The organism is Shewanella sp. ANA-3, from assembly GCF_000203935.1.
Taxonomy (GTDB): domain Bacteria; phylum Pseudomonadota; class Gammaproteobacteria; order Enterobacterales; family Shewanellaceae; genus Shewanella.
This window is the reverse complement of sequence record NC_008577.1, coordinates 1,898,577-1,956,247: the sequence shown is the minus strand read 5'-3', so window position 1 is coordinate 1,956,247 and position 57,671 is coordinate 1,898,577. Positions and strand designations below refer to the sequence as shown.

At 46.5% G+C, this 57,671-nt stretch carries 52 protein-coding genes and 2 pseudogenes (2 of these 54 cut by a window edge); 29 read left to right on the top strand and 25 right to left on the bottom strand.

From position 1 onward, the window contains the following. The 6 genes from SHEWANA3_RS08810 to SHEWANA3_RS08785 form a co-directional block, all read left to right on the top strand. Positions 1-136 carry the 3' portion of a hypothetical protein gene (locus tag SHEWANA3_RS08810; protein ID WP_041412600.1) on the top strand. It extends 887 nt beyond the left edge of the window, so the window shows 136 of its 1,023 coding nt (coding positions 888-1,023); its start codon lies off the left edge, out of view; the stop codon is at positions 134-136. A 107-nt stretch (positions 137-243) separates the two neighbouring features. Continuing rightward, positions 244-846: a DJ-1/PfpI family protein gene (locus SHEWANA3_RS08805; RefSeq protein ID WP_011716695.1), complete on the top strand. Its 603-nt coding sequence runs from the start codon at positions 244-246 to the stop codon at positions 844-846. A gap of 35 nt (positions 847-881) precedes the next feature. Continuing rightward, positions 882-1,193 (top strand): hypothetical protein, encoded by a 312-nt coding sequence (locus SHEWANA3_RS08800; protein ID WP_011716694.1) that lies wholly within the window; start codon positions 882-884, stop codon positions 1,191-1,193. Between the two features lie 225 nt (positions 1,194-1,418). Next, positions 1,419-2,174: a sulfite exporter TauE/SafE family protein gene (locus SHEWANA3_RS08795; protein WP_011716693.1), complete on the top strand. Its 756-nt coding sequence runs from the start codon at positions 1,419-1,421 to the stop codon at positions 2,172-2,174. A gap of 72 nt (positions 2,175-2,246) precedes the next feature. Continuing rightward, the gene (locus SHEWANA3_RS08790; RefSeq protein WP_011716692.1) at positions 2,247-2,930 is read left to right on the top strand and encodes an FMN-binding negative transcriptional regulator; all 684 of its coding nucleotides are present in this window, start codon (positions 2,247-2,249) and stop codon (positions 2,928-2,930) included. Further along, positions 2,930-3,364, top strand: a complete 435-nt coding sequence (locus SHEWANA3_RS08785; RefSeq protein WP_011716691.1) for a GNAT family N-acetyltransferase — start codon at positions 2,930-2,932, stop codon at positions 3,362-3,364. Before SHEWANA3_RS08790 ends, SHEWANA3_RS08785 begins: the two co-directional genes overlap by 1 nt. 74 nt (positions 3,365-3,438) lie before the next feature. On the opposite strand, the gene SHEWANA3_RS08780 is transcribed toward SHEWANA3_RS08785, so the two are convergent. The 4 genes from SHEWANA3_RS08780 to dapA all read right to left on the bottom strand — a co-directional run bounded on the left by SHEWANA3_RS08780 (position 3,439) and on the right by dapA (position 9,969). Next, positions 3,439-6,534, bottom strand: a complete 3,096-nt coding sequence (locus tag SHEWANA3_RS08780) for an efflux RND transporter permease subunit (RefSeq protein ID WP_011716690.1) — start codon at positions 6,532-6,534, stop codon at positions 3,439-3,441. Next, positions 6,531-7,613, bottom strand: coding sequence for an efflux RND transporter periplasmic adaptor subunit (locus tag SHEWANA3_RS08775; RefSeq protein WP_011716689.1), 1,083 nt, complete (start codon positions 7,611-7,613; stop codon positions 6,531-6,533). The genes SHEWANA3_RS08780 and SHEWANA3_RS08775 overlap by 4 nt, the downstream gene beginning before the upstream one ends. 370 nt (positions 7,614-7,983) lie before the next feature. Further along, positions 7,984-9,081 carry an outer membrane protein assembly factor BamC gene (gene bamC / locus SHEWANA3_RS08770; protein ID WP_011716688.1) on the bottom strand — a complete coding sequence of 366 codons (1,098 nt, stop codon included), beginning with the start codon at positions 9,079-9,081 and terminating at the stop codon, positions 7,984-7,986. A 3-nt stretch (positions 9,082-9,084) separates the two neighbouring features. Then, on the bottom strand, positions 9,085-9,969 hold the full coding sequence (dapA, locus tag SHEWANA3_RS08765; protein WP_011716687.1) for a 4-hydroxy-tetrahydrodipicolinate synthase: 885 nt from the start codon (positions 9,967-9,969) through the stop codon (positions 9,085-9,087). A gap of 172 nt (positions 9,970-10,141) precedes the next feature. On the opposite strand from dapA, the gene SHEWANA3_RS08760 reads away from it, so the two are divergent. Together SHEWANA3_RS08760 and bcp are read left to right on the top strand one after the other, a co-directional pair. Next, positions 10,142-10,693, top strand: coding sequence for an ACT domain-containing protein (locus tag SHEWANA3_RS08760; protein WP_011716686.1), 552 nt, complete (start codon positions 10,142-10,144; stop codon positions 10,691-10,693). A gap of 3 nt (positions 10,694-10,696) precedes the next feature. Next, positions 10,697-11,164, top strand: coding sequence for a thioredoxin-dependent thiol peroxidase (gene bcp / locus SHEWANA3_RS08755; RefSeq protein ID WP_011716685.1), 468 nt, complete (start codon positions 10,697-10,699; stop codon positions 11,162-11,164). A gap of 180 nt (positions 11,165-11,344) precedes the next feature. Here the strand turns inward: bcp and SHEWANA3_RS08750 are convergent, their stop codons facing one another. After that, positions 11,345-11,959: a LysE/ArgO family amino acid transporter gene (locus SHEWANA3_RS08750; protein WP_011716684.1), complete on the bottom strand. Its 615-nt coding sequence runs from the start codon at positions 11,957-11,959 to the stop codon at positions 11,345-11,347. Positions 11,960-12,071: 112 nt separating this feature from the next. On the opposite strand from SHEWANA3_RS08750, the gene SHEWANA3_RS08745 reads away from it, so the two are divergent. After that, positions 12,072-12,989, top strand: coding sequence for a LysR family transcriptional regulator ArgP (locus tag SHEWANA3_RS08745; protein ID WP_011716683.1), 918 nt, complete (start codon positions 12,072-12,074; stop codon positions 12,987-12,989). A 111-nt stretch (positions 12,990-13,100) separates the two neighbouring features. Here SHEWANA3_RS08745 and SHEWANA3_RS08740 read toward each other — a convergent pair whose 3' ends face one another. Continuing rightward, positions 13,101-14,201 (bottom strand): AI-2E family transporter, encoded by a 1,101-nt coding sequence (locus SHEWANA3_RS08740; protein ID WP_011716682.1) that lies wholly within the window; start codon positions 14,199-14,201, stop codon positions 13,101-13,103. 208 nt (positions 14,202-14,409) lie between these two features. Next, a complete protein-coding gene (locus SHEWANA3_RS08735; protein ID WP_011716681.1) occupies positions 14,410-14,643 on the bottom strand; it encodes a sulfurtransferase TusA family protein in 234 nt (77 codons plus the stop codon). A 112-nt stretch (positions 14,644-14,755) separates the two neighbouring features. Between SHEWANA3_RS08735 and SHEWANA3_RS08730 the strand changes: the two genes are divergently transcribed. From SHEWANA3_RS08730 to SHEWANA3_RS08715, 4 genes are all read left to right on the top strand, one after another. After that, positions 14,756-16,225, top strand: coding sequence for a M48 family metalloprotease (locus SHEWANA3_RS08730; protein WP_011716680.1), 1,470 nt, complete (start codon positions 14,756-14,758; stop codon positions 16,223-16,225). A 111-nt stretch (positions 16,226-16,336) separates the two neighbouring features. Continuing rightward, positions 16,337-16,687 (top strand): arsenate reductase (glutaredoxin), encoded by a 351-nt coding sequence (gene arsC / locus SHEWANA3_RS08725; protein WP_011716679.1) that lies wholly within the window; start codon positions 16,337-16,339, stop codon positions 16,685-16,687. A 47-nt stretch (positions 16,688-16,734) separates the two neighbouring features. Next, positions 16,735-17,115: a DUF2069 domain-containing protein gene (locus SHEWANA3_RS08720; protein WP_011716678.1), complete on the top strand. Its 381-nt coding sequence runs from the start codon at positions 16,735-16,737 to the stop codon at positions 17,113-17,115. Positions 17,116-17,485: 370 nt separating this feature from the next. Continuing rightward, positions 17,486-19,432 (top strand): hypothetical protein, encoded by a 1,947-nt coding sequence (locus tag SHEWANA3_RS08715; RefSeq protein ID WP_041412988.1) that lies wholly within the window; start codon positions 17,486-17,488, stop codon positions 19,430-19,432. Positions 19,433-19,530: 98 nt separating this feature from the next. On the opposite strand, the gene SHEWANA3_RS23165 is transcribed toward SHEWANA3_RS08715, so the two are convergent. The 3 genes from SHEWANA3_RS23165 to SHEWANA3_RS08695 form a co-directional block, all read right to left on the bottom strand. Next, positions 19,531-20,759 (bottom strand): IS3 family transposase gene (locus tag SHEWANA3_RS23165; protein WP_086017233.1). Its coding sequence is split into 2 segments (ribosomal slippage): positions 19,531-20,408 and positions 20,408-20,759, totalling 1,230 coding nucleotides; the frame shifts between segments, so codons are not numbered across the junction. A 136-nt stretch (positions 20,760-20,895) separates the two neighbouring features. Next, a complete protein-coding gene (hda, locus tag SHEWANA3_RS08700; RefSeq protein WP_011622356.1) occupies positions 20,896-21,606 on the bottom strand; it encodes a DnaA inactivator Hda in 711 nt (236 codons plus the stop codon). Between the two features lie 78 nt (positions 21,607-21,684). Further along, complete coding sequence (locus SHEWANA3_RS08695; RefSeq protein WP_011716676.1) at positions 21,685-22,767, bottom strand: DUF2066 domain-containing protein; 1,083 nt, start codon at positions 22,765-22,767, stop codon at positions 21,685-21,687. 215 nt (positions 22,768-22,982) lie between these two features. Here SHEWANA3_RS08695 and SHEWANA3_RS08690 point away from each other — a divergent pair, with 215 nt between their 5' ends. Continuing rightward, positions 22,983-24,221: a uracil-xanthine permease family protein gene (locus tag SHEWANA3_RS08690; RefSeq protein WP_011716675.1), complete on the top strand. Its 1,239-nt coding sequence runs from the start codon at positions 22,983-22,985 to the stop codon at positions 24,219-24,221. Positions 24,222-24,350: 129 nt separating this feature from the next. Here SHEWANA3_RS08690 and SHEWANA3_RS08685 read toward each other — a convergent pair whose 3' ends face one another. After that, on the bottom strand, positions 24,351-24,683 hold the full coding sequence (locus tag SHEWANA3_RS08685; RefSeq protein WP_011622353.1) for a Grx4 family monothiol glutaredoxin: 333 nt from the start codon (positions 24,681-24,683) through the stop codon (positions 24,351-24,353). A 226-nt stretch (positions 24,684-24,909) separates the two neighbouring features. On the opposite strand from SHEWANA3_RS08685, the gene sodB reads away from it, so the two are divergent. The 4 genes from sodB to SHEWANA3_RS08665 all read left to right on the top strand — a co-directional run bounded on the left by sodB (position 24,910) and on the right by SHEWANA3_RS08665 (position 30,550). Continuing rightward, a complete protein-coding gene (gene sodB / locus SHEWANA3_RS08680) occupies positions 24,910-25,494 on the top strand; it encodes a superoxide dismutase [Fe] (RefSeq protein ID WP_011622352.1) in 585 nt (194 codons plus the stop codon). A gap of 251 nt (positions 25,495-25,745) precedes the next feature. Further along, a complete protein-coding gene (locus SHEWANA3_RS08675; protein ID WP_011716674.1) occupies positions 25,746-27,680 on the top strand; it encodes a PrkA family serine protein kinase in 1,935 nt (644 codons plus the stop codon). A gap of 65 nt (positions 27,681-27,745) precedes the next feature. Next, positions 27,746-29,014, top strand: a complete 1,269-nt coding sequence (locus SHEWANA3_RS08670; RefSeq protein ID WP_041412598.1) for a YeaH/YhbH family protein — start codon at positions 27,746-27,748, stop codon at positions 29,012-29,014. A 9-nt stretch (positions 29,015-29,023) separates the two neighbouring features. Further along, positions 29,024-30,550, top strand: a complete 1,527-nt coding sequence (locus SHEWANA3_RS08665; protein WP_011716672.1) for a SpoVR family protein — start codon at positions 29,024-29,026, stop codon at positions 30,548-30,550. A 107-nt stretch (positions 30,551-30,657) separates the two neighbouring features. Here the strand turns inward: SHEWANA3_RS08665 and fadR are convergent, their stop codons facing one another. Continuing rightward, positions 30,658-31,383 carry a fatty acid metabolism transcriptional regulator FadR gene (gene fadR / locus SHEWANA3_RS08660; RefSeq protein ID WP_011716671.1) on the bottom strand — a complete coding sequence of 242 codons (726 nt, stop codon included), beginning with the start codon at positions 31,381-31,383 and terminating at the stop codon, positions 30,658-30,660. Positions 31,384-31,686: 303 nt separating this feature from the next. Here fadR and nhaB point away from each other — a divergent pair, with 303 nt between their 5' ends. The 3 genes from nhaB to SHEWANA3_RS08645 all read left to right on the top strand — a co-directional run bounded on the left by nhaB (position 31,687) and on the right by SHEWANA3_RS08645 (position 36,700). Beyond that, complete coding sequence (gene nhaB / locus SHEWANA3_RS08655; RefSeq protein WP_011716670.1) at positions 31,687-33,288, top strand: sodium/proton antiporter NhaB; 1,602 nt, start codon at positions 31,687-31,689, stop codon at positions 33,286-33,288. Between the two features lie 95 nt (positions 33,289-33,383). Continuing rightward, the gene (dsbB, locus tag SHEWANA3_RS08650; RefSeq protein WP_011716669.1) at positions 33,384-33,911 is read left to right on the top strand and encodes a disulfide bond formation protein DsbB; all 528 of its coding nucleotides are present in this window, start codon (positions 33,384-33,386) and stop codon (positions 33,909-33,911) included. Between the two features lie 170 nt (positions 33,912-34,081). Then, positions 34,082-36,700, top strand: a complete 2,619-nt coding sequence (locus SHEWANA3_RS08645) for a PAS domain-containing protein (protein WP_011716668.1) — start codon at positions 34,082-34,084, stop codon at positions 36,698-36,700. 31 nt (positions 36,701-36,731) lie between these two features. Here SHEWANA3_RS08645 and SHEWANA3_RS08640 read toward each other — a convergent pair whose 3' ends face one another. The 9 genes from SHEWANA3_RS08640 to SHEWANA3_RS23470 all read right to left on the bottom strand — a co-directional run bounded on the left by SHEWANA3_RS08640 (position 36,732) and on the right by SHEWANA3_RS23470 (position 44,980). Beyond that, positions 36,732-37,697, bottom strand: a complete 966-nt coding sequence (locus SHEWANA3_RS08640) for a RimK/LysX family protein (RefSeq protein WP_011716667.1) — start codon at positions 37,695-37,697, stop codon at positions 36,732-36,734. A gap of 190 nt (positions 37,698-37,887) precedes the next feature. Further along, entirely contained in the window at positions 37,888-38,268 is a 381-nt protein-coding gene (locus SHEWANA3_RS08635; RefSeq protein ID WP_041412987.1) for an STAS/SEC14 domain-containing protein, read from the bottom strand. 369 nt (positions 38,269-38,637) lie between these two features. Then, positions 38,638-38,994 (bottom strand): DUF3802 family protein, encoded by a 357-nt coding sequence (locus SHEWANA3_RS08630; protein WP_011716665.1) that lies wholly within the window; start codon positions 38,992-38,994, stop codon positions 38,638-38,640. A gap of 160 nt (positions 38,995-39,154) precedes the next feature. After that, positions 39,155-39,730 (bottom strand): YceI family protein, encoded by a 576-nt coding sequence (locus tag SHEWANA3_RS08625; protein ID WP_011716664.1) that lies wholly within the window; start codon positions 39,728-39,730, stop codon positions 39,155-39,157. Between the two features lie 151 nt (positions 39,731-39,881). Continuing rightward, positions 39,882-40,334: a YaiI/YqxD family protein gene (locus tag SHEWANA3_RS08620; RefSeq protein WP_011716663.1), complete on the bottom strand. Its 453-nt coding sequence runs from the start codon at positions 40,332-40,334 to the stop codon at positions 39,882-39,884. Between the two features lie 18 nt (positions 40,335-40,352). After that, a complete protein-coding gene (gene pdxH / locus SHEWANA3_RS08615; protein WP_011716662.1) occupies positions 40,353-40,991 on the bottom strand; it encodes a pyridoxamine 5'-phosphate oxidase in 639 nt (212 codons plus the stop codon). Between the two features lie 227 nt (positions 40,992-41,218). Next, complete coding sequence (locus SHEWANA3_RS08610; RefSeq protein WP_011716661.1) at positions 41,219-42,154, bottom strand: adenosylmethionine decarboxylase; 936 nt, start codon at positions 42,152-42,154, stop codon at positions 41,219-41,221. A gap of 295 nt (positions 42,155-42,449) precedes the next feature. Beyond that, entirely contained in the window at positions 42,450-44,363 is a 1,914-nt protein-coding gene (gene speA, locus SHEWANA3_RS08605) for a biosynthetic arginine decarboxylase (protein WP_011716660.1), read from the bottom strand. 464 nt (positions 44,364-44,827) lie between these two features. Beyond that, a complete protein-coding gene (locus tag SHEWANA3_RS23470) occupies positions 44,828-44,980 on the bottom strand; it encodes a hypothetical protein (protein WP_011071981.1) in 153 nt (50 codons plus the stop codon). Positions 44,981-45,454: 474 nt separating this feature from the next. Here SHEWANA3_RS23470 and SHEWANA3_RS08595 point away from each other — a divergent pair, with 474 nt between their 5' ends. The 4 genes from SHEWANA3_RS08595 (at position 45,455) to SHEWANA3_RS08580 (ending at position 48,940) form a co-directional block, all read left to right on the top strand. Then, positions 45,455-46,294, top strand: coding sequence for a S1-like domain-containing RNA-binding protein (locus tag SHEWANA3_RS08595; RefSeq protein ID WP_011716659.1), 840 nt, complete (start codon positions 45,455-45,457; stop codon positions 46,292-46,294). Positions 46,295-46,460: 166 nt separating this feature from the next. Then, a complete protein-coding gene (locus tag SHEWANA3_RS08590; RefSeq protein ID WP_011716658.1) occupies positions 46,461-47,117 on the top strand; it encodes a DUF480 domain-containing protein in 657 nt (218 codons plus the stop codon). Between the two features lie 87 nt (positions 47,118-47,204). Beyond that, on the top strand, positions 47,205-48,035 hold the full coding sequence (locus tag SHEWANA3_RS08585) for an ABC transporter permease subunit (RefSeq protein WP_011716657.1): 831 nt from the start codon (positions 47,205-47,207) through the stop codon (positions 48,033-48,035). Beyond that, positions 48,032-48,940: an ABC transporter ATP-binding protein gene (locus SHEWANA3_RS08580; RefSeq protein ID WP_011716656.1), complete on the top strand. Its 909-nt coding sequence runs from the start codon at positions 48,032-48,034 to the stop codon at positions 48,938-48,940. The genes SHEWANA3_RS08585 and SHEWANA3_RS08580 overlap by 4 nt, the downstream gene beginning before the upstream one ends. A 120-nt stretch (positions 48,941-49,060) precedes the next feature. Here SHEWANA3_RS08580 and SHEWANA3_RS08575 read toward each other — a convergent pair whose 3' ends face one another. Both SHEWANA3_RS08575 and SHEWANA3_RS08570 read right to left on the bottom strand, forming a co-directional pair. Next, positions 49,061-51,886, bottom strand: coding sequence for a serine/threonine-protein kinase (locus tag SHEWANA3_RS08575; RefSeq protein WP_011716655.1), 2,826 nt, complete (start codon positions 51,884-51,886; stop codon positions 49,061-49,063). A 16-nt stretch (positions 51,887-51,902) separates the two neighbouring features. Then, positions 51,903-52,493 carry an ECF-type sigma factor gene (locus tag SHEWANA3_RS08570; RefSeq protein WP_244096601.1) on the bottom strand — a complete coding sequence of 197 codons (591 nt, stop codon included), beginning with the start codon at positions 52,491-52,493 and terminating at the stop codon, positions 51,903-51,905. Between the two features lie 369 nt (positions 52,494-52,862). On the opposite strand from SHEWANA3_RS08570, the gene SHEWANA3_RS08565 reads away from it, so the two are divergent. Further along, positions 52,863-53,705, top strand: coding sequence for a hypothetical protein (locus tag SHEWANA3_RS08565; RefSeq protein WP_011716653.1), 843 nt, complete (start codon positions 52,863-52,865; stop codon positions 53,703-53,705). 130 nt (positions 53,706-53,835) lie between these two features. Further along, a complete protein-coding gene (locus tag SHEWANA3_RS08560) occupies positions 53,836-55,221 on the top strand; it encodes a hypothetical protein (protein ID WP_011716652.1) in 1,386 nt (461 codons plus the stop codon). Between the two features lie 230 nt (positions 55,222-55,451). Here the strand turns inward: SHEWANA3_RS08560 and SHEWANA3_RS23745 are convergent. Next, positions 55,452-55,749 (bottom strand): annotated as a pseudogene (locus SHEWANA3_RS23745) (transposase); the annotation flags it as partial. Between the two features lie 343 nt (positions 55,750-56,092). Between SHEWANA3_RS23745 and SHEWANA3_RS08555 the strand changes: the two are divergent. Continuing rightward, positions 56,093-56,368, top strand: a complete 276-nt coding sequence (locus SHEWANA3_RS08555; RefSeq protein WP_011716651.1) for an HU family DNA-binding protein — start codon at positions 56,093-56,095, stop codon at positions 56,366-56,368. Positions 56,369-56,572: 204 nt separating this feature from the next. Continuing rightward, a pseudogene (locus SHEWANA3_RS23155) lies at positions 56,573-57,369 on the top strand (transposase). 158 nt (positions 57,370-57,527) lie between these two features. On the opposite strand, the gene SHEWANA3_RS08550 reads toward SHEWANA3_RS23155, so the two are convergent. Continuing rightward, positions 57,528-57,671, bottom strand: the 3' end of a protein-coding gene (locus SHEWANA3_RS08550) for a S8 family serine peptidase (protein ID WP_011716650.1). Its footprint extends 1,839 nt past the window's final position; the window shows 144 of its 1,983 coding nt (coding positions 1,840-1,983); the start codon falls outside the window, past its right edge; it ends in the stop codon at positions 57,528-57,530.

Below are 57,671 nucleotides of genomic sequence, written 5' to 3'. Positions count from 1 at the left end.
CGCAGCAGAGAAGATCCAGCGGATTGAAGATGCGGCTGATGACGTGTTAACCCAGACATTAACCAGAATGCAAAGCCAAGATTTTAATGCCCATGCTATTTTTGCCAAGCGACTCCCATCGTTGAGTGCTGGTTAAGGTGTTGATTAACCATGCATTCCAATAACCCCATTTTGATAACCCCAGACTTATGGTTGAGCCTATTCAAGCCTTAAGTCATCCCAATGCAAACGAGAGGACAAAGGATGTACCAGATTGCGATTGTGATATTTGATGAATTTACCGATATCGATTTCTTTTTAATGCGCGATATTCTTGGCCGCACAACAACCGATTGGACAGTCAAAGTGCTAGGTACCAAACCAAGCCACAGGTCAAGTTTGGGAATGACGGTAGAAACCCATGGTCATGTCTCCGAAATCGCCGATGCTGACGTGGTATTATTCAGCAGTGGCTACAAAGGCGTACCTGCCGCACTTGCGGATCCTGAGTTTATGTCGGCCCTTAAATTAGATCCCACACGGCAATTGCTTGGCAGTATTTGTGCAGGCTCATTCTTCTTTGCCAAGTTAGGCTTACTCGACAATATTTCGGCAACAACGCACCCCGATGCCAAACCCGCATTGGTAGCTATGGGCGTGGAGGTGGAAGACTCTGCTCTGGTGGTCAATGGCAATATTGCCACTGCAGGAGGTTGTCTGTCCTCACTCTATTTAACGGGTTGGGTTGCGGAGCGCTTGTTCGACAGTGCAAAGCGTCGCGAAATTCATCGGCAACTGCTCCCCGCAGGCCAAGCCGATGTGTTTGACGCTTTAATCGAGTCGTCGATTGCCTCAGCCATTCGCTAATATGGTGTGCAATCCTCTGGATAAAGGGCGCAATTATGACACTCAAAGCATTACTCAATCAGTTAAAAACCGAGCACAAGATCACCAGCGCAGCCGAACTTGCGGCGCTATTGGCGCAAGATAAGGAGCTGGTACAGCAGATAAAACAAGCGGATGCGCAGTATTGGGTCAACTTTAGCAAGCAGACGTTTGATGGTTGGTACTGCGTCGCTACGCCATCGAATGCCAGTTACCATGTGTACTATCAAGAGCGTGGGCAACATTGCTGGGAAGAAGAAGTATTTAGCGATCAATACTTGGCCATCGCCACTGTGATATTTGCTTCAGGACTTTTCCATGCTGAATAAAGGCATCAGTGCTAAGCCTTAATAACTTTTGATGAATCTAGCGGCATAACACTTAAAGCCAAGACTTTCTACCTAAACCGATTCAGACCCTATAACAAAGCCATCAATCTGCCGCTACTTAGCAATATTGATGGCTTTTCATCTGACTAACTTACTGTTAAGGTGATGTTTTTATAGGCAATTGACGTTCAACTTCTACACGTCAATGGCAGCGGAGCATTCACTATGGATTGGTTACTGATCGCCCTCGCAGGCTTACTCGGCGGCATGTTAAATGCGGTGGCGGGCGGCGGCAGCTTTATCACCTTATTTGCCCTTGTGTTTGTGGGCGTGCCACCACTCATGGCCAACGCGACGGGCACCGCCGCTCTGCTCCCCGGCTACCTTGCCAGTGCTTGGCGTTTTCGAAAAGAGATTGAATATCCAGCAAATCTTAACCTAAAAACCCTGTGCCTGATTGCGATAGCTGGCGGATGCCTAGGCGCGGCGATACTGCTAAGTACCAGCGAGCAAGTATTTGCTTATCTCGTCCCTTGGTTGATTTTGCTGGCCACACTCGCCTTTATCGCCGGACCTTGGTTACTGAAAAAACGCTTAGCGAATGCCAGCATCCCCCGTGTGAATACCGTCAAGCCACTGACGGTAATGATGATTCTCTTTATCGTCTGTATTTACGGCGGTTATTTTAACGGGGGATTAGGGATTATTTTACTCGCCACCTTTGGGCTACTCGGCCAGACCCAATTACATGGGATGAACGGGCTTAAAAATTTACTCTCCGCCCTACTCACCACCATTGCCGTGGTGATTTACGCCCTAGGTAATCTGATTGACGGGCAATATCTGTTACTGCTTGCCATTATGGCGATTATTGGCGGCTATCTCGGTGCCGCGCTGGCTTATCGCATTCCCCAATCCCTGTTGCGGGGTTTTATTGTGCTTGTCGGTTTCGCCATGAGTGTTGGATTTTTTATGCGTTAATGACATCTCCACGCTAGAAAGAGCGCTTTTAAGACCATCAGTAAGCGAAATTAAACAGTTAAGATCAAATGGATGGGAAGTAAGAAAACTTTCTATCAGCCCAATACTCCTAATATGACAAGGCTTGACATGTATATCCCTAAAAATGTGGCACTTCACGATAAGCAAGCGATAGCCGACTTAATTAACCATTTTGGTTTTGGATTACTCATCTCCCCCACCTTAGAAGCGACCCACTTACCTCTACTTTACGAAGCGGCCGACGATGGGCAAGAGTATCTCTATGGTCATATAGCAAAAGCCAATGGGCATTGGCAGCAGCTTGATGGCCAGCAAGTGCTAGTAGTGTTCTCTGGGCCGCATTCCTATATTTCACCCACTTGGTACGCTAATAGTCCTGCGGTACCGACTTGGAACTACGCAGCAGTTCACTGCACTGGCAGAGTCGAGCTCTTAGATGCTAGCGCGACCGCCAAAACCATAGATAAATTAATCGAAAAATATGAACCGAGCCTATCGGGAAATGCCGCAATAATGCCTGCTGAGTATGTTGACAAACTCTCGCAGGCAATTGTTGGTTTTCGCGTGATTGTCGATTCGATTCAAGCGAAGGAAAAATTAGGACAACACAGAAAGCGAGAAGACCAAATGGGTGTCTATCACGCCTTGACCCAAAGCGCTTCAGCCGAAAGTCGCGCCTTAGCAGAATACATGCTTAACAGAAATATTGGGACTGGGCAGAACAAGGAAGCGTGATGGCCGCCATTTCGATTAGACAAGCACAAATAGCCGACCTTAACGCCATGGCTAACTTACTGCTGCAGCTGGGTTACAGTGCCAGCGAGGCACAATTACAGCAATATCTCGATGATCCCAAAAGATCGGATGAAATCTATCTCGCCGAGTCTGAGGGAGTTGTGGTGGGGTTGATAAGTTTGATCTTTTTTGATTATTTTCCCTCGCAGCAACAAATTTGCCGCATTACCGCCTTAGTGGTGGCTGAAGCGAGTCGAGGTTTAGGTGTAGGGACGCAACTGATTGATTTGGCCAAAGGCAGAGCAAGTGAGCTGGGTTGTCGCCAGCTTGAGGTCACTACGTCTATGCGCCGCGAGCAGACCCAAGCCTACTATGAGGCCATCGGCTTTGAGAAAACCTCCTTTCGCTATATCCAAGCTATCGAAGGTAAATGAGTAGAGTGTTCACCAAATAAAATAGGCGCTTAAGTGTACTTAAGCGCCTATTTTGGCTAAGCGTTCGCGAGGGATTAATCCTGCGCCAACTCCTTATCTAATTGCTGGGCAATCGCTTCTGGCGAACCGCTGTTACGGGCAAAGAGACCGTAGGCGGTTGGGATCACAAAGATAGTGAACAAGGTCGCCAGCATAATGCCCGAAAGCACCACTACACCAATCACGAAACGGGTTTCCGCCCCCGCACCTGCGGCCAATACCAGAGGTACGGCGCCCGCGGCAGTGGTAATCCCCGTCATCAGGATCGGGCGTAAACGCTGGCAAGAGGCTTGAATAATGGCGCGGTCAAAATCGACGCCCTTATCCCGCAACTGGTTGGCAAATTCGACGATCAGAATACCGTTTTTCGCCGCCAAACCGACAAGCATAATAATCCCAATCTGGCTGTAGATATTGAGACTCTGGCCCGTAAACCACAGCCCTATCAAGGCGCCAACCGTAGCAAGCGGTACCGTCAGCATGATCACCATTGGGTGAATATAGCTTTCGAACTGCGCCGCTAATACCAGGAACACAATCCCCAGCGCCAGCAGGAACACAAAGTACATTGAGCTGCCAGACTCTTGATAATCAAGGGATTGTCCCTTGTAGCTGATCACCGCTTCCGCAGGCAGATAAGCACGCGCCACTTGATTGAGGTAATCCAGTGCTTCACCTAGGCTATAACCATCCGCCAAGCTGGCCTCAATGGTGATCGCCCGCATACGGTTATAACGGTTAAGGGAACTGGCATCGGCAAACTCTTCTACCGTAACTAAGTTCGACAGTGGGATCAGCTCCTTCGTCCGCTCGGAGCGAACATAGATATTTTGCAGATCGGCCGCAGTATTTTGGTTACTGCGCTCCCCTTCCACAATCACATCATACTCTTCGCCATCACGCATAAAGGTAGTGACTAAACGCGAGCCCAGCATAGATTCTAAGGTACGGCCGATATTGGAAATCGATACCCCAAGGCTGGCCGCCCTGTCCCTGTCGATGACCACTCTAAGCTGCGGTTTGGTCTCTTTATAGTCGTGGTCAAGGCCAAGCAGTTTAGGATTTTCCGCCGCCTTTTCCATCATAATATCGCGCCAGCGAGCCAATTCTTCGTAGCTTGGGCCACCAATCACAAACTGCACCGGTTTACCCACGCCACGACCAAAGGCTTGGCGCATCACAGGGAAAGCTTGCACACCGGCTAAATCCGCGAGGCGCTTGTTAATATCGCCTATCACTTCTTTCATCGGGCGACGTTGTCCCCAATCTTCGAGCACGATAATCGCCATGCCGTTAGAGAAGTCGGCGGCGCGGCCAAAGCCACGGGGAGCACGGATCAGCAAGCGTTTAATGTCGCCCGAGTCCACCAACGGCATTAACCGGTTTTCCACTTCGTTCATATAGGATTCGATATATTCGTAACTCGCGCCCTGCGGCCCGTTCACCATCAAAAATAACGAACCCCGGTCCTCCTGCGGCGCAAATTCCTGCGGCACTTTTTGGGCGAGCAGCACACTGCTCCCGAGCGCAATCAAGACCAATATCGACATCAGCACAGGTCTTGCCATCGCCTTCTCAAGCGAGTTTTGATAGCCACGGGAAATCCCCGTCATAATGCTATCGACCTTACGCACTAACCACGAATCCTGCGATGCGGGTTTAAGCAGCTTTGAGCACATCATCGGGCTTAAGGTTAAGGCCACGATACTGGAGAAGATCACCGCCGCGCTCATTGCTACCGCAAACTCTTTGAAGAGCTTACCTAAGTCCCCTTCGAGGAAAGTGATCGGCATAAATACCGCCACTAGCACTAAGGTGGTGGCGATAACCGCAAAGGCCACCTCACGGGCGCCCAAGAATGCCGCCTTTAAGGGTGAATCTCCTTCTTCGATACGGCGGTGAATGTTTTCCAGCATCACAATCGCATCGTCTACCACCATACCGATGGCGAGGATCATCGCCAGCAGCGTCAACAGGTTGATTGTGTATCCTAGCGCATAGAGGACGATAAACGTCCCGAGCAAAGACACGGGCACGGTAATCGCGGGGATTAACATGGCGCGCACGCTGCCAAGGAACAGATAAATCACGATAATCACCAGCACCATGGCGGTGAACAGGGTTTGGTACACCTCTTTAATCGAGGCTTCGATAAACACTGAGCTGTCGTAGCTGCGTTTAATCGACATGCCAGCGGGTAAGGTTGGATTGATTTTATCGACTAAGGCGTTAACGGCGCGGGCCACTTCTAAGGTGTTGGCGGTCGACTGTTTCGACACCCCAAGACCAATCATGGCCTCCTTGTTGCCGCGGAACATGATGCGCTCTTCTTCTGAGCCAATTTCCACCTTAGCCACATCGCCAAGTTTGACTAAATAGCCATCTTCGCCTTGGGAAATCACCAAATTGGCAAAGTCCTCGGCGGTGCGATAACTACGCTCTAAACGCACGGTAAAGTGACGCTCCTTGGACTCGAGCGAACCTGCGGGCAACTCAACGTTTTCAGCTCTTAACGCGGCTTCAACATCGGCCACAGTAAGGCTTCTGGATGCTAATGCTTGTCTATCGAGCCACACGCGCATGGCATAAACTTTGCCACCACCGATACGGATCATCGACACCCCGTCCACCACGGACAGACGGTCAGATAAATAGCGACGGGTGTAATCGGTCAGCTCTAATGTGGTCATTTGATCCGACACTAAGTTGAGCCACATAATCACTTCATCGCCACCGTTGGCCTTTTGCACCTCTGGGGGATCGGCTTCTTCGGGTAAGTTATCTAACAGGCCCGAAATTCTGTCGCGCACATCGTTGGCCGCATCTTCAATGTTGCGGCTGATATCGAACTCTAAGGTCACCTGCGAGCGACCATCGCTGCTCGATGAACTCACATGGCGAATACCTTCGACGCCGCTGATCCTATCTTCAATCAGCTGGGTGATACGGCTCTCGACCACGGCGGCACTGGCGCCGCGATAGTTAGTTTCAATCGAGACAATCGGCGGGTCGATATTAGGGTATTCCCGCAGCGGTAACTTATCGAATGCCACTAAACCAAAGGCCACCAGCAATAGGCTAATAACCGAGGCAAATACCGGTCGTTTAACGGAAAGATCTGTCAGGATCATACACTTGGCTCCGTATTAGCATCGGAAAGATAGCTAAACTTCTCGGCCAATTCGGTTTTGACCACATCGCCTGGGTGCACTTTGAGTAGCCCGCGGATCACCACATTTTCACCAATCTCTAAACCACCGAGGATTTCGACCCAACCGCGGGTACGAATACCAATGGTGACTTGCTTACGCTCAATCACATTGTCCTTATTGACGCTGTAAACAAAGTGCTCTTTTTGGATCGGGATAATCGCCGACTCAGGCAGCATCAAAGCTTCGCGGCTGCGCTTGATGAGTTTCACCTTCATCAGCATGCCGGGCAGTAAACGTAAATCAGGATTTGGGATTTCGGCTCGTACAATCACGGCGCGAGTGGTTGGGTTTACACGGCTATCGATAGAAATCACTTTGCCTTTAAAGATTTCATCGGGGAACGCCACGGCTTTGGCTTCGACTTGCTTGCCGGGCTGTAGGTCTTGAATAAAGCGCTCAGGCACCGAAAAGTCTAATTTAATCTTAGAAATATCATCGAGTGTGGTGATCTCAGTCCCCGGAGTCACTAGGCTACCCACACTCACTTGGCGCAGACCCAAACGGCCATTAAAAGGCGCCACTATGCTGCGATCATTGAGGGATGATTGTGCCTGCTCTAACTCGGCGCGGGTGGTATCGATTAAGGTTTGCAGGCGGTCACGCTCTAGCTCCGCCACAGTGCGGCTAGTAACCAAAGAGCTGATCCGCGCTAATTCGCGCTGGTTGTCGCTCACCTTCACCTGCGCCACTTTCACTTTGGCTATCTGCTCGGCATTTTGCAACTGCACCAATAAGTCGCCCTTCTTGACGATATCTCCATCATCAAACTTGAGTGAGGTGACTACATCGGTGACCTTAGGCGTGATAGTGACTGACTCAAAGGCCTTGTTGGTGCCTATGGCTTCGACTTCGTCACGCACTGGGGCCATGGCGGCCATCGCGATGACCACATTAGGGGTGAGCTTAACTTTTGCTTGCTGAGGTGCTTGGGGTTGCATACTTTGGTATCCAAACCAGCCCGCAGCCAAAATGGCGATGATAATTATGATTTTTTTCATCTGGCTTCCAAATGATGATGACTCGCATTAGTGACGGCTAGTTTACCCACTCGCATCATTGCATCAATACGTTTTACTTTTTCTTACAAATTACGCCAACTGCATAAAATATGTAATAAACGGCGATTCGAGTCAGAAAGGGGAAGATGGATTAAGAATACAGTAGGATAATTGGCATTTTTAGCGAATTGCTTCAACAAATATCAAAACTAAAACCAATTTATCTAAAACCATGCTTTAAATATTGATATACGCCAGAAATATTCTGAAACATCATTCTGTATAGTTAACGCGCAGGGCGAGCACAGCGGTGCTCAAATGGCAGGCACAAAAAAGGGCGATAAATCGCCCTTTTTTGACTGAGATAGAATTAACGCAGTTTGCGCTCTTCTTTCATCAGGCTAGACAATGATTGGTACACATTCGTGACCACCTCATTCGACAGCGGTTGGTCTTCACCGTCGCGCAGCAGGATTTTAGTTTCCTCTAGGCTATCACCGTCTTCCAGCAGTATGCGGTAACTGCCTTCCTTCAGGGCCAATTGCTTGTCGTTCCACAACGAACTCCAGAAACCAGAGTTGTCGGTAAACTTAATGAAGTATAAGCCCTTGGCGCTATCCATATCGGCAATTTCAAAGCCCATTTCTGGCAGCACGATACGCAGACGTTCCCACACTTGCTTGTATGGCGCTTTCGCGGACCAGTAAGCAGCCCCTTCTTCAGGCGTAACTAAATCCACATTGATCCCTAAGGTCTGCTTCAGACGGTTCGCTTGAATCGCTTGCTCGCGCTTCACACTCATGTAAGCGATAGAGCTGTTTAGCATGTCGATGGTGTAACGCTGTTTATCTTCACTGCTTAACAGGACATCTTGCTCTTTACCGTCGTAAAACTCTTGGTGTTCAACCAAGTGAATAACGATATTCGCGGTACGGCCGTGTGGACGGGTTTCGACGTCGAAGCGATAACGTTGACGCAGCAGATACTCTTTATCCGAACCCCAGAGGCTAGACTCCAACACTTCCGTGTTTTCAATCCAATCGGTTTCGATAGTACCTTTATCGAAATCGCGGTTGCGGATGCTAATGCCTTGCTTAGCAAAGAAACCATCTAAGTTAGTGAAGATCTCTTGCTTAAGATCGACGCTGTTATCAATCGATTCAACCACGATCTTAATGTTATCGCTGCCCTCTTCCACGTGCGTACCTTCTGCCATTGGCAATACTTGCAGTGGAGGACGGATATCGAGGTTTTTACCAACCAGCGCGGAATTCGCCTTTGGCCCTAAGTTAGGCACTTCAAATTCTTTATTGTATGGCGGTGCTTTTAATCCCTCGGGGATCTTCAGCATTGGCGCTTGCTCGGCCTGCACATAGTCTTCACCGCCGTTTGCTTGGCGACGCTCTAATGGCGAGCTACAAGCTGCAACGGCAGCAACTAGGAACAGTGGGGTGACTTTCTTTAACATTAATTATTTAACCTCTATCTGGGCGCGAGTCATTGCATCTAACAACAGACCATGACATTGCTCAGAAAGTTCAGTCAAAGGTAAACGAATATGGCCACACTCAATCAGTCCCATACGGTGGGCGGCCCACTTCACAGGAATTGGGTTCGCTTCACAGAACAGTGTGCTATACAGACCACGCAGCGGCTCATCGATGCTCGCCGCTAATTCGGCGTTGCCCGCCAGTGCTGCATCACACATGGCTTTAAATGCTTTTGGCACTATGTTGTTAGCAACCGAAATCACGCCATTACCGCCAAGGAGTAAAAACTCCCTCGCCGTTGCGTCATCGCCGCTGTACAACATAAAGTCATTACCGCAAAGCTCACGTAAACGCTGTACGCGTGATACATCACCCGTGGCTTCTTTAACACCAATAATATTGCTCACAGCGACCAATTCGGCCACGGTTTCGGGCTTCATGTCGACGGCGGTGCGTCCTGGTACGTTATAGAGAATTTGCGGAATATCCGTGCTCGCCGCGACCGCTTTATAGTGCGCGACTAAGCCCTTTGGCGTGGGCTTGTTGTAGTAAGGTGTCACGCCTAACATGGCGGCAACCCCTACTTTAGATAAAGACTTGGTGAGTTCGATAGCTTCAGATGTCGCATTCGCGCCATTGCCACCAATCACAGGAATACGGCCTGCGGCAAACTTAACCGTTTGCGCGACCACAGTAACGTGCTCATTCATTGGCAGAGTCGCTGACTCGCCGGTAGTGCCCACGGCGACGATGGCGTCTGTGCCTTGGTCAATATGGAATTCGACTAACCTTTCAAGACTTGCAAAATCTACTGAGCCATCACTGTTCATTGGCGTGATTAAGGCTACGATGCTTCCGTTTATCATCTGACTTCCCCAAAATTTCAGGATTCGCTATGGTACTGATGCCAACCATTAATGACAAGCACTAACGGGGCTCTCAAATTGAATTAGTTATGGTAGCATTACATCCCGCACAAAAACTCGGCACTCAGTCTCGAGTTTTCGCTCTATGATATCGAAAAAGTGAGGACAATTCATGACCAATTTCCTGGTCGTAACCGCAATGGGCGTAGACCGTCCTGGACTCGTAAGTAAACTAGCTCGGCTTGCCAGCGACTGTGACTGCGATATCGTCGACAGCCGTATGGCATTATTTGGTAACGAATTTACCTTAATCATGATGTTGTCAGGTTCGTGGGCATCCATAACGAAAATTGAAAGCCTGCTCCCGAGTCTCAGTGTTGAATTAGAACTGATGACAGTGATGAAGCGCACCTCTAAACATACGCCGCAAAACTACCTTTCACGCCTTGAAGTGCGCTTTACCGGTAAGGATCAGCGCGGCACCATGAAGCTTATCACCCAGTTCCTCGCCGACCGTTCCTTAGACTTAGCCGCAGTACGCTCTTTCTCTGAAGAACTCGACAACGGTGAGCAAACCCAGACGATTTCGTTAACCATCAATATTCCTGAAAAAGTTGAACTAGAAAAGCTCGAAAAGAGTATCTATCAACTCTCTGAAGAAATGGCACTGGATTGCACCATTAGACGCATGGAAGGCACCACCTCAAGAAGCGATAGAGGATAATTGATGAACACATTAACCGCTGGCGCGAAAGCGCCGCTATTTACCCTTCAAGATCAACAGGGTAATGCTGTTTCTCTACAAGAATGCTTAACGCGCGGCCCGGTTTTAGTCTATTTTTACCCTAAGGCTTCAACCCCAGGCTGCACAGTGCAAGCCTGTGGTTTACGTGACAGCAAAGCTGAACTGGACAGCCACAAAGTGACCGTGCTTGGCATTAGCCCAGATCCCGTGGCTAAATTAGCTAAGTTTGCAGAAAAACAGTCGCTTAACTTTACTCTGCTCAGCGATGAAGACCATAGCGTGGCCGATGCCTTTGGCGTTTGGGGCGAGAAAAAGTTTATGGGCAAAATCTACGACGGTATCCATAGATTGAGCTTCCTCATCAATACAGACGGCACCATTGCCCACGTGTTCGATAAGTTTAAAACCAGCGATCATCACCAAGTCGTGCTGGCGCAAATTGCCGGTTAATTGCGCATTTTAGTGCCGCATTAATGCCTCTCGCCTCAAAACAGCGTACAAAAAATTAGCAGTTGAACGCAAAAAGGCCCTTTATCAGGGCCTTTTTTCATGAAAAATTTTCAGCTTGCGTCTAAAAATCAACCTAATTTGCGGAATAAATTCAAGCGGATGCTGCTTAGTTGCCCAAGATTAGGCCAGATAAGGCCAAATAACTGCCGCGGCAATGCTCCACATGGTCAACCAAATAAAGCGGTCTAAGTATCGCCACGCCGCTGGGCGACTAAATATCGGCGCCAATAAACGCGCACCAAAACTTAGGCTGAAGAACCAAATAAACGAAGCCAGTACCGCGCCCGCACCAAACCAAGGACGATGGGCATCTTCGAACTGAGTACTAATACTCCCCAGCAGCACGACGGTATCTAAATAAAGGTGTGGATTGAGCAGGCTGATCCCAAGCGTGGTCAGCATGGCCTTACGCAAAGTATCGGCATTTTGCGCATTGCCCATCTCCATCCCTTTAGCGACAAACGAGGCCTTAAGTGCATTAGCTCCGTACCAAATCAAAAAAGCGGCGCCACCAAAACTGGCTACATGTTTGATGGTCGGGAAGGCTTCGATAATGTGCCCAAGCCCCGCCACACCCGCAGTGATCATTAAGGCATCGATGATTGAACAAAGCAGCGCAATCGGCAAAGGATACGCTCGCTTAATCCCCTGCTTTAGCACAAAGGCATTTTGCGCCCCTACGGCAATAATCAAACTACCACCAATGCCCATACCTTGTATAAACGCCGTTTGCATAACTACCTCTCATGTCTGAAGAAGGCGCTAGCATAGACAAAACAACAAAATTAATATAACTAATGTTTTTTATGTATCATAAGTAAAATTAATAATTTTAAGGAGGACAAAGATGTTGGAATACGCCAATCTTAAAGCGCTTGCGGTCGTCGTCTCCGAAGGTGGTTTCGAGCGCGCCGCCAAAGTGTTGCATATCACCCAATCGGCGGTGTCACAGCGCGTTAGGCAGTTAGAAGAACGAGTCGGCCAATCCTTACTTATTCGCTCAACGCCCGTGGTGGCTACCCCTACGGGTAAACGTTTATTGCGCCACTATTCACAGGTGCAACTACTCGAGAGCGAGTTGAGAGCCGAGTTAGATGCCGATGACCCAAACCATCCCACGACAGTGCGAATTGCTGTCAATGCCGACAGTTTAGCGACATGGTTTTTGCCCGCCTTGGCCGATATGTTCAGCCGCCATGCTTGGCTGCTGGAATTGATTGTCGATGATGAGTCCTACACCCATCACCTACTGAAAAACGGTGAGGCCGTCGGTTGCGTGACCACAACAGCCAACCCCATGGCCGGTTGTAGCAGCGAGTTTTTAGGAACCATGGAATATATGTGCGTCGCCACCCCGGCATTTGCGGCGCGTTATTTCGAATGGGTAGAAAATAGCGATGATGTCGGCGCTCAAATTACCCAAGCGCAGCTAGCGAAAGCCCCGGCCGTGGTGTTTTCAACTAAAGATAAAATGCATGAAAAGTATCTCGCCCAGTATTTTCAAATGTTGCCAGGCCAATGGTGGCAACACAGCATTCCCTCATCGGAAAGTTTTTTGGAGGCGATTAACTTAAGTCTGGGTTATGGCTTAGTGGGACACTTACAGGCAAAACCTCTGATAGACAAAGGCATATTAATTGAGCTCACCCCAGAAAAACGCATTCGAGTGCCCCTATATTGGCAGCATTGGAATATAAAGGCCAAGCAAACGACCTTGGTGTATCGCGCCCTCGCCGCCACCGCGCAGCATCTATTACAGCAATAATGGGTACATCAAGAGTGAGTAAAACAATTGTTAGTAGAAATAGTTAGCGGACAAAAAACTGAGCACTCAGGCCCAGTTTTTTTCTATTCGTTTTTACCTACTGCCAGCGGCTTAGGCTTCTGCCGAATCCGCCTTCACCTGCGTTATCGCCACGGGTTCAATCTCGGTTTTCGGCCAAGCGTTGATCACCGCTTTCACCAAGGAGGCTAATGGAATAGCAAAGAAAACGCCCCAAACGCCCCATAAACCACCAAACACCAACACGGCGGCGATAATGATGACTGGGTGTAAATCCACCGCATCGGAAAACAAAATAGGCACCAGCACGTTACCATCTAACGCCTGAATAATGCCGTAACCTAACATCAAATAGCCAAACTCGGAGCTAAAGCCCCACTGGAAGAAGGCCACCAACATGATAGGTAAAGTGACTAAGGTCGCGCCTACATAGGGAATGAGCACCGACAAACCAGTCAATACCCCGAGTAAAGCCGAGTATCTCAGCCCCATAAAGGCAAAGAAGATGTAGCTCGCCACCCCGACAATCACAATCTCAATCACTTTGCCGCGGATATAGTTGAAGATCTGCTGGTGCATCTCAAACCATACCTTGCGGGCTAATTGTCGATTAGTAGGGAAAAAACGTTTGCTACCACTGATCAGCTGGTCTTTATCCTTCAGAAAGAAAAACACTAATAAGGGCACTAAAATGGCGTACACCATCAGCACCAATAACGAGGCAGAATAACCAATCAACTGCTTGGCAATATCGAGCAGATGCTGGGTATCGAGCAGTTTTTTAAGCTCGGCGACCATTAAATTGAGCTGCTCAGAGCTGACAAACTGCGGATACTGGGTCGCTAATCCCTGCAAGGTTTGTAAGCCCTTGTCGATCATACTCGGCAAATCTGTCATCAAGCTCACGCCTTGGCGCCACACGCTCGGGATAAGGCCAAAGGTCAGCAGCACCACTATCCCTAAAAACAGCACGAGTACTAAAGAAGCGCCAGTCGTGCGATTAATCCCCAATTTCAGCATTTGCGCCACGGGCCATTCGAGCAAAAAGGCCAGCACTAACGCCACGAGTAACGGCGCTAATAAGCCACCCGCAAAATACAACACTAGGGCAAGGCCGACGAGAATGGCGAGCAACGTCACCGCCTGAGGATCGCTAAAGCGCTCTTGATACCAACGAGAGAAAAAACTAAACATGAATTCGTTCCAATGAGGTGATTGGCTTTCCGAAAACGCAGGAAAGATGCTTATGCTTTGGTGGTTAACCTTATCGCATCCGTTTTACTGTGTATATGCTTGAAAATCAGTTAACTGCTACCTATGACCGACACGCAAAGGCGAAGTTGCAACCAGCGATGCTAACTGGCCATTTTTACTGCGGCATTGAATCATGCTTTGTGCAGACTTATCCCTGCGATAAATCAACTTTTGTGATTAATAACCCTAATTGGCTGGCATCATCTTGCAATGTCACCACGCTATGCCCCTGTTTTTTAAAAAACGCGGGAACATCTCGGCGGGAACCTGGGTCTGAGAGTAGGATATGTAAGCTGTCACCAGCAGACACGGACTTCAACGCAAGTTTAACCTTAACCAAGGGAACGGGGCAGCGAAATGATGTTAAATCAATAAAAATCATAATGAACTTGCTATGAATGAACTTGGGCTATTATCCTAAGTTGCAACTCAAACTACAAGCTAAGGGCTACCCTCGCCTTAGTTGAGACACTTAAAAGAGATAAAGGATCCACTTGCGTAATTTGACGTTTTTGACCCGATGTAAACCCCTTGCGGCGAGTGTACTTTCATTAATGTTACTCGGTGGAGCCGCAAAGAGTTTTGCCAACAACGACTTGCCCGACTTGGGCACCGCCGCCGTCAATACCTTCAGCCTAGAAAAAGAAATGGTCTATGGCGATGCCTACATGCGCGTTATTCGCTCATCGGCGCCGATGCTGAACGATCCGGTATTGAGCCAATATTTGACTGAACTGGGCAACAAACTGGTCGCCCATGCCACGGGAGTCAAAACGCCCTTTTATTTCTTCTTACTGCAAAACGATGAGATCAACGCCTTCGCCTTCTTCGGCGGCCACGTTGCAGTACACACAGGGCTATTCCTTAACGCCGATAACGAAAGTGAGCTGGCCTCAGTGCTCGGCCACGAAATTACCCACGTGACCCAACGTCACTTGGCGCGCTCCCTCGAAGCGCAGCAAAAAAGTGGTCCAGCGACCGTTGCAGGACTACTGGGGGCGATTTTATTAACCATCGCCGTGCCTCAGGCGGGGATGGCCGCGCTGGCAACCACTCAAGCCATGGCGACCCAATCAAAAATCAACTATACCCGTCTGCATGAAAAAGAAGCCGACCGGATTGGCATGCAGATTTTGGTCGATGCGGGCTTTGACCCCAATGCGGCCGCAGATTTCTTTGGTAAACTCGCCAGTCGCTACCGTTTTACCACCACGCCGCCGCAAATGTTGCTGACTCACCCATTACCCGAGTCACGGATCTCCGAGGCGCGGGATCGCGCCCACCAGTATCCACACCGCTATGTGCCGGATAATCTCAACTTCCAGCTCGCCAAAGCCCGTATTCAGGTGCGTTTTTCCAGTTACAGCGACGATGCGGTATTGAGCATGTTTGAAAAGCAGCTCAATAAGCAAACCTACGGCTTTAAAGAGGCCGCGCTCTACGGCAAAGCCTTAGCGCTGTTTAGATTGAAGAAATTTGATGAGTCCGAAAAGATTATCGATGAGCTATTAAAAATCGATGATAACAACTTGTTTTATATCGATACTAAGACGGATTTGCTCAACGAGCGCAAGGATTTTGCTCAGGCGACTAAGTTACTCGAAGCCCAGCGTAAGATGAAACCCACATCGCAGGTGATTAACGCGAACTTGGCCAATATCTATATTGAGGCCGGAGAGCCAGCTAAGGCTATCCCACTGCTGGAAGACATGATTTTCCTCGATAAGCAAAATCAACTTCCCTATCAACTGCTCAATCTTGCCTATAAAAAATTGGGCAATCAGGGCATGGAGTATTTTTCCAATGCCGAGTTAATGGCGCTAGGCGCTAACTATAAGGGCGCTATCGATCAATTGAACTTTGCCTACCGCGCTTCGGAAGGCAATCCATTACAGCTGGCACGAATCGAAGCACGTATCCGCCAATTTAAACAAGCGGATAAAGAGATGGATGCCCTGAAGTAAAATAGCCATTTTATCTCTATCCCTTATAATCGCGCCCCGAACACCCTGACGGGGCGCTGTTTTTTCTGCTATCATCCGCGCCATTGTTTTAGCCGATTGAGCATAAGTACTATGACCCAAGCAACGATTTACCATAACCCACGTTGTTCAAAGAGCCGCGAAACCTTAGCCCTACTCGAGCAACAAGGCTGCGATATCACAGTCGTTGAATACCTTAAGAATCCACCAAGCGCCGCTGACATCCGTGGGATTTTAGCCACTATCAAACTCAGCGCCCGTGAGTTAATGCGCACTAAGGAAGACGAGTATCAAGCACTGGGACTCGCCAATCCGGCATTAACCGAAGAGCAACTTATCGACGCCATGGTCAAAACGCCAAAATTGATTGAACGCCCAATCGTACTAGCCAATCAACAGGCAGCCATTGGTCGTCCACCGGAAAATGTACTGAACATTCTCTAATCTTCGGCCATTTCACCATCATTCGATGCGAAAAAAATAGGAACATCATGACCTCAAGCACTCTGCTGACACTGAGCCGTTTAGGCTACCTTGCCCTCGTACTCCTGCTGGGTGGGTGGTTTATTGGTCAGGGCATCAATGGGGAATACACCTTATTATTCAGCCTACTCTGGCTAGTGCCTTTATTATTGCCTGTACGAGGCATTTTAAAGGGCAACCCGTACACCTACGCCTGGGCCAGCTTTATTTTATGCTTATATATGCTGCACGCCCTCACCTTGTTGTACGTCACGACCGATGCATTGGCCTTTGCCATTATTGAAGTCCTGCTGATTGGCGCGCTGTTAGTCGCGTTCCCGTTTTATGCTCGTATCCGTGGACGTGAGCTCGGTCTGGGCCTTAAGAAAAAGTCCGACAAGCAAGACTGATTGTGAGATCCAATCAATCTCATCGCTGGCGGTGAATAGCAAGTCACGATTAGCCAGTGCCGATGAGCAAGCGCGGTTCGGTTTTAATACCGATCCGCGCTCTTTGTTTTGAGAAGTTGTGATTCAAAACATCATGATTCGATAAATCCTCCCACTTTTATAATCTTCACTGACAGTCAAATACGCTGCTGTATTAATCCCTTTTCGGTACGACTCCAACTCCGCAAGTTGACAACATTTAACCTACCTTTCATCACTTTTTGTAACCAAAAGAGCGTGCTATAGTCGGTCGATATGCCAAGGAATGACGGCTAATCAAGCCAGTCATACTACAAAAACAATAACATAGCGTTAATTGGAGTGAGTCATGATGGAAATATGGGTTCCAATGCGTCGATTAAGTATTATCGCGGCTGCCGTCGCACTCAGCGCCTGTGGTGGCGGTGGTGGGGAGAATAATGATGGTGGTACAGTCACCCCACCAACCACTAACGTGCCACGCTGCACCACAGTGGCTGCGCTCATCACCACAGACTCAGGCGCCATCCGCTTTAAAACTGAGCCCCAATATGTGGTGGGACAATCCAGCGCCATTATTGCCAGCCTAGGGAATCGCGATTCACAGGATCTTACTTTCCGCTGGCAACAGTTAGAAGGACCCAGCATTGAACTCGTGAGTCAAAATAGTCCAGTATTAGCCTTCGATATTCCCACTGCAGGTAGCTACCGTTTTAGCCTACATATCAGCGGCAGTAATATCGATGAGACTGGCGAAATAGCGATCAATGCCGACAGCAGCGCGGGGGCAATGCTGAACATTCGCCAAGATCATCAAGCCGTTGAGGGTAACGATGTCAGTCTACGAATCGCCCAGCAAGCGGGACTTAGTGCATCAAACATCAATTGGTGTATCGCCGAGGGCCCCAGTGTTAGTCTCGATATCAGCGATCCCTTTAGACCCCTGTTTACCGCGCCCATTGTAGGTCAAGATACCTTAACCCGCCTTAGGGCATCGGCCACTATTAACGGTAATACCGTGACAGACGAAGCCTATGTGCTCACTACGGCATCGCCCACGATAAGCTCTACCTACTTCGATACACCCGTGGCTCGCACCCACGCTTATAACCCCGCCTCACCTTATGCCAGTGCCTTAACGAGCTGTGTGTACTCGAATCAGTTAAAAGAGGCTTGTACTATCAACCAATTGCCGCTTATTGGCCAAGTCTCAAATACGCTCGATGTCGATACAATTCTCGATCGTGTATTAGTGTCCCACGATTGGATGGGAGACAATTTCGCCGCGTTTTTACGTCAAATGGACCCGAACAGCGATTTCGCCCGCCTGCTACAATCGGTCACCGCCGTGGTGATAAGCTATGATGTGCGCCCCTCGTTTTATTGGGTCGTCACAGGGGCGATTTATCTCGACCCGAATGATTTGTGGCTCACGCCAACCCAGCGTGACAGCATTAACGAGGCGCCGGATTATCGCAGCGACTTTGGCAGTGAGCTCAATTTCCTCATGCCGTGGCGTTACGTTAAAAATAACCAATATGCTTCACAGGGATTCCCAATCACGACGCGCGCCACCCGCACGCTCAGCCAGATTAATCCCGATCTCGCCTCACTCTTGTACCATGAGCTCGCCCACGCCAATGACTTCTTCCCAAGAAGCATTCACGCCACGCTCACTGGCCCCAGATTGTTGGACGACTATAGCCGCCGAAATGCCAATAAGAGTTTGATATCCGATCAAGTGAGTCGCAACTATCCCCTCACCAGTACCGAAATGACAGGCCTTGCAGCGGTGAGCTTCTTGGGCGCCAAAGCCACTGCAACCCAAAAAGCCTATCAACCCTCGGATGTGAGTACGTTTTTCTCCGGTGATATCGCCAATGACTTTTATAACTATTCCAGTACCCGTGAAGACGCGGCGATGTTATTCGAAGAAGCCATGATGAGCTATCGCTATCAAATCCAGCGCGATGTGGCCGTCACTAACCTGCCCGCCGTACTCACGGCAGATACAGTGATAGTTGACTGGGGACAAAGGGGACGAATTGGTGATGATAGTCTGGCAAACCGCGCCGCCTTAGTGATCGATGGCATGCTGCCAGAGCTTGACGGCATCAGCCTGCTCGCGAGCCTGCCCGAGCCCATTGCTATGACTCAAGGCCAAAGCTGGCGCCAAACCCTGGGGATTTCACCCAATACCACAGTGAAAGGACTACAAGGAGTTGCGGCAAGTAGCGAAACGCTTACCGAGCCAGAGCTGCGTTTCAGTGGCGATCGTCACCGCCATCCACAGCAGTGATCTGGATTGCTAAATCGGGCAAATACACTAGACTCAAGCCTGTTAGCAGACCTAAGTTAAAGATTAATATGTCTCGTCCTAAGATAGGTTGACAGTTTTTAGGCCAGCTCCAGTAGCTGGCCTTTTCTATTGTGCACCTGATTAGGGGAGTCCATATTCAAACTCAGATGCGGTCTCATATTGTTGTATATTGCTATCGATTCTCTAACAAGTATCTTCAGCTCCGCAAATGTCCTACATCGGTGCAGTAAAAACTCCTGCTTCAGTATGCCATTTACTCTTTCTGCTAATGCATTTTGGTAGCAATCATAACCATCCGTCATTGACGGCTGGATTTGGCTCGCCTGAAGCGCATTCTGATAAACGGCTGAGCAGTACTGTAAGCCTCTGTCTGAGTGATGCACCGCGTTGCCGATATAGCGCTTATCTTTGATGGCCATTTTTAACGCTTTCACCACACTCTCGGCTTTCATGTCTTTACTCACGTGATGACCGACTATTTTACGAGAACTGGCATCGGTGACCAGTGACAGGTAGTGCACACCTTGGTCTGACTCAAGATAGGTGATATCGCTGACCAGTACATGCCCTGCATCGTGCAGTCCCTCCTCTTTCAGCAGATTAGGATGCTTCTTCATCCAGTGTTTGCTGAACGTGGTTTTTGTGTAGCTTTTCTTCGGTTTAACCAGTAAACCTTCACTTCTCAAATAGGTAAAGAACCCATCTCGCCCGAGTTTAATATTGTGCTCAACCAACTTGGATTTTATCAACGTGTAGAGCTTACGGGCCCCTAACCTTGGCATATATTTACGCCAGTACTGGACCCAGTCTTTGATAACCGATAGCTCAGCTCTACGACTTTCCATTCGAGCAACTGCCTGATAAATACCTTGCCTCGACATACCCGCAGCACGACATGCGGCAGCGAGGTTTATTTCTCCGTTGCCTTTTGCTTGCCAGACGTACCGGATAAGTACTTTTTTCTGAGGCCAGCTCCATATTCATTGTCCATGATATCAACCATGCCATTGAGGATTTGGTTACGCAGTTTCTCTTCTGCTAACTCACGTTCAAGGCGCTTGATCGTTTCGGCAGGGGTTTCTTTTGATTTAGGCATAAGGGGATGTTGAAAAGGTTTCGACCAATCGAGTCTACCATGTTTTCTAAGCCAAACGAGAACCGTTGAACGGCCTTGAATACCAAAATGGGTTTGGGCTTGTTTGTACGTCATTTCGCCTTTTTCAACACGCTCTACAACGCCTAATTTAAAGGCTAAGGTGTAATCTCGTTGTGTGCGCTTACGGCTTGAGTTAATTAATGTTGTCATAAAGAAATCCTCTTTATGTCAACGTATTTCAGGACGGGACAATAGAGATAAAAAAGCCCGTCGTGATACGACGGGCTTTTTGTTAACACTAAATGTTTATTAACACAGGCTTTCGATTAACAGTAAGCCAATGCGATTACAAGTGGAGCATTTCTTTGGCAAAAGGAATCGTGAGCTTGCGCTGATGTACGAGGGATGCCTTATCCAGTTTATCTAACACATCAAACAAAGTACGCAGATCCCTTGCCATACGATTAAGTAAGAAACGGCCAACGTCTTCTGGCAACTGTAATCCGCGCATCGCCGCACGGCGTTGTAGTGCCGCTAACTTTTCATCATCGGCCATAGGTTGCAGCTGATAATTGAGTCCCCACTGCATCCGAGAGACTAAGTCAGGTAACAAGAAGCCAGCATCCGCGGGCGCCGAGCGGCCGCTGACCACCAGCGCACAACGCTTGTTCTCGGCGACACGATTGTACAAATCGAATATGGCTTCTTCCCAAATCGGGTGACCCGCAATGTCATCCACATCGTCGATGCAGATCAAATCGAGCTGTTCCAGCCCCTCCAACAGCGCGGTTGAGATACTCGCATGAATGCCAAGGGGAAGGTAAAAACTGCGGCGGTCGAGTTCATTGGCATGGGCACAGGCGGCGTGCATTAAGTGAGTCCGCCCCGATTTCACAGGTCCCCACACATAAATAGCGGCTTCACCTTGGCCTTCGGCATTGGCGCGCAGCTTTTGGATAAGTTCATCATTACCCGCTGCCGGATAATAACTGTTAAAGGTTTCATCATCCGGTAAGTAAACCGGTAACGACAGTTGTAGCGGTGAGTTTAATGGCACTCGTACGTCTCAATATCAATAAATTATCGACTCCCCCACATGACTGAGCAGAGCATGCCCAGTCACAACGAGGGAAGTTTAAGGTAACCGCCATTGATAGACAGTTTTACCCGCTGGGCTGGCACCGGCAGAAAACTCCCCTGGCGCCACCACCGAAATTCGCGGCTCTAGACTTAGTAAACGCTCAAAGTCGGTCTGAGAACCAAATAAATCCAAGGAAAACGTCGCGGTATTACCTTGGATGCGCGACAGCGTCGCATTCTTCACAGCGCTGAGTTGCTTTAAGTATTTTTCCACTTCAACTAGCTGCGCCATTTTATCAATGTTCACGAAGGTCACACTGGCACCGACCTGTTCACCGGAATCGGCAATGGCGTACTTAGTGAAATAATAATCGCCGAGGGCGGCCATCATAGCGGTGATCGCCTGCGCGCTATTTTCTGCCGAGCCATTAAAACTAAACAGTGGCGGCGTTAACGAGTCGATCGTGGCCTTGGTGTACAAATTCAAGCGATAACGCACTTGGTTTCCAGCTGGTTCAATAGCGACCAGAGCTAAGAAGTCGGCTTGATAACGCCCAGAGACACTGGCCACGATATCGGCAAACATGCCTTTAACATCATTTGGATTGATGCCCATTAACTCATCGAGGTCGAGAATAGGCAGCAAGACGGGAATGCCGCGCTCATCGGAAAAGGTATTGAATGCCTGACGCTCGGCTAAGGTCGATGAATCACTCAGTAAAATCGTGTCGCCTTCACTTGGCATGGCAACCCAAAAGAGTGTCAGTGGACGTTGAATGCCCCACACGGGTAATTGGGCCTGACGTAACAGGGTAATAATGCGGCGATGCTCAAAGTTGGCTTTTAACAGCAGTTGGCCATTTTGCTCCACATAACCATATTGGCTCAGCAGTGCATCGGGATTGGCCAGTTGTGATTGGATAACGCCGTTATCCAAAGAACGTGCTGTCCCGGTATTTTTAATGATCACTTTTTCCAGCGCGGCTTTAAGGGCTTTATTCCGCTCAGGCACGGCGCGGGAAGCCACGGGCACATCGGCTTCATCTAATTTACTCACTTCAACAGCTTGCAGGCTATTAACGGTAAACAGGCAGTATAAAAACGCGAGTAAGCTTGGCTTTAATAGGAATTTCAGCATCTTTGAGTAGTTGAAGTAACGTCAGATAGTGCAAATTGTACCATAGTTAGCGCCTTTAGCGAGTCTTGGGGAGATTTCGACCACGGATTAAGTGCTGTCACTCGCTTTAGCAATAAAACAGTGATCCTTACCTACAATCGGGGCATTTTATAAGGAACATATAGCAACAAACTGTTATCATCTCGCGGTTTACCCTAAATTTACGAGAATAATAAATGAAACGACTCGCTATTCCGCTTCAGGGCGCGCAAATGCTGTTTGTTGCATTTGGCGCCCTAGTGCTAATGCCGCTACTCACGGGGCTTGATACCAGTGTCGCCCTGTTTACTGCGGGTATTGGTACTCTACTGTTTCAGTTGATCACGAAACGCCAAGTCCCTATCTTCCTCGCCTCCTCCTTCGCTTTTATTGCTCCAATTCTCTACGGAGTACAAACCTGGGGGATCCCATCAACCATGGGCGGCATCATTGCCGCGGGTCTAGTCTATGTGCTCCTTGGGGCACTCGTTAAAGTGCGCGGCACCGACTTTATCCATAAGCTGCTACCGCCTGTGGTGGTTGGCCCAGTGATTATTATCATTGGTCTAGGTTTAGCCCCTGTGGCGGTGAATATGGCGCTGGGTAAAAGTGGAGATGGCAGTTTAACGCTCGTCCCCACCAATACGGCTTTGATTATTTCCCTCGCCTCACTCTGTACCACTATAGCTGTGGCTATTTTTGCCAAGGGCTTACTTAAAGTCATGCCGATTCTGGCGGGGATTGTGGTGGGTTATGGCCTAAGTCTTGCCTTTGGTATCGTGGATTTTGCGGTGGTTACCGCAGCAAGCTGGATTGCTATCCCAAAATTTGTCGCGCCCGAATTTAACTGGCATGCCATCGCCTTTATGATCCCAGTCGCGATTGCGCCTGCGGTTGAACATATTGGTGACATCCTTGCCATTTCTAATGTCACGGGTAAAGACTTTATGAAAAAACCCGGCCTGCATCGCACCTTAACCGGTGACGGCGTCGCGACAATTGCCGCAGCAGCCTTCGGCGGTCCACCAAACACGACCTATTCGGAAGTGACAGGCGCTGTGACTTTAACCCGCAACTTCGACCCCAAAATCATGACGTGGACAGCGATTACCGCCATTACATTGGCCTTCGTGGGTAAGTTAGGCGCCCTGATGCAAACCATTCCCGTCCCTGTGATGGGCGGCATCATGTGTTTGCTATTCGGTTCTATCGCCGCGGTGGGTTTAAACACCTTAATCCGCAATCATGTAGATTTATCCGAGCCACGTAACTTAAGCATTGTCGGCGTGACGCTGGTATTTGGTATCGGTGGTATGGCCTTTGGCATCGGCTCCTTCAGCCTCACGGGCATCAGCCTCTGTGGTATTGTGGCCATCACCATGAATCTGTTGTTACCCGCGAGCAAACACCACGAGCGTGACGCTGCATCACACTAAACAGTGTGAGTTCGCGCAGTAAAGCATCACTTATCGCCTAATCCTTATGTTAGGAGCAGGCAACAAAAAAGCCGCTAAGTTATTCACTTAACGGCTTTTTTATTATTCTTTCATCACTTTTGCGCGTGATTACTCTGCGGTTTTGTATTTATCAGCAGTCGCTTTGATTAACGGCTGTAATTCGCCTTTTTGGTACATATCAACCACGATATCACAACCACCAATCAGCTCGCCTTCAATCCACAATTGTGGGAAAGTTGGCCAGTTTGCATACTTAGGTAATTCAGCACGGATATCTGGGTGCTGGAGAATATCCACAAATGCAAACTGCTCACCGCAGTTGATCATGATTTGTGCTACCTGAGATGAAAAACCACAGCTTGGTAATTTAGGAGAACCCTTCATGTATACGATGATTGGGTTTTCAGCGATCTGCTGTTTAATTTTCTCTACTGTTTCCATTTTAATTCCTAAGTACGATGACATTGACTCAATGCTGCTATTGTACGACAGCTAGGCACAGAACAAAATCCCACAGTTTGTAAGGTTATGCCCTACAATTAGTTTTTCGATGACGCCTATCTAATCAATTAGCCAAACAATGATTCACATCACAAATATTATCGGTACAATAGAGCGCAGTGAGCACGTTTAAAAAACGATAACCTAAGACCATGGAGAGATACTAATGGCTTTCGAATTACCCGCATTACCATATGCAAAGAACGCACTAGAACCACACATTTCTCAAGAAACCATTGAATACCACTACGGCAAGCATCACAACACCTACGTTGTTAAGCTAAACGGTTTAATCGAAGGAACCGATTTCGCAGGTAAATCTTTAGAAGAGATCATCAAGACTTCTACTGGTGGGGTATTTAACAACGCAGCTCAAGTTTGGAACCACACTTTCTACTGGAACTGCTTAGCGCCTAACGCTGGCGGTGAGCCAACAGGTCCTGTGGCTGATGCGATCAATGCTGCATTCGGTTCATTCGACGCATTCAAAGCACAATTTACCGATTCTGCGGTAAACAACTTTGGTAGCGCTTGGACTTGGTTAGTGAAAAAAGCCGATGGCACTGTAGCTATCGTTAACACTAGCAATGCTGCAACGCCTCTGACTGACAGCACTGTGACACCAATCCTGACTGTTGACGTGTGGGAACACGCTTACTACATCGATTACCGCAACGTACGTCCTGACTACTTAGCCCACTTCTGGCAATTAGTTAACTGGGACTTCGTGAACCAAAACTTCGCTGGCTAATCGTTGCTAAGTCATTCCTAAAAAGAGCCCAAGTGGCTCTTTTTTTATGGCCTCAACAATCATTCACCTTTGCCCTTTCGCCGAACGCAGCCCAATCGCTACAAGTGCAATAATTGCAATTGCAATCATTTGTTATTGTTTTTATTTGATATTTTTTTGACACAGCTGGCAAGTTTGTGTCTAAGATTAGTGTAGGAAGCTGAAAAATCAGTTATCCATCCATGACATCACTGGCGTTTCAGGGGGTTTATATGGGCATTTTCGAGCATTACCAAAAGCGCTACGAACAAAAACTCGATGAAGAATACACTTTGCAAGAATACCTCGATATCTGCAAAGAAGATCGCAGTGCTTATATGTCAGCGTCCGAGCGATTACTGCTTGCCATCGGCGAAGCCGAAATTATTGATACCGCGAAAAATCCAACCCTAAGCCGTATCTTTTCGAATCGTCTCATCTCACGCTATCCCGCCTTTAAAGACTTTTACGGTATGGAAGATGCGATTGAACAAATCGTCGCCTACCTAAAACACTCGGCCCAAGGCTTAGAGGAATCGAAGCAAATTTTGTACTTACTCGGCCCAGTGGGTGGCGGTAAGTCATCATTGGCGGAAAAACTCAAAGCCTTGATGCAAAAAGTGCCAATTTACATTCTCAGTGCTAATGGCGTGAGAAGCCCGGTGAATGACCACCCCTTCTGTCTCTTCGATGTCGAAGAAGACGGCCAGCTGCTGCGGGATGAGTTTAATATTCCCACCCGTTATCTTAAAACCATTATGTCGCCTTGGGCGGTGAAACGTCTGCATGAGTTTGGCGGCGATATTTCAAAATTCCGCGTGGTCAAGGTCTATCCCTCTATCCTCGACCAATTGGCGATTGCCAAAACCGAACCTGGGGATGAAAACAACCAAGATATTTCCTCCCTGGTCGGTAAGGTTGATATTCGTCAGCTAGAACATTTCTCGCAGGACGATGCCGATGCTTACGCCTACTCGGGTGCACTGTGCCGTGCAAACCAAGGGATGATGGAGTTCGTGGAAATGTTCAAGGCGCCGATTAAGGTGCTACACCCACTGCTCACCGCTACCCAAGAAGGTAACTATAACGGCACCGAAGGCTTATCCGCCCTGCCTTATAGCGGTATCATTTTGGCGCACTCTAACGAATCAGAATGGTCAACCTTCAAAAACAATAAGAACAATGAAGCGTTTCTCGACAGGGTTTATATCGTCAAAGTGCCCTATTGTCTGCGGGTATCGGAAGAATTGCAGATTTACAAAAAATTACTGCAAAACTCCGAGCTGTCCCAAGCCCCTTGCGCACCTGGCACCTTAGAAACCCTAGCGCAATTTAGTGTGCTCTCGAGGATAAAAACACCTGAAAACTCCTCCATCTACTCTAAGATGCGGGTCTATGATGGTGAAAGCCTTAAAGATACCGATCCTAAAGCCAAATCCTACCAAGAGTACCGCGACTACGCAGGTGTTGATGAAGGTATGAACGGTCTTTCTACCCGTTTCGCCTTCAAGATCCTGTCGCGGGTATTTAACTTTGACCACTCAGAGATTGCCGCTAACCCTGTCCATTTGTTCTATGTACTCGAACGCCAAATCGAGCAGGAACAATTCCCCGGCGATACCGCCGAACGTTATCTGGAGTTCTTAAAAGGCTATTTGATCCCTAAATACGTCGAATTTATCGGTAAGGAAATCCAAACCGCGTACTTAGAGTCCTACTCTGAATACGGCCAAAATATCTTCGACCGTTATGTCACCTACGCCGATTTCTGGATCCAAGATCAGGAATACCGTGACCCCGAAACTGGCCAATTGTTTGACCGCTCCGCACTGAATGCCGAACTGGAGAAAATCGAAAAACCCGCGGGGATCAGCAACCCTAAAGATTTCCGTAATGAGATCGTTAACTTTGTCCTGCGCGCCCGCGCAAGCCATGAGGGCAACAACCCACTCTGGACCAGCTACGAAAAACTACGCACTGTAATTGAGAAGAAAATGTTCTCAAATACAGAGGACTTATTGCCTGTAATTTCCTTTAACGCCAAAACCTCGACTGACGATCAACGTAAACACGATGATTTTGTTAATCGAATGATGGAGAAAGGCTATACCAAAAAACAAGTCAGACTGCTGTCTGAGTGGTATTTACGGGTTCGTAAATCCTCTTAACTTGCGCTCACTAAAAACGAGGCTTTGGTGTTGCCAAAGCCTTCGCTGGGGTTTGGGAGGTGCGTATGGCGAACTTTATCGATAGACGGTTGAATGCGAAAGGAAAAAGCACAGTCAACCGCCAACGCTTTATCAACCGATATAAGCAACAAATCAAAAAAGCCGTCAGCGATGCCGTCACGCGTCGCAGTGTAACGGATGTAGATAAAGGCGAAAAAATCAGTATTCCCACACGGGATATCAGTGAACCTATGTTCCATCAAGGCAAAGGAGGCGTAAGAGACAGAGTCCACCCAGGCAATGATCAATTCACCCGCGGCGATAAAATCGACAGACCTCAAGGCGGCGCTGGCGGTGGAGCGGGTAAAGGCGATGCCTCGGATTCGGGCGAAGGTAATGATGACTTTGTGTTTGAAATCTCAAAGGATGAATACCTAGAGCTGCTCTTTGAGGACTTAGAACTACCCAATCTGCAGAAGAATCGCTTAAACAAGCTCGTCGAGTATCAAATCTACCGTGCGGGTTTCACCAATGATGGTGTACCAGCCAATATCAATATTGTGCGCTCGCTGCGTTCCTCCTTGGCGCGCCGCATCGCCATGTCGGCAAGTAAAAAGAAATTGCTCAAAGAGTTAGAGCAAGAACTGGCGGAGCTTGAAAATATACCTGGCACTAAAGCCGAACTGATTTTGGATTTAAAAGCCCAAATTGAGGCGCTCAAGCAGAAGATTGCTAAAGTCCCCTTTATCGATACCTTTGACTTACGTTTCAATAACTTTGCAAGGCGCGAGGTACCCTCGAGTCAAGCGGTCATGTTCTGCTTAATGGACGTGTCAGGTTCGATGGATCAAGCGACAAAGGATATGGCTAAACGTTTCTATATCTTGCTGTACTTGTTTCTCACCCGAACCTACAAAAACCTCGAGGTGGTCCATATCCGCCACCATACCCAGGCGAAGGAAGTGGACGAGCATGAGTTCTTCTACTCCCAAGAAACTGGCGGCACGATTGTCTCAAGCGCATTGAAATTAATGCACGAAATTCAGCAGGCTCGCTACCCTGCCGATGAGTGGAATATCTATGCCGCACAAGCCTCTGACGGTGATAACTGGGCCGATGACTCACCCACCTGTCGACAATTATTGGAACAAAAAATCCTGCCGCTAGTACGCTATTTTAGCTATATCGAAATCACCAATCGTGCGCACCAAACCCTGTGGCGCGAATACGAATCCCTACAACAACACTACGACAACATAGCGGTGCAACATATTCGTCAAGCCGAAGATATCTACCCTGTATTTAGAGAATTATTTAAAAAACAGGCGGTTTAAGGGGGCTCTATGGGGATAAAAGAATCAAAAACGCGTACAGCCTTGAGTGACGGTCCCGACTGGAGCTTTGAGCTGTTACAAAGTTATCTGAAAGAGATTGAGCGGGTGGCGGCCATTTATAAGCTAAGCGCCTATCCCAATCAAATCGAAATCATCACCGCCGAGCAGATGATGGATGCCTATGCCGGCATTGGCATGCCCATTGGCTATACCCATTGGTCCTTCGGCAAACGTTTTATCGAAACCGAACAAGGCTACAAACGTGGGCAAATGGGGCTCGCCTACGAAATTGTGATTAACTCTAACCCTTGTATCGCGTATTTAATGGAAGAAAACACCATTACCATGCAGGCTTTAGTAATGGCCCATGCCTGTTTTGGCCATAATAGTTTCTTTAAAAATAACTACTTATTTAAGACCTGGACGGATGCAAGCTCGATTATCGACTACTTGGTGTTTGCCAAAAACTACATCAGTGATTGCGAACAAAAATACGGTGTCGAACAGGTTGAAAGCATCATCGACTCCTGCCACGCTCTAATGAATTACGGTGTCGACCGCTATAAACGCCCATCGGAAATCTCCTTTAGGGAAGAACAGGCAAGGCAAAAAGACCGCGAGGCTTACCTGCAAAGCCAAGTGAACGATTTGTGGCGCACCATTCCCACCCATCAACAGCAGCAACCTTCGACCACTAAGCGCCGCTTTCCCGCCGAGCCGCAGGAAAATATTCTGTATTTTATTGAAAAAAATGCACCATTGCTGGAGTCATGGCAGCGGGAAATTATCCGTATCGTGCGTAAGATGGCGCAGTATTTTTATCCGCAAAAACAAACACAAGTGATGAATGAGGGCTGGGCAACCTTCTGGCATTACACCATTTTGAATCATCTATACGATGATGGCGTGGTCACCGACCGCTTTATGATGGAGTTTTTGCAGAGCCATACTGGCGTTGTCGCCCAGCCTGAATATAACAGCCGTTACTACAGCGGCATTAATCCCTATGCCCTCGGATTTGCGATGTTTACCGATATTCGGCGCATGTGTGAGTCTCCCACAGAGGAAGACAAAGCCTGGTTCCCTGATATTGCGGGCAGTAATTGGCTCGATACCTTACATTTTGCGATGCAAAACTTTAAAGATGAAAGTTTTATCAGCCAATACCTGTCACCGAGGGTGATCCGTCAGTTCAAACTGTTTGGCATCCACGATGATGAGAAACGCAATTATCTGTCCGTGTCGGCCATTCACGATGAGCAGGGCTATCAAGACATTCGTAATCTACTCTCGCAGCAGTACAATTTGTCGAATATTGAACCTAATATTCAAGTACATAACGTTGAGATAAATGGCGACCGCTCCTTAACTTTAAGGTATGTCCCCAGTAATGACATTCCGCTCGCCAGCACCTATAAGGAAGTGTTAAAACATCTGCATCGCCTCTGGGGCTTTACCGTCAGCTTGGAGCAGTTAAATGCCGATACCAGCGTAACCTTGTTAGCCTCCTGTCCAGAGCAACCAAAGGCCGACTAAATATCGCTTGAATTAAAAAGCAAAAAGCCGTTTCTCAATGAAACGGCTTTTTATTTAACCAGTCTTAAAACAGGCCACTGACCACTTTTACACTTCAGAATCGAAACTTAAGCGTTACCGTCCTGCTGGGCAATCGAAGATGGCATATCGTCACGCAATTGCAACCACATTTTGCCGCTGTTGATACCGTAGGTACGCATTAATGCGGGCACATCGATATAGTTTTTAGCTTTGGCTAATATTTCGAGTTCTTTATAGAAGTTCAGCGCTAACTGACGCGCCTCAGGACTACTGAAATAGTAACGACCCACCCGGCTATACAAACCTTTAAAGCCGTTTAAAATCAACACGTACAGTGGATTACCAGAAGAGAAGGCCAAGGTGTGGTGCAACAGGTAATCATACTCGGCGAAGGATTCGGCCGTATCTTCTAATTGGTGAATTTGTCCTAAGACTTCAACGGCGGTATCTGGGCTGTTGCGCAGTGCGCCACGGAAGTAAATCGCACTGACATTGGTGCGAGCCGACAGCAATTGGTCCACCAGCACAGGGAAACCTTCCGGGTTGAGATCCGCAATCGTCTCAAGAATGTTAAGGCCCGAGGTTTCCCAAAAATTGTTCACCCGAGTCGGTTTACCATGTTGAATTTTCAACCAACCATCACGGGCTAAGCGTTGCAGCACTTCACGCAAGGTAGTACGTGTAACGCCAATTAATTCAGAAAGCTCACGTTCAGCCGGTAAAATGGACCCTGGGGGAAACTTATTTTCCCAAATCGATCTTACAATATACTTCTCTGCAAAACTTGCAGGTCCTTTGGCATTGATAATCATCAGCCCACTTTTCCAGTTGTTGTGCTTTATAATGGTCACTGATCATACCAGAGCGGTAAAAAATGGAAACCATTGACTGAGGCTCACCTTAAAATCACCGTACAATTGTCACAGAAATGTTCAAAAAAACGACATGAATCAACAGCAATTGTGCCAATTTTGCCGATTAGCTCCGCTTTTTGAAATCTGGGTTTCAGTATATCGTTACATTAGCATTCTCTTTAGGCTAGACTGATTTTCTAAAACAAATGCCAGAAACAATAACCTGTGCAATTTTAAAAGATAATTAGAAGAGAGGATGCCATGCCGATGACAATGAGTCAGGCGTTTATTGGGAACTTCTTAGGGAATTCTCCTAAGTGGTACAAGATCGCAATACTGTCGTTTTTAATAATCAATCCAATACTCTTTTTCTATGTCAGCCCCTTTGTGGCTGGTTGGGTATTAGTACTTGAGTTTATTTTTACCTTGGCAATGGCGCTAAAATGCTACCCATTACAACCCGGTGGTCTATTAGCGATTGAAGCTGTCGCCATCGGCATGACCTCAGCAAGCCAAGTGCTGCACGAAATTGAAGCGAACCTTGAAGTGCTATTACTGCTGGTATTTATGGTGGCCGGCATTTACTTCATGAAGCAGCTACTGCTGTTTGTGTTCACTAAGATGATCACTAAAGTACGTTCGAAAATCTTAGTGTCTTTGTTGTTCTGTCTAGCTTCCGCCTTCTTATCCGCCTTCTTAGATGCGTTAACTGTTATCGCCGTGATTATCACCGTGGCGGTTGGTTTTTACTCCATCTATCACAAAGTCGCCTCAGGTAAAGATTTCTCGGCCGATCATGACCATACCTCCGAAGGCAAAAATGACGATGGTGAAAATCAGCTCAACGAAGACGAGCTGGAATCCTTCCGTGGTTTCCTACGTAACCTGTTAATGCACGCCGGTGTCGGTACTGCATTGGGTGGCGTGTGTACTATGGTGGGTGAACCGCAAAACTTAATTATTGCAGCTCAAGCAAACTGGCAATTTGGCGAATTTGCGATCCGTATGTCACCTGTGACAGTGCCTGTATTGTTCGCAGGTATCCTCACCTGCTTTATCGTCGAGAAATTCCGTTGGTTTGGTTATGGTGCCCAGCTTCCGGATGCGGTGCATAAAATCCTATGTGATTACGCCGCCTATGAAGACGCACGTCGTACCAACAAAGACAAGATGAAGCTGGTTATCCAAGCCTTTGTGGGTGTGTGGTTGATTGCGGGTCTCGCGCTGCACTTAGCGTCTGTGGGCTTGATTGGTCTGTCTGTGATCATCTTAACCACGGCCTTTAACGGTATTACCGATGAGCATGCGCTAGGTAAAGCCTTCGAAGAAGCCCTGCCCTTTACGGCCTTGTTAGCGGTGTTCTTTGCGGTTGTTGCCGTAATCATCGACCAACAACTGTTTGGCCCTGTCATCCAATGGGCACTAAACCATGAAGGTAATACCCAATTAGTGATCTTCTATATCGCTAACGGTTTACTCTCTATGGTCAGTGATAACGTGTTTGTGGGCACGGTTTACATTAACGAGGTCAAAGCCGCCCTGATTAACGGTCAAATCACCCGGGATCAATTCGACCTGTTAGCAGTTGCGATTAACACTGGTACTAACTTGCCTTCGGTGGCAACACCAAACGGTCAAGCCGCATTCCTGTTCTTATTGACCTCGGCTCTTGCACCGCTGATCCGTTTATCCTACGGCAGAATGGTTTGGATGGCATTGCCCTACACTATCGTGCTATCGATTGTGGGCGTGATGGCTATTCAATCGGGCTTCTTAGAGCAGATGACCCAGTACTTCTATGACTCCCATGCAATATTGCACCACAGTGTTAAAGAAGCGTTAGCGCCTGCTGCAGCTCACTAACATAAATATCGGAGTTGACTGAACTTTATGAGTTCAGTAAAGTCAAAAAAACGCCCTACCTTCGAGGGCGTTTTTTGTTGATACGGAGTTCACTTTTGACAGCATTCACTCGCTTTGCCCATTCCCGCGCATCTTGGTTCATTCTCACAGGCTCTGCGATTGCCCTCGAAGCGGCCGCCTTGTATTTCCAATATGTGATGAAGTTAGACCCCTGCGTGATGTGTATCTACCAGCGGCTCGCCGTATTCGGCATTTTGGCATCTGGACTGATTGGTATGACGGCGCCCAAGTTCCTTATCGTTCGCATTCTAGGCGCCATTGGTTGGGCCGTCAGTGCAACCTGGGGACTAAAACTGGCGCTAGCCTTAGTCGATATGCAGAATAATCCTTCGCCCTTCTCGACTTGCTCATTTTTACCCGAATTTCCAGCTTGGATGCCACTCCACGAATGGTTCCCATCCGTCATGTTACCCACGGGCATGTGTACCGATGTGCCATGGCAGTTTATGGGCGTCACCATGGCCGAATGGATGGTGGTTGCCTTTAGTGGTTATCTGGTCGCACTGTTACTGTTTATTGTGCCCATCCTAAGCGGTTCGAATAAACCTTCGCTCTACAAATAATCTTCATCAATAATCTTCCTAAGGCAGACATGAGGTCTGCCTTATTTTTAACGACCTCTGTCAATATTTATCACCGAAAGCACTGTGCGAACTTTGATTTAAGCCAATGGCAAATAGGCGAAAAAACGCTAAACTGGCTCCATGATAACGGCATTTGGAATGCGTAGAACATGGATAAACGGCCTCTCATTGAGCCTCAAGCACCGTTAACCCAATGGCAAAAAAGCCTGCCGTTTAAACTCAGCCTGATCCAACTGTTGATCGCCAGCATACTGATCTTCAGCACGGCGTGGGTCATTCTCAACATTCAGACCCAACAGATCAGTGAGCAACAAACTCTGCTCAATCAAAACCATGGCCAAATCATCATAGCCAAATTGCAGGAAATGACCTCCCAAGTGGAGAATCAGGTCAATGCCATCAGCCAAATCGCCATGCTATACCGTTATGAGCCCGAGCAGCTCAGTAAGAGCATTCCGGTATTACTCTCGATTGAAAATCAAAAGGCGATTATTTCAGGTGGCGGGATTTGGCCCGAGCCAGGGGCATTTGACCGGCAAAAGTTTCGCGATAGCTTATTCTGGTCACACAATATTCACGGCGAATTAGTCGCCATCAATAGCTATAACGACGACAGCTTTCCAAGCTACCACACCGAAGAATGGTATCGGCCAACCCGCTATTTTCCCGTGGGAAAAATATTTTGGTCTAAATCCTACGTCGACCCCACCACCCATGAGCCTATGGTGACCGCATCGGGCGCCATGTGGATGGACCATCAGTTTATTGGGGCGGCCACTACGGACATCAGCCTTGAAAAACTTAGTCAGCTCCTACGCAATACCATGCTCGATGTGAGCGGCTATGTGATAGCCCTCGACCATCAAAACCAAATCTTGGCCTCGCCGAATAGCGATAATTGGCCGCAATCCTCGCAAAATCCGCCCCATACGCTACAAACCTTCGACGAGTTAGCAAAAACAGAGGCGGCCTTCAGCCCAATCGCCTCGGCACTGCACTTAGCCGACCGCAGTTTTATCGAACAAGCCGTGGCTGAGCGCGTATTTACCCAAGAGCAAATGGATAACCTCACCCGCCTAAGCGGTGACAATGAACGGGAGATGCTATCCGCCATCGTCAATGACAATGCTAAGAGCCAGTTCTCGAGCCCAAGGCGGATAGCCTCTGTTTCATTAACAATGGACCCCATCCTCAAAGGGCCTTCGCTGGTGTCGGTGTTTTTAATGCCCCACACCTACTGGAAAATTCTCGTCGTCACCCCCATCGCCCCCTTACAGGACACGGCCAAAAAACTTATCGAAAAAGTCGGGCTCTCCCTAGTGCTAATTCAGATGCTCGGCCTTATCCTGCTGTTTTTGCTGCAACATCGACTGATTATCGCCCCCATTATGGAGATGGTGCAGGCACTCAAACGCAATGATTCGGCGTCTATCGAATTAAAAGCCAAGGAGCGACACGATGAGGTCGGCCTGCTCGCAAAAAGCTTTTTATCCCGCACTCAACAGCTTGAAGTTGCCATGGCCAGTTTAGACGCCAGTAATCTCGCGCTCGAGCAGCAATTGCTAACCCAACAACATTTTCAGCAGGAGTTGAGTCAGCGCAAGGAGCAATTAAGATCCTTGCTCGACTTTTCCTCCACCATCATTTATATCAAAGACTTAAATGGCCGATACACCTTAGTAAACAACAAATACTGCGAAGTTTTAGGGATTGAGCGGCGCAAGATCATCGGAGCCACGGACTTTGAGCTGTTCCCAAACTCACTCGCACAGCAGTATCAACAGAACGACCAAAGGGTCACCCATAGCCACGAGGCCCTGCATTTCGAAGAAGTCATTCCCTCCCTTCGAGGCGAACTTATCTATCAAATAAGTAAATTCGACATTCGCGACGATGAGGATAATTCCTTGGGCGTCGGCGCCATAGGCTTTAATGTGGACTTGAGAAAACGCCAAGAAAAAGAACAAGAAAAGCTGCTGCAAGCGCAATTAAGCCTGCTTAAAGAGCAGCAGCACAAGACCCAACTCTCGCAGCAAGAAAACAGTCAGCTCAGGGAACAACTCGCGGCGATTCAAGATGAGATCAATCAGCAAATCCAACTCAACTTGAGCAAACAGCAAAGTCAGAAACTGATGCAGAACTTCCTAGCCGATGTCATGAGCCAAATGATGCTCGAGCAGGACAAACTCCTCGCTCAGATCTGCCAAGTGCGCAGTAAAGAGGATGACAGCCATCAAACCCAAGTGGTACAGCTGATGAGCCAGCAGGCGGCGAGACTCAGGCACATATCGCAGCTGTTTACCGATCAGCATAGTGAGATACGCCCGCTGCATTTAGCCCAGTTTATCAATCAATTACTGAGCTTATTACAGCCACAATTGTTGAAAACTCAGGTTAAGGTCAAGCTAGAGTGCGACGAGCAATTGGTGATAGATGGCAATGCCTGGCAATATTTGCAGTTTTTCTACCGGCTTATCAACAACACCTTGCACCATGCCTTTAAAGAGCATAATCAAGACAGAACCTTAGTGTTAACACTCGAGAAAAAAGACGGTGAGTTGTACATGCAGCTTAAGGACAATGGTGTTGGGATACCAATAACACACCTTGAGCAGCTAAGACAGGAAATGCAACAAAACCAATGTATTGGCACACTGACTTGCATTAATCTTTGGATAAAAGAAGAATTACATGGCGAGCTGAAGGTAGAGAGTGAGCTCAATCGTGGCACTCTGATTGAGTGCCACTGGCCATTATCTGCGATATAGCCACGGCTATACACAAACCGATTGAGAGAAACTAATCGCTCGACTTATCGAGGGTCACATCCACCAGATAATGGCCCTGTAGCCAGTTACGCCCAATCAAGAGTTTATTGGACATCTGACTGCGATCCTTCAGATTCACTTTGACGGGATACTCCAATCCCGGCTCACCTAAGGTCAATTCGACCATATAACGCACTTCACTCCCCTGCGCGTTCCGGATAAGCGAGGTATCGACAATCCGTGCCCTTAACCGCTTTTCCTCACCACGCTCATTTTCGGTGGTGAAATTAAGCCACTTACCGATGTTGTTATCCATATTGGTAGGATCTTCATCGTCAATCTTGATATCGACCGCATGCAGGGAATTTTCAACCGCGCCGGTATCGATGCGTGTTTTAAAGGTCAATTCCGCCTCTTTCACATTGATAAAAGCCGTCGGGCCAATCAGACGTTTCTCGGCCACATCGACAACATAACGTCCCGCTAACCAATTACGGCCGATCAGTAATTTGTAATCCATATGGCTTCGGTCACGTAGATTAACGGCAACCAGACGATGCTGGCCCTCAAAACCAATATCTAACTCCACCAGATAGCGCACTTCACTGCCTTGAGCGTTATTCACTGTGGTGGTCTTTAAAATTTTCGCTGCTAAGCGCCGCTGCTCACCCGCCTCATTTTCGGTGGTAAAGTGTAGTGTTTTACCTATGTTATCCTGCATCTTGTCGGATGCACCGCCTTCAACTTGCAGATCGATGGCATGCAAGGAGGTATTCGCCGCGCCCGTATCAATTCTTGCCTGAAAATCCAGTTGTGCGGTGATTAGGCGCATCTTCTCCGATTGACCAATTATCGCCTTAGTGTCAGCAGATACCGCGCTCTTAGCTGTCGTTTGCGCCTCTTCGCTGACTTTGCCGCAGCCAGCAAGACTCAAACTTGCGATAACGGCGCCTAGCAATAATGTGGTGCAACGACCGACACTCTGATGTTGTAACATCCTCACTCCTTATCTGAACGATGACGGGTCAGCCACATTGAGCCCCATCACCTTGGTCGATGTAGGGGCTAGTGATAGCATAAAAGCACAGGAAAAGAGCCGAAAAACACTAAGCCGGGGGCAAATACAGCATTTAAGCCAATGAATAAATAAGAAATAGTCACAAGTTAACACACTATGGTTACAGCCGTTACACCTCTGCCACTTTCGCTTCGTCTAACCAAGCCTTCGCCAGCGCGCGCTCATGTTCGCTAAAAACCTTCACCGGACAGGGCAACATAAAAGCCAGTGTATTGACCATAGCACCAAGGCTTTGCATGTCCGCAATCATCACAACCCGCGAGAAATCACTAAAATGAAACACACTGAGTAAAGCATCATCCCAGAGTGCACCCACGGTAATACCAATAAAGTCTGGGCTGAACTCGTACCATAAGCGAAGGCTTGCATGATCCTGCAACTTGGCCTCAATTGCAGGCAGCAGTAAGGCTTCGATATCTTCATGGGTGACTTGGCCAGATACTACTATGGTCAGCATATCTTCGGCATAGCTTGGACGTATGGTTAGCATCATGCATCTCCCTTTACAGCGCAGTAGAAAATACGGCTATAGAGTAAAGATATACCCTGTAAATGAAGATGCTTGAAAAGTGTGCATTATTTTACTCAAACTTTGGGGAAACGGATGCGATAACGGATGCGATACGAAGTGAGATGGTTTGCAAAGGTTGCACACGAACATAACACTATGCCCGATAAAGTAGGCTCCACTGACTTCGCACCCTCAACACCAGCACGAAAGCCATCGACTGGTGACATCAAACAACGCGCAGGCCGAAGTTACAAACTAAAAGTGAAGTAATGATGGGGATAACTAACGAACGGATAGGACTAACCCCATAGACAAGGTTAATCCTAAGATTAAGCCTAGGCGAAGGTATTACACATGGACTTGGATTTTCGCAATTTCTTGATCGAATAAATTCTTGATAAGGCCTGAAAACTCAGTGATAAACAGCGTTTGTTCTGGCGTGGCTCTATGATTTGCCACTGAGGCTAAGATTTCCTCAAGATCGTACACAATCGCATCGACCTCACGGATAATGGTGTTTCGTTCGGCAAAAGAGAGGGAAGGATTTTGGCCGCAAACCATAATAATCTGTGCGGATAATTGCTCTTCAAACAACTCCATCACAGTATCATCGGACACATTTTGGGTATCAGGCGTTTCGAACAAGCCAAGATGCTCAGTCAAATACTGGATCAAATGCATGTAACCGTCTTTATCTGTGACCATTTTTTACCCTTCACACACCAAAATCTATCGCCAAAGGCGACACTGAAAAAACCAAACCCACCTATTAAGTGGTCGATATAAAGATTTGCACGTCAGCCACTCACTAACCATATCTCGAACTGGAGAGCTGACGTATTGATCTAAGCCAATCTTATCGCTGTTACTTTGTTAAGGTTAGTACAAACGACACAGGAACGGCTTGGCTAATACTAGATAAACCCGCGATATCACGCAATTTATCCACACCCGAGACCAAATCGAATTCGTTAGCATTGACTATTATCGGCTGAAAACTGCTAACCATCAGTTTATTATCAGATACTTTGGTTAAAATTACCGAAAAAGTTTTCGTTTGTTGTTTGCCATGGAGGGAAATTTTCCCATCGATGTCAGCAACCTTGGACTCACCCACGGCAAGATCTTTGAGCATCTTGGTATCCACCTGCGAGCTTAATTTCAACTCGGGATACAAGGACACCTCAAACAACAGGTTTTGCATACGCTCATCGCGTACCTCAATACCAGTTGCCACGCCGACCAAAGGAATGGTTAATTCAAATTGACCATTATCTTTAAGTACACCATTGAGTTGCTTAAAGTGGTGAACTTCAGCGATATCACCCTTTTTTACCGATACAAAACTGACCCGAGAATCCTGCTCCATCACTTGCCACTGGGCCGCACAACTAAAACTAACCAGCGTCGATAATGCCGCGATTCCTATCCATTTTTTCATTGTATCTATCCTCAATCAGTGAGTTTAAAGGCAAGACAGTCACCCGATAACACGCGCGTAACCGCCAAATCACTCAGACAATCTGTGACAAAGATCACCTAAGTCTCGCTAAAGATACTCTTTTTCTTAATTAGCGACCAGTTAACTATCGTTAAACTCGCACCAACCACTTATCTAAACTATTGGCAAAAGCCTGTTTATCCGCCGCCGATAACGCATCTGGGCCACCCGTGTGTACGCCCGATGAACGTAAATCTTCCATAAAATCGCGCATCGTCAATTTTTGGCGAATATTGTCAGTGGTGTAGAGTTCGCCGCGGGGATTGAGCGCCAGCGCCCCCTTTTCAATCACTTGCGCCGCTAACGGGATATCGGCGGTGATCACTAAATGCGTTGGCTCAACATGGTTGACAATGTATTGATCTGCCACATCAAAGCCTGAGCCGACACGCACTTGGCTGATATAGGGCGACGGCGGCACCCGAAGCATTTGGTTCGCCACCAGCACTAACGGTAGTGATTTACGCTCAGCCGCGCGAAATAAAATCTCCTTAATCGGGTTTGGGCAGGCATCGGCATCGACCCAAATCTTATACTGTCCCACGCTTACGCTCCTAGCCAATTAAGGTGCTAAACGGTCAATGACCCATTCATCCGCTTGGCGAGTGTAGAGGAAGCGGTCATGCAGTCTGTGCTCCCCGCCCTGCCAAAACTCAATACTCGAGGGCTTGACCAAGTAGCCGCCCCAAAAACTTGGTAATGGCACATCGCCCTTGGCAAATTTGGCTTTCATCTCAAAGAACTTGCCTTCGAGTACTTGTCGCGCGCTCAGTTTACTCGATTGCTGTGACACCCAAGCGGCAATCTGGCTATCCTTGGGACGGGTCATAAAGTATTTCAGTACTTCGGCAGTAGAGAGTGGCTGCGCCTCACCGAGAATCGATACTTGGCGTTCAATCGGATGCCAAGGGAAATGCAGGCTCACTTTATTGTTGGTTGCGATCTGCTGCGCCTTACGACTGCCTAGGTTAGTGAAGAAAACAAATCCCGTGTCATCGAAACGCTTTAATAACACTATCCGCTGGTAGGGCTGACCATGCTCATCGACTGTGGCAACACACATTGCCGTTGGGTCGCTGAGCTCAGCATCGCGAGCTTGCGTCATCCATAACTCGAATAGCTGCATGGGATTTTGAGGTAAATCGGCGCGTCTTAAGCCGCCTTTGGTGTATTCGCGGCGAATATCACTGAGATCTGTCATAGGGTTTCCTTTTACAAGCGCACAATGATTGCCATCGGTGCAATCCGCTGATAAGGCAAGTTTACCATGCCTTACTCGCAATTCGCTGCTCTGTTATTAAGCCATCAATAAAAAAGCCAAGGCAGATAACCTTAGCTTTTTATTGATAATCCAGCGCTTAAGCAAGGTACTGAGATAGTACTAAGATGGACTAAAGCGGCGCAGGCGAAACTCACCAGAGTTTGCCACTACATAAACTCGGGCTGTAACACTTGGGTTTCAAGCTGTTGGTAATGACTAAAGGTGATCTCCCCTCCAGATGCTGTGGTGACCTCGGCTTGGCCAAGACACAGATGCTCAGGGAGTCCCGCGGTAAGAATGGGCTGATTAAAACTAATCAAATCCCAACTGATTGGAGAGAATAAATCTACTAGCCGCGCCACAACGGGATGGGAGTAATTCGCTAAATCGAGATTAGTCTCGAAGCTCACATAGGAATGCTCCCCTAGCCCCAGAGATGGCGTAATATGCAAGGTAACATAGTCTGTCCCACGTATCGCATTCAACGAAAACCCAGCAGGCTGAAAACAATGCATATCAAACTGAAAATCGCCGAAAAGTTGCTGAAATCCAAGCCGCTGATAAATCCCCTGCTCAGTTTGTGTCGGCAGCTTGAGATAATCGGCAAGTTCGCCACGGATGTGGTACATCATCAATTCAAGGCAAGTCTCGGTTGAGGATACAGTTTGCTTGTCAGTACAAAACAGATAGTGATGATGTGAGTCTAAATGGCCCACTCGAAAGGCTTTGCCGGGGATCAAAGTCCGCAATTTCGCGATATCGTCCACAAAGCTCGTGCTTTGTCGCTGGGCTTGGTATTCATTCTTGCGCTGATAACAGAGTGCGGCGATGTGCTCCACGCCTAAGGCGTTGATAAAATGGCAGGCAGCATCCACTAAGGTGCTATTACCGCAGGTGAGTAGCAGAATTTTATCATCCCAGACGAACAAACTGGATTCACTCAGTAGATAGGCATCGCAGGCTGGATTACTGATTGTGGACAGGATTTCCGCATTGGCGCAGGCCACTAAGGTTGACCAAAAGCCGTACTCTCGTTGGCGTAATGACGCCATCTTGGGAGTAAGTCTGATTTCAAGCTTTTTTTCCGCGCCTTCAAAAAACATCAAGCCGTACGCCTCATCTTATCCCTGTGTTTGGGCATCTATTGGTATATCAGTTATTCATGCTTCACTGGCAACGCTGACTTAAGTGAATGCACACATTTAAGACTGGTAATCCATCAATTTCGCGCGGCTATTTTTACACGACTGACGCCGCAATAAAACCACCGAGCTTGCTGTTACAAGATTCCAGCCTTACAAAGCACTCACGCTTATAACTCGCTAGCAAAAACAACTGGCCATAAAACAAAAAGTCAGCCTAAGTGTCCCTAGGCTGACTTTTTTAACACACTCAATATTAAGAAAAATCTTCTAAATAAGTGTAACCTTTTAGGCCCACTTGCAGTTCTTCTAAAATCTGGGCGCGTTCTTCTTCGGCAATGTGCTGATTCACTAACTCTTCGTAAGTACGCATAAAGTCAACGGCATCTAAGTTAACATAGCGCAATACGTCAGCAACCGTATCACCGGCAAGGACCGACTCAATGTTGGTCATACCGTTCTCTTCGATGCTGACCACCGCAGAGTTGGTATCACCAAACAGGTTGTGCATATCACCTAAGATCTCTTGATAGGCGCCAACCATAAAGAAGCCCATCAGATAAGGACTTTCAGCGCTCCAAGCCGGCACTGGCAGCGTGGTTTCAATCCCTTGACCGTCTACGTATTGGTCAACAATACCGTCAGAGTCACAGGTGATGTCCAGCATCACGGCACGGCGCTCTGGCGCCTTGTCTAAACCAGACAGTGGCAGCACAGGGAACACCTGATCGATACCCCAAGCATCCGGTAACGATTGGAATAATGAGAAGTTAACGAAGAACTTATCGGCTAACTTTTCGTTTAACTCATCGATAATCGGTCTGTGGTAACGGTTTTTGGTGCTTAACAAACCTTGCACTTCGTGGCATACACGCAGGTTAGCCTGCTCAGCCCACGCACGTTCTGCCAAGCTTAATTGACCCAAGGCAAACAGCGATTGCGCTTCTTGCAGGTCACTTTGGCTATCGTGGTAAATCTCAATCAAAGCACGTTGGTCAGCGCGGCCGCTTATCTCAGTCCAAGATTGCCACATGTTGTGCAGCAGCTGTGGTGACTCTTCCGCAGGTGGCTGAATTTCTTCGACTTGATAGGCTTCAGTACCAATCACATCGGTGATCAACACTGCATGGTGCGCCGTTAAGTGACGGCCAGATTCTGAAATAATACGTGGCATAGGTTGCTCGTATTCATTACAGATATCGGTAAGCACGTTGACGATGTTGTTCGCGTATTCGCTTAAGCCATAGTTCATTGAGTTGTTACTTTGGCTACGGGTACCGTCGTAATCCACCGCTAAACCACCGCCGACGTCGAAGCAGTTAATGCTGGCGCCTAACTCACGTAATTCACAGTAGAAACGCGCCGCTTCGCTCACACCTTGACGAATATCACGGATGTTGGCGATTTGTGAACCTAAGTGGAAGTGCAGTAACTGCAGAGAATCTAACATATCCTCTTGTTTTAACTGATCAACCACGGTCAGAATTTGCGCTGCTGATAAACCAAACTTAGACTTTTCACCGCCGCTGGCTTGCCACTTGCCTTTACCTTGGAAAGCAAGGCGAGCACGTAGACCTAAGCGAGGTTTCACCCCTAGACGCTTAGACTCGGCCAACACCATCTTCAACTCAGACAGTTTTTCTAAAACGATGTAGACCTTATGGCCTAACTTTTCACCAATTAAGGCTAAACGAATGTATTCGTTATCTTTGTAACCGTTACATACGATCACTGAACTGGCTTTTTGCGCCATGGCCAACACGGCCATTAATTCTGGCTTACTGCCGGCTTCTAGGCCTAATTGTGGAACTTCTTTTGATGCTTGGCTCGCAAGGATCTCTTCTACCACAGTTTTTTGTTGGTTTACTTTAATGGGGTAAACCAGCAAATAGTCCGCCTGATACTCATATTTTTGTATCGCTTGGTCGAATGCTTGGCACAAACTGTTCACTCTGTGGTGCAGAATTTGCGGGAAACGAACTAATACAGGTAAAGCGACCCCTGCTTTAACCATGTCTTTTGCTAGCTCATTTAAGCCAATCTTGTGATCAGGATTCTTAGGATCCGGCGACACTGTCACCTCACCTTGGTCGCTGATCCCATAAAACCCTTGGCTCCAGTGGGTAACGTTGTACCCAGCACGAGCAGCATCAATAGACCAATCATTCATTTTTATTTAGCCCGTCTATAAAAAAATGGGTTAAACGGCCACAGCATTCTTGCGCGACCGCCCGTTCGACAAACCCAGGTAAAACAAATATTTACCTGACATACAATTAGGATGAACTCACCCTATTTAATGCAGCAAAATCAACCCAGCTTAGGTGACATTGATGCGTTTTTCCTTAACGCAGCCGGGGTAGACCCCAGATTCTTATTACTTTGGCGATGGTAGGAGATTGCGTTCATATCACCCTTTATCGCCAAGGTTTCTCACCAATGGCATTAACCTTAGCGCGCTTTGAGGTTAAAAAACACCCAAAACCCTAACGTTAGGCGTCGCATCACAGCTCAAGACCCAAAATTCACTAACAAGGGGTTTTAAGCATGTCTACAACAACAGGTAACACTAAAGGAACAACATTACATATTAAGCGGCTAGGCAAGACCGAGCGCACCTAATAACAGGCAAGATTATTGTAACAGGGGACTGTTGGCTTCTTCGCGGCCAGAATTGATACGGATTAACGTGAGATGTTTAAGGCTGGTATCGTCATAGGGCACAACGATTGAGCGCTGACATTGTGATGCTTTTAGGCAAAGAGCAAAAAATGGATGCTTGTGCATTAGCTAAACAATTCCTCTTAACCCCATGTAACCATTATAAATTGTACGTTACACGGTTAATGACCTGTGAACCATAAAACCATTACAACTCACGTAATATTTGTCATGTCTGTAACGAGCGAAGTCGTTAAACGGCGCAATTAAACCGCGCAATGTCACAGATTGCAAGCAAGAATCTCATTTAATATTTTTCATTAAAATATAACAAACACCTCATTAACAGGGATGACTGCCTAGCGTAGGGTTAATTTCCATAAATTAATAACTTAGAGAATAATCCTACTTTTAATACGTTCAATATTTTTTAATAGGCTTGCAGAATAAATGGCTAACAATCGCAGCGGCGACATGATTTTTAACGGCTACTAAGCCATTAATCCTAAAGTGCAAACCTAAAAGCCGAACTGGAAGCTGCCGTTTACGGATAAAGCGGTTATAATCACCGCCGAATGACATCTATAGATAGAGAGCTACATGGTACAGATAGGAAAAACCTGCAAACTTGAGGTGGTAAAACAAGTAAGCTTCGGTGTGTATTTAAATGCCCACGAATTTGGCCAAGTGTTACTGCCCAACAAAGCCACCCCAAAAGATTGCCAAGTCGGTGACTGGCTAGAGGTATTTTTATATCTGGACTCTGAAGATATTGTCATTGCCACAACGCGCAAACCGCTTGCGCAAGTCGGTGAGTTTGCCTATCTAAAAGTCGTGGCAACGGGTCCCTACGGGGCATTTTTAGACTGGGGATTAGATAAAGATCTGCTGCTGCCCTTTGGCGAGCAGCATAAACCCATCGAAGAAGGCCGCTCATACCTCGTTTACGTGCATGTTAACCGCGCGGATGAACGTATTGTCGCCTCATCAAAAATTGATAAGTTCCTCGATAAAACTCCAGCGCAGTATGAAGTGGGTCAACAGGTTGACTTATATATCGGTGGCACCACAGATTTAGGCTACAAAGCCATTATTAACCATGCCCACTGGGGCGTGATTTACCAAAACGAAGTGTTCCAAAAGCTGCGTTTTGGCCAAAGGGTTAAAGGTTTTATCAAACAAGTGCGCCGCGATGGCAAAATCGATCTGGTCTTGCAGCAAGGCAGTAAGCAAGAGCTCGATAAGCATGCGCACATTATCTTAGTAAAACTCAAGCAAGCGGGTGGTTTCTTACCGCTGACCGATAAAACCGATGCCGAAGTGATTTACGAGCAACTCGGCATGAGTAAAAAAGCCTTCAAGAAGAGCATCGGCGGCCTGTTTAAAGCGGGCAAATTAAGTATCGACGATGATGGCTTACGCCTGACGGAAACAGACTGATCAGGCAGAATAGTCAACCGAATACGGAACTTAGCACTCTCTCCCCCTAATGTTCGTGCTTTATTTGTGCAAATAGTTGGCCTTAAACCTCAGTTTACCGACAAGCGCTAGGATATTAAGCATGGCTCTGTTATAACAAAGCCATGCTTTTTTCTTTGGAGCTTATATGGAACTCACGTTACACGAAGCCAGAGTTATCGGTTGCCTACTTGAAAAAGAAGTCACCACCCCAGAGCAATACCCGCTTTCACTCAATGCCCTGACCCTCGCCTGTAATCAAAAAACCAGCCGCGATCCCGTATTGGACTTAAGTGAGGCGCAGGTTCAAGACGCCCTCGATTCATTGAATAAAAAGCGCTTAATCAGCGAACAATCCGGCTTTGGTAGCCGAGTCGTCAAATATAAGCACAGATTCTGCAACACCGAATTTAGCGAGTTACAACTTTCGAGCGCTGCGGTAGCCATTGTCTGTTTGCTGCTGCTTCGCGGCCCACAAACGCCGGGCGAATTGCGTACCCGCAGCAACAGGCTGCATGACTTTAAAGATGTGCTCGAAGTGGAAGCCTGCATTAAGCAACTGATGGAGCGAGATAAACCCGTGCTAGCCCAACTGCCACGGGAGCCGGGTAAGCGTGAATGCCGTTACACTGAGCTGTTCTCCCAAGGTGCTGAGCAAATTAGCGCCGCGTCATTCACCAGTGCCGACGCACACCCGCTAAACGAGCAGGATAGACAACAACTGGAAGCAAGAGTCACGCAGCTTGAAGAGCAAGTGGCTGAACTTAAAGATAAGTTAGACTCACTTATCGCTTCTTTATCCTAACCGCGCTGCGGACGACTTTCGCGAATGGTCGCTCTTAATGATGACTAACGTGAAAGTTTGTCCGCTCACTCACTGACGAGACAGCGAATGACACCGAACGCTCCCAGTACATTCAACAACATGCTTTTGATCGCTGGCTTTGAATGTCGAAAATTTCTATTTAACCTTCGCGGGATTATCGCCCTTATCGCCTTTGCATTAGTGTGGGGCATACTATTGCTCTACCCCATCCAAGGCGCTTCGACCCTATTGATGCAGCCCAATATCAAAGATCTGATCGACGGTCTCTTAGGCAACCAAGCACTCAATGTACTGTTTGACTGGCCCGTGGCGGAAATGGCCATCTTCTGGTGCTTTGCGCTGTATCTGTTTCCCATGTTCAGTATTTTGATTGCCGCCGATCAGTTTTCCTCAGACAAAACCCGCGGCACATTGCGCTTCTATACCCTAAGAACCAGCAAAGACAGCCTGCTCTTCGGCCGCTTTTTGGGGCAAATCTTGATCCAAGGTCTACTGATCTTATTGACCATACTCGCCACCATAGCACTGGCACTCACTCGCGATATCGGCTTGTTATTACCCGCATTAACGTCGGGGGCCTTGGTCGGCGTCAACTTGGTTATCGTGATTTTACCCTTTACCGCGGTGATGACCCTATTGTCCCTCTATGCCAACACGGCAAGACAGGCTATGGTGCTCGCCACCATCTTGTGGACCGTCGTCTCAATTGCACTATTGATTTTGGGTAATCAATCCAGCTTATTTGAAGGTTTACAATGGATATTACCGGGCGCTCAACTGTCGAACATGGTCAACACCAATGGACTCAATAGCTTTGCCTACGCACCTATTCCCCTATTACAAACTGCATTCGCCCTCTTCCTTGGCCGCGTTTATATCCAAAGGAGTCAACTATGATCCTCATTCAATGCCAAGGACTGTCCAAACACTATGGCAGTAAAAAAGCGCTCAATAACGTTAACTTAACCCTCGAAGCGGGAGCGCCCATCGCCTTGGTTGGCCCTAACGGAGCAGGTAAAACCACACTGTTTAGCCTGCTCTGTGGTTACCTCACCCCAAGCGCGGGCACGGTGCGTATTCTGGGAGAAGCGCCCAATAGTCCAGCATTATTAGGCCAAATTGCCGCCCTGCCACAGGATGCAACGCTCGATCCCAATTTAACCATTATCAGCCAGTTAAGCTTCTTTGCGCGTATTCAAGGGATGGATAGCAAGCAGGCAAATCAAGAAGCCCTGCGAGTACTGAATTTAGTTGACTTAGCCGAGGTGGCGCAGCAAAAGCCACCGAGTCTAAGCCATGGGATGAGTAAACGTGTGGCGATTGCCCAAGCCTTAATCGGCTCGCCTAAGCTGGTATTACTAGATGAACCCACCGCAGGACTCGATCCCGCCAATGCCAAGAAAATCCGTGAACTCGTCAGAACGCTTTCGCCCAGTATCACCTTTGTGATCAGCTCACATAACTTGGACGAGCTCGAAAAGCTCTGTGACCAAGTGTTGTATCTAGATAAAGGTGAGTTGGGCCAATCGATTTCGATGCGCTCATCCAATAGCGGCAGTGATTATCTCACCCTCACGATGGAACACTGCGACAGTGAAATGCTTATCCAAGCCGTAGGTCAAATACCCGGAGTAGTGAATATCACCTCAAAACAAGCCCATGTATTTGTTATCCAATTGAATGACACGGCAAATCGCCATTATGAATTTGAAACCGCCCTGCTCGCCTTATTTAAGCTGCAGCATTGGCAATACAAGATGCTGCTGAAAGGACGCACATTGGAAGATACGTTATTTTCTTAACCGTTATTCAGTTACAGCAAACTTCAATATAATCAAATTAAAGTATCCACTCTTAATTAAGTTTAAAAGTGGATACTTAGGAGTATGGAGTTAAGCATTTTTTACATTTAAATATTTCAGCTACAGATAAGAAATAAAATCATCTACGGAGCTATAAATTTTCAATGTTTGCTCTGGTAATTTTGCAAAATCATTCCAACCCACTGAGTTTGGACACAAATCAAGCATGCTAAACTCATCATCACTGATATATTTTTTCAATCTGTTTAATTGCTCTTTTGATAACGCCTCACAGTTCAAAGAACCTATCCTATCAAGCTCAGTTTTCACATCAAACAGCTCTCCTGCTGACTGCAAGCGTTCAAGCTTTACTAGCAGCAAGTCATAGGATGTAACGTTAGCAAGATTAGAGAGTTTATTGATTAGCTCATCAGCAGCATCAAGATCTTTCAATGCTAAATGCGCCAAAGCCATCGTTTTAAGATAAATCACCTGAGTAGCAGGATAAGTGATTTCAGCCAACTTAGGCTCCAACATGTTAATGAGTGTCTCAACATCAGCAGTATCGCCAAGTTGAATCTGAAGTTGTAGCTTTGAAATCAGTGACAGAATATAAAAATTACTGGCTTCACCATAATGCTTTCGGTAAAAAGGTAGAGCTTCATTACATGCATTCAGCCCATTTTTGATATCGAGGATATCAGGCTCGAATTGTTTAGCCGAACTGCTGCACTGAGAATATGCAAAATAACCCGCATGTCCAATATTTCCCTTTGCTTTATAGTGTTCGCTCAATAAGTACAGTTGATTTAAATACAATTCTTGTTTATCAAAAGCATTAGCAAATACTGAAAACTGTAAGTAATAATTTAACGCATTTTCACCGTAACTCGATAGCTCAGGGGATACAGTCACCATTACTTGATAAGCGTCTGCGAATCTTCTTTCAGAGATGGCATTTGTCAGTTCAATGATAAAATAATTAGTTCGATAAACGGCTGGAAGCGTGTCAGCATCGATTGAGTTATAAATTTCATCAATGATATCGCCGAGCTTAAATCGATTAATAGATGCTGACTGTTTGGCTAAAATGGCCAACACATAGACAGATGGATGTTTGTTATCATAAAGGGAGTTTAATAACCCAGTGTTACTGACGATCCGATGATTAAGATTTTCAACGGACTGCTTTCCTTGTAAATTTGACATGATATACCAATCGTGCAACAGGCTCGCCCAATGTTTGGCAGATACAGATGCGATATCACTTTCACTTTTATCAAGCAGCGCCTCTAATTGTTGTAATTTATCTTGGTCTACCGTATTAGATGACGCAATAATACTGGCATGCTGCAACAGTATTTCTTGGTTTATATCTTTTGCTCTCAGGTGCGGTATCACAGACTGAAACAACTGATGATAAGCTTTGTTAGACAAAGGTGCGCTGCCAATTTCCCAATCTACTAATGCAAATAATCTGTTGTCACCTGTATTGGGTAATGATGCAACTGCATTATTTAACATCTCTAATCGTTTTTCGATATCCTGACGGCGATTATCCATGATGTCCAATTCCAATTGGAATTTGGTCGCGATCAAATGCTCTGTCGAATATTCAGGCAGGCCTGATGTGAGGTTAATGAGTTTGTCACTTTCAAGTCGTGCTTTGACGTAATCTCCAATCACTTTATTAGCTTCCATCAACGACAATGTAAAACGCACTGCCTGCGCTTTAGGAAGCAAGTTCAACTCTACGTGACTGGCTGACTCGACTAACGCCCGTTGTCGTTCAATTTCACTGACCACTTTCACATCAACTTGGGCCAGCATAGCTTCAGCCAACTTCAAGTTACTGTCCGCCAACTGAGCCTGCTGCATCGATTCCAGTTTAGCCTCATAGTAATGATAGCCAGTCACCGATCCTGCAATGCAAAGTCCAATGGTCATAGACACAGCTAAGCGATGCCGCTTAAACCATAATCCTGCATTGTAACCTCGGCTCGGATAAGCAAGAATTGGGCGAGAAGCGAGATAGTTGAACAGCTCAGTTTTGAGTTCAGCTACAGTCTGATACCGCTCTTCGACCTGAGCTGCAGAGGCTTTAGCGGCAATCCTTCCAATAATCTTGTCGTCAGGAACTAAAATGTTAAGTACCTTTCCCAAACTATAAATATCTGATGCAACGGTAACTTTCCCACCAGCTTTTTGCTCGGGTGAAGCATATTCAAACGACAGCGCATTAAGATAGAACTGGTCACCGTTCCCCTGCTCCCCCATCAATTTTGAAATACCAAAATCAATTACATGCACGCGCCCATCATCGTCAACCAAAATATTGTCGGGCTTAATATCACGGTGCAGCACTTGGTTTGCGTGGGAGTGAATAATGCCATCAAGCACTTGAATAAACACCCTGACTTTATCCGCTACCGAAATAAGCGGCATGCAATACTGGGTAATGGACTCGCCCTGAATATAGGGCATGACAACATAAGCCATGCCGCGACTATCTTGTCCAGCATCAAGGATGGTCACAACATTGGGATGACTCAGGGAGGCTAACGCCTGCGCTTCATAATTGAAAAAGGAGCCAGCTTCTGCAGACATAAGCGCTAGTGGCACCGCTTTAATGGCCACAACTTGAGAATACGTACCATCTTGGCGTTCACCTAGATACACATGTCCCATCCCGCCTTGTCCTATCTGGCGTATCACTTTATATTTGCCGACGATATCCCCTTCATCAAGTATATCGAATATCCCTTCAGCAGCCTGCTGAATACCAGCTTGAAATAGTTGAGTGGTATCCATCTCTGGTATATTCAACATGGTGCACAGACGCTGATACAGTGAATAATCATCATGCTTAAGCGTTTGCAAATACGCCTCTTGTTCGGAAGAAGATAATTCAGACAGGCGTGAAAAGTGTTCGTACAGTGAAGACATGCGGGTTCCATCCGGTTTAATCGGTAAGGTGTATAGATAAGTATTTCTTGATAAAAGAGAGATCCTTGTCAACCGAAGATTCTGAAATACTAAACATTTGAGAAATTTCTTTCGATGAGCTCAAGCAAACATATTTATAAATGAATACAGACACCTGACGCGGGTAGTCAATCGCCAACTTCTTTAGTAAATGCTCAACTTCAAATAGTTGTTGAAAAGCTGAAGAAGCTTGAAGCAAGCTACGGGCCTCAATTTGACGTTTTTTAGCCTGAGACTTACGTAGATTATCAATGAGGATCGAGTAAATGACCTGTGAAAACAACATATAAAACTCCCTGCTGTTTTCAACGGTAACCTCATGACTTTGGGCCACACGAATAAAAGCGTCATGTACAAGGGAGGTAGTGTTGCAGGAAATCCTAAGCAACGTATTTTGCTCAAACTCAGCCAAAGACTTTGCTCTAACTTCTGACGCAATACTACGAAATTTCTGGTAGGCAAATTGGTATAACTGCGATTCAACCTGTTGAGATTCATGCTCCCAGCGAAGCACTATATCCGTCAACAGCACCACATCTGCACTGCTGTGTCTTACTAATTGATCCAAAATTAGACACTCACAATTTATTAACACGCTAAAATGTAACAACAATTCCCAAATTTTACAACTGGTTGCAATAAAAGCTATATCTGTTTGCTAAGTTACCGTAAGTAAGGTGACGAAATTCACAGTTACCCGCACAATGACTGAAAACGTGTAAATTTTTTTCGACTGGCCTATCGGATTTCTTAGCATATTTACCTCTTTGGTCACTCTTTTTGTGCTCACCCTGCTGCTATACCAGATTTAACAATAGCAACGACACACTAGCACAATCATTGTTTACGCCTTTCTACAAAAAAAACGTATCTTTTTTGTTCCTTCATGACTTTATATCTTTCCCAAATCACATGCTAAATTGATAAGGCTAGTAAAATGCAAGGAAAAATACTCAATATTACAGGGGCATTCGCCCTAATTAGAGCAGAGAATCAGGACAAATTTGAGGTACCACTCTCAAAAATAAAATCTGAAATTTCACCGCGTGTAGGCGATGATGTTGACTTCGATCTGATAGAAGGGAGAGTAGAATCAGTTTACATACTCAGACAATCCGCTTATATAGACGATCACCTTTCTTCTGCCAAAGAAACCGCAAATCATATTTATAAAAAAGTGAAAAGCAATATCAATGAGGAAAACTTAGAAAAAGCCAAAGATCTTGCAGCAAAAGCAACAGACAAAGTTAAAGAAAAAATACAAAGTATTGATGTGTCCAAAGCGAAAGAGACATTAAGATCTATTGACATGCCTAATTTAAATTTAAACTCTGCATCTAGGTTGTCTGTCCACAACAAATTTGCGCTTTTTACACTGACTTGCTTGTTTGTCTCAATGTTACTGCCAGCAGTTGATTTGGGACTCGGTACAACAGTGAGCTACATAGAGTTGGTTGATAGCATGACATTGCAAATCATATTTATGCTCGCATCGTCTGTTAGTTTGGCAATCGGTGCGCCACGCTTTATCAGCAAAATGCTCTGCGCTATCTGTTTAGTCACCATATTGATTCCCATCTATGAGGTTTTCAACTCACTTACAGAGCTTGCTAACTTGGGACGAGAATTTGGTATAACAGATAAAAGCGTGATCAACAGCTTAATGAAAACCGTTAAAATTGGCTTACCTATGCTAATAATTTCATTCTTATTATTTTTCTTTACCACCCTACTGCCACGCTACAAGACGTCATCTATATTCATAGCAACCGAAAATTAAATTTAAAAGAACAATAGCATAAAAATAACATTACTAGCTTCTCAAGAATAATATCAAGCTCATTTAATGACATAATAGTTAAATTTTCAAATATGCATGTGTGGTCAACTCAATTTACAATGGATTTAAAATGCGAAAAATAATAACCTCCGTCAGCACAGTACTCCTTGCAGTAACAACATTAACAGGATGCAATGATTATCCAGATAAAGCAAAACTCGATTTCCAGTCTGATATACAACAAGACCAAGTAGCCTTTGCAGCAAAGCGCATTCATCTTATCCCTTTAGATGATAGTGATCTTAAAGAATGGATAATAAAGATAAAAGAACTAGAAAAAAATACGCTGGGCAACATCAAAGGTCAAGAAGTCACTGATGACGTTTTCACACAAGTTCAAACACTCGCGAAACAGATCGCTTCAAGTCCACTAGGTCAGCAGCCTGCACCTAATACTGAAATAGGTACTGTGGAACAATTTCTGACTATCAATGGGCAACTTTATCTTCACGATAAAGAACTCAAGGAAGATATTGCTAAACATCAAGCAGTTATTCAAAGTCAACAAGTGGCTTTAGATAAATTAAAAGAAGTACACGATCGAAGTGCTGCGGCCTCTGATAAATTGAAAGAAATTTTGAAGCCATATGATGAAAAACTGACTGCTCTACAGTCAACAGCGTCTTTAGCACAATCAAATATGAATGAAGCTCTTAAGAAATTAAACCCTTTAGACTTCAATGTAAGAGAGTTTGATATAAAAGCCAGTTGGTATCCCTTTAGCGGGAAGGATAGAGCCATTCCTGATTGTGTGACAGATATAGAAAGTCGAATGAAAGCAAGTAGCCGTGCAAGTGGTATTATTGCGTTTCCGACATTTAAGGGAGAAGAAGGGCGTTATTACTGTTCTTATATGGACTCAATTGGTGGGGGCGAAAACACCCAAGCTAGATTTGTCGCAGCACTGAAATCTACCGGCATCGACATATTAGTAATGAATTATGTGAAAGCCGTTGTTTTATTAGATGCTGATACCGATTATTTAACTTCACTACGTAAAAATGCCGAACGGGCAGAAACAGATTTAAAATCTCAAATTAATTTAATGAGTTTCTCCGAAAGAAAATCTTGGGATTACTCACAAAAAACAATAGCGTCAAAACAAGCTGAAATTAAACAACTTGAGGACTATAATTCAGATGATAATCGTCAAAAGTTATACAGAGAAAACTTGACCGCTGCCGTCCATAGTTTATTTACTCGATATACAATTTTTCTACTAGCTGAAGATCATGATCTGCTCACCTTCGACTACAAGGGCGAATTGGAGCTAACAGGTGATGAGCAGTATGTACTGATTAACGAGGTTAATCCACGCAAACCGACCTACGAACTGATTGACGCTACTACTTTTAAAGAGCAGAACATATTGCTCATTTCTGCCGACCCTAGCCAATATAAAAAATTTAAAAATTTCACTCAAGGATTAGCAGATAAGCTATTTCAAAAAGGTTAACTAATACAACTAACAACCTTTTAAACTAAAAAACATTTTTAGATATGCAGATTTAAATCTGTCAACTTTGTCAGCCAAAAGTCTATCCAACAATAGTCAATAATCCGCCTTTTTATAAGGCGGAATTTAACTAACTCTAGAATGAGCTATTTCTACTGTTCTAGTTCTTTTGCAACAAAATTTGGGCCCCATGTTCTAGAAATTTCACGACATTCGTCTGATGATGACCTGCTTACACCTATTGCATCTACAAAATAACCTATTCCCCAAAAGATACTCACAAGTAATTGTTTTAAATATTAGGGAATTAGTTAGAAATTTCTATTTCGCTACTGCCATTCAATCCCCATTAAGTCGACAAAGACAACTTTGAAGGAATTATCACGACTAGCATACATGAACTATCTGAACATTTAATTATAAGACCTCATATCTATTAATATTGCATAGAATGCAAATCGACCTGTATAGATCCTTACCAAGGTTACCTTTTAAGATTTTGAATCTATACTTAGGTGTCTAAACGATATGATATTTGCAACGCCAGTAAACATGTGATGAACTTCTGAATCGCTCTTGTTTCTCGTTTCCTCTTACTAGTGATGAATAAGAAGGTCTCTTTTAACTTGGGCATTTTTCAGGCTATAGCTTTAAGAGACTATCATCACCTCAGAGGCGGTGGTTTGGGAACGGAAATAAACAGATAGCTGGACAGCCTCCAGATAATTATCTCCATACACTACAAAACAAGTTCTCCTCGTTAACCAATAAAGCAGCAGTTAAGCCGCTTTGGTAAACCTAGGCTTTCAATCTGATCCCGAGCTTGTTATAACTCCCCTTTCCTGCTCTTTCGCTGAATTCAGAGGTTTCAATGAACAAAGCACAACTTATCCAACGTATCGCCACTTCGCTTGAACAGTCCCAGGCCAGTACTAGACCTGTTGTCGAACAAATCCTGCAACAGATCCATATCGCCTTAAGCGAAGGTGAGAAAGTCTTCCTGCCACAATTCGGCACCTTCGAGTTACGTTATCATTTACCTAAATCGGGTCGGAACCCGCAAACCGGCGAGACGATGGAGATTGCTGGCTTTAACCAGCCAAGCTTTAAGGCGGCGACAGCGCTTAAACAAGCGATAAATGAGTAGTATTGCGGATACGTAAAAGAGCCTCGTGAAAACCACGGGGCTTTTTTATGGGTGAAGGTTAACGATATTACTTTGACAATAGGGAGGGAAGAGGCAACCTACCCTGCTGAGTTTGACGCTATCAAGGCCTTAATGCCTAAATGAATGAACCTTCCGCCCCAGATGCGAACAGTTCGGTGAATACAACGCAGGAACCGCTATCAGATGAACAAATTCAAGTATCGCATCACTAATTGACCGAATATATCAAGGCGTTGACGAACCGTGGCTTACAAGCTTTTGGATAGACGAGCAGGCGAACAACCTCTGATGTAACTGAACATAATGGTGATTGGGCATATCAATATTGTGACACGGCAATAGAAGCCGCCTTGATACACAAAGGTTATTTAATCTCCCTTACAACACTAGAAGATTTTCTCAGCTCAGTGTTTAGTTTGATGAATGTACAACTAATTTCACCTAGTTACAGTTGCATCAGCAAGTGGGCAAAGACCATCAAGATTAACTACCGCAACCCTAGCCGTGGTGCGATGACTCACTTGGTTGTCGATACTACAGGATTGAAAGTATATGGTGAAGGTGAAGGTGAATGCGTAAGCAGGATTAGGAAAACGTCGCCCTCGACATAAGTTGCATCTTGCGCTAGATGCGGCCACACATGAAGTCGTCGCACCCTAAGCCAGTTTAGAGAGTGTGGCAGATAGCGAGATTCTACCCACTTCATTAAGCATGCAGAGGTGCAAGATAAAACAAGTTTCAACCCCAATGGCATTTATGACAGAAAATGGTCATAAGATATTGAAACACCTAGAGAGTGAACCTACGAAAATGCAAGTTAAAGGCCCCCAGAAACGGCTTTATATCGTTATAAACAGCTGATTGACCTGAAATTGAGCCTGTGCAACTAAAGCGACCAAATCGACGAGGTATGGGCTGGCATGAAAGTAATGAGCAAAGTCATAGGGCTAGGTATGCTTAATCGCCAGAGAGCCAGTTAATGCCAGGCCCCCTGTTAGGAGAAGGCATACCTAAGATTGAGTTATACAATAACGTTCATTTAGCAATACCCTTCCCGAATCTTGATGGATATTGCCATTTGTTACCTCAAAAAAATAATGGTACGGTTAGATAATCAAAGGAATATATGTCATAAATTTTACAAGCAAGAAATATTTAACTCGGCAGTGCTAAAATCGAACTCTTTAATCTCAGAACACTTGCCAATCTTACAGACTCTTACGCCATAATTAGCAAAGTCTTTTTTGATAACTAAGCTAGTTTGTAAGCGAGGTGATTTGTC

What these genes read in the sequence shown, in the direction of transcription:
- SHEWANA3_RS08685 (WP_011622353.1), bottom strand. Translation starts at nt 24,683, where the DNA reads ATGGAAACAGTAGAGAAAATTAAACAGCAGATCGCTGAAAACCCAATC.
- SHEWANA3_RS23470 (WP_011071981.1), bottom strand. Translation starts at nt 44,980, where the DNA reads ATGCACAAGCATCCATTTTTTGCTCTTTGCCTAAAAGCATCACAATGT.
- SHEWANA3_RS08645 (WP_011716668.1), top strand. Translation starts at nt 34,082, where the DNA reads ATGGATAAACGGCCTCTCATTGAGCCTCAAGCACCGTTAACCCAATGG.
- pdxH (WP_011716662.1), bottom strand. Translation starts at nt 40,991, where the DNA reads ATGACAGATCTCAGTGATATTCGCCGCGAATACACCAAAGGCGGCTTA.
- SHEWANA3_RS08720 (WP_011716678.1), top strand. Translation starts at nt 16,735, where the DNA reads ATGACCTCAAGCACTCTGCTGACACTGAGCCGTTTAGGCTACCTTGCC.
- SHEWANA3_RS08610 (WP_011716661.1), bottom strand. Translation starts at nt 42,154, where the DNA reads ATGTTTTTTGAAGGCGCGGAAAAAAAGCTTGAAATCAGACTTACTCCC.
- SHEWANA3_RS08580 (WP_011716656.1), top strand. Translation starts at nt 48,032, where the DNA reads ATGATCCTCATTCAATGCCAAGGACTGTCCAAACACTATGGCAGTAAA.
- bcp (WP_011716685.1), top strand. Translation starts at nt 10,697, where the DNA reads ATGAACACATTAACCGCTGGCGCGAAAGCGCCGCTATTTACCCTTCAA.
- SHEWANA3_RS08735 (WP_011716681.1), bottom strand. Translation starts at nt 14,643, where the DNA reads ATGATTTTTATTGATTTAACATCATTTCGCTGCCCCGTTCCCTTGGTT.
- SHEWANA3_RS08585 (WP_011716657.1), top strand. Translation starts at nt 47,205, where the DNA reads ATGACACCGAACGCTCCCAGTACATTCAACAACATGCTTTTGATCGCT.
- SHEWANA3_RS08630 (WP_011716665.1), bottom strand. Translation starts at nt 38,994, where the DNA reads ATGGTCACAGATAAAGACGGTTACATGCATTTGATCCAGTATTTGACT.
- nhaB (WP_011716670.1), top strand. Translation starts at nt 31,687, where the DNA reads ATGCCGATGACAATGAGTCAGGCGTTTATTGGGAACTTCTTAGGGAAT.
- SHEWANA3_RS08635 (WP_041412987.1), bottom strand. Translation starts at nt 38,268, where the DNA reads ATGCTAACCATACGTCCAAGCTATGCCGAAGATATGCTGACCATAGTA.
- SHEWANA3_RS08565 (WP_011716653.1), top strand. Translation starts at nt 52,863, where the DNA reads ATGCAAGGAAAAATACTCAATATTACAGGGGCATTCGCCCTAATTAGA.
- SHEWANA3_RS08715 (WP_041412988.1), top strand. Translation starts at nt 17,486, where the DNA reads ATGGAAATATGGGTTCCAATGCGTCGATTAAGTATTATCGCGGCTGCC.
- SHEWANA3_RS08795 (WP_011716693.1), top strand. Translation starts at nt 1,419, where the DNA reads ATGGATTGGTTACTGATCGCCCTCGCAGGCTTACTCGGCGGCATGTTA.
- SHEWANA3_RS08640 (WP_011716667.1), bottom strand. Translation starts at nt 37,697, where the DNA reads ATGTTACAACATCAGAGTGTCGGTCGTTGCACCACATTATTGCTAGGC.
- SHEWANA3_RS08675 (WP_011716674.1), top strand. Translation starts at nt 25,746, where the DNA reads ATGGGCATTTTCGAGCATTACCAAAAGCGCTACGAACAAAAACTCGAT.
- SHEWANA3_RS08745 (WP_011716683.1), top strand. Translation starts at nt 12,072, where the DNA reads ATGTTGGAATACGCCAATCTTAAAGCGCTTGCGGTCGTCGTCTCCGAA.
- SHEWANA3_RS08740 (WP_011716682.1), bottom strand. Translation starts at nt 14,201, where the DNA reads ATGTTTAGTTTTTTCTCTCGTTGGTATCAAGAGCGCTTTAGCGATCCT.
- SHEWANA3_RS08695 (WP_011716676.1), bottom strand. Translation starts at nt 22,767, where the DNA reads ATGCTGAAATTCCTATTAAAGCCAAGCTTACTCGCGTTTTTATACTGC.
- sodB (WP_011622352.1), top strand. Translation starts at nt 24,910, where the DNA reads ATGGCTTTCGAATTACCCGCATTACCATATGCAAAGAACGCACTAGAA.
- SHEWANA3_RS08555 (WP_011716651.1), top strand. Translation starts at nt 56,093, where the DNA reads ATGAACAAAGCACAACTTATCCAACGTATCGCCACTTCGCTTGAACAG.
- SHEWANA3_RS08780 (WP_011716690.1), bottom strand. Translation starts at nt 6,534, where the DNA reads ATGATCCTGACAGATCTTTCCGTTAAACGACCGGTATTTGCCTCGGTT.
- SHEWANA3_RS08805 (WP_011716695.1), top strand. Translation starts at nt 244, where the DNA reads ATGTACCAGATTGCGATTGTGATATTTGATGAATTTACCGATATCGAT.
- SHEWANA3_RS08800 (WP_011716694.1), top strand. Translation starts at nt 882, where the DNA reads ATGACACTCAAAGCATTACTCAATCAGTTAAAAACCGAGCACAAGATC.
- SHEWANA3_RS08775 (WP_011716689.1), bottom strand. Translation starts at nt 7,613, where the DNA reads ATGAAAAAAATCATAATTATCATCGCCATTTTGGCTGCGGGCTGGTTT.
- bamC (WP_011716688.1), bottom strand. Translation starts at nt 9,081, where the DNA reads ATGTTAAAGAAAGTCACCCCACTGTTCCTAGTTGCTGCCGTTGCAGCT.
- SHEWANA3_RS08690 (WP_011716675.1), top strand. Translation starts at nt 22,983, where the DNA reads ATGAAACGACTCGCTATTCCGCTTCAGGGCGCGCAAATGCTGTTTGTT.
- speA (WP_011716660.1), bottom strand. Translation starts at nt 44,363, where the DNA reads ATGAATGATTGGTCTATTGATGCTGCTCGTGCTGGGTACAACGTTACC.
- SHEWANA3_RS08670 (WP_041412598.1), top strand. Translation starts at nt 27,746, where the DNA reads ATGGCGAACTTTATCGATAGACGGTTGAATGCGAAAGGAAAAAGCACA.
- SHEWANA3_RS08750 (WP_011716684.1), bottom strand. Translation starts at nt 11,959, where the DNA reads ATGCAAACGGCGTTTATACAAGGTATGGGCATTGGTGGTAGTTTGATT.
- SHEWANA3_RS08595 (WP_011716659.1), top strand. Translation starts at nt 45,455, where the DNA reads ATGGTACAGATAGGAAAAACCTGCAAACTTGAGGTGGTAAAACAAGTA.
- SHEWANA3_RS08785 (WP_011716691.1), top strand. Translation starts at nt 2,930, where the DNA reads ATGGCCGCCATTTCGATTAGACAAGCACAAATAGCCGACCTTAACGCC.
- SHEWANA3_RS08625 (WP_011716664.1), bottom strand. Translation starts at nt 39,730, where the DNA reads ATGAAAAAATGGATAGGAATCGCGGCATTATCGACGCTGGTTAGTTTT.
- SHEWANA3_RS08665 (WP_011716672.1), top strand. Translation starts at nt 29,024, where the DNA reads ATGGGGATAAAAGAATCAAAAACGCGTACAGCCTTGAGTGACGGTCCC.
- SHEWANA3_RS08575 (WP_011716655.1), bottom strand. Translation starts at nt 51,886, where the DNA reads ATGTCTTCACTGTACGAACACTTTTCACGCCTGTCTGAATTATCTTCT.
- dapA (WP_011716687.1), bottom strand. Translation starts at nt 9,969, where the DNA reads ATGATAAACGGAAGCATCGTAGCCTTAATCACGCCAATGAACAGTGAT.
- fadR (WP_011716671.1), bottom strand. Translation starts at nt 31,383, where the DNA reads ATGATTATCAATGCCAAAGGACCTGCAAGTTTTGCAGAGAAGTATATT.
- SHEWANA3_RS08590 (WP_011716658.1), top strand. Translation starts at nt 46,461, where the DNA reads ATGGAACTCACGTTACACGAAGCCAGAGTTATCGGTTGCCTACTTGAA.
- SHEWANA3_RS08760 (WP_011716686.1), top strand. Translation starts at nt 10,142, where the DNA reads ATGACCAATTTCCTGGTCGTAACCGCAATGGGCGTAGACCGTCCTGGA.
- SHEWANA3_RS08560 (WP_011716652.1), top strand. Translation starts at nt 53,836, where the DNA reads ATGCGAAAAATAATAACCTCCGTCAGCACAGTACTCCTTGCAGTAACA.
- SHEWANA3_RS08790 (WP_011716692.1), top strand. Translation starts at nt 2,247, where the DNA reads ATGGGAAGTAAGAAAACTTTCTATCAGCCCAATACTCCTAATATGACA.
- arsC (WP_011716679.1), top strand. Translation starts at nt 16,337, where the DNA reads ATGACCCAAGCAACGATTTACCATAACCCACGTTGTTCAAAGAGCCGC.